We start from the raw sequence: 55,958 nt of genomic DNA on the forward strand, positions 1-55,958 counted from the left end.
CTCCGCGGCGGCGTAGGCATCGATCTCGTCGGACTTGCCACGCATCCGGCGGATCTGCCGACTTGGGCGCAAGACCTCCAGCACTGGCACCCCAGCAGAGCTCAGATATCGGGCCAGACCCGCGCCGGAGCGGGATGAAGTCGCCCCCCAGTCGACCGTTTACCTCGACGACTACCGGGCCGCGGCGCGTGAGTTTAATTTCTGTGTGCGTGATGCCCGCCCGAACTCCCAGGGCGTGTACGGCATGTTTCGCAACCTGAGCAAGGCTGTCAGAGTCAGTGTCGCTCGCGTGGTCACCGGTGGCATGTGCGACCTCCTCAAAGTACGGCAGGAAGCCCACCTCCTTCTGCGTAACCTGCAAGATCTCATGTCCCGTCGCCCAGCTGATCGCATCGACGCTCACCTCGGGTCCGTCCAGGTATTCCTCAACGAGGACGCCACTCTGATGGGGCAGAGTCGAGTAGCGGGCCGCGTCGGCAATAGCAAACGCCTCATCTACCGATGCTGCGTCATGCGCCAGAACAACACCCGCGGACCCGGCGAGCGACCTCGGCTTGACAACCACCGGAAATCCAATTGATTCCGCCGCATCAACAGCCTGCTTCGCGGTGAGTGCGTGGGCATAACGAGCTGACGGTACCCCGGCCTGGGCGAGGCACTGTCGCGTTTGCAGCTTGTCCCGACACCTGCTCGCTGCTGCAACCCCGAGCCCAGGAAGGTCGAGCTGCTCACACGTCGCGGTGGCCTCCGACAGGACCAGTTCGTCCCACGTCAGCGCTCCGACCTAGTCGTAACCGTCGAGAAGCGCCCGGACTGCCAGGGTCATCGCGCCAACGTCACCGGGTTCGACAACACGGATGTCGCTTGCGTATTCGCGCTGCCAGGTTGGCGCCGACGTCAACACCATTGCTACATCATGGATCTCTGTGATCGCATCCATCGCATAACGACGGTACGGTTCACCACCCGACCCAATTACGACGAGTCGCCCCATTGGGACCTGTTGCGTCGTCCAGCGCAGCACGCTAGTTTATGAAGTGAAGTCGTTTCGTATCGAATAATTGAGGTGCAGGGGTGGATGGGTCTGAGCGAGAACGCGGAGGCTCACGGGGTCGTCCGGTCAATGCTGAGTTGGCTCCGGCGATCATGGAGGCGGTGCTGTCGCTGCTGGCAGACGATGGATACGCGCGGCTGACCACTGCTGCGGTGGCGAAGCGGGCCGGGGTCTCGACCGCGACGCTGTACCGTCGGTGGCCCTCGAAGCGCGACCTGCTGCTTGCGGCAGCGGAGCAGATCGCGGACACCGAGGCCGCTGACATCGATACCGGCACCACCGAGGGCGATCTGCGCGAACTGTTCGCTCATAAGCGGCGAGTGCTCTCCGGCCAGATCGGGGCGACGCTGGTCGCGCTCGTCGGCGAATCCGCGCATGACGCGGAACTGGCGGGAATCGTACGCGCGAGCATCTTCGATCCGACTGTGACACACCTGGGCGTGATCCTCGACCGCGCTCAGGCACGTGGCGAACGGACCACCGTCGATCCCGGCACCGCCGCTCATCTGGTGGTCGGGACGATCCTCGCACGCATCGCATTCGGCGACGCCAAGGGCGGATTACTACCGGACAGCGATACGGCACTGCTGATCCACGCCATCGCAGGCAGCTGCGGGCAGTGCCCGGACGGTGGATCGGAGCAGTGACCGATATGGGGCAGACCGTGGTGATGACCGGGGCCAGTCGCGGTATCGGCAGAATCGCAGCCAAGCATCTGCTGCGCGACCATCCTCTGACCCATCTGATGCTGCTGAACCGTAGGGCTTCGCCGGAACTCGTCGATGAACTCCGCGCACTCGGCGGCGGCGTATCGGCCATCGACTGCGACCTGTCATCCATGCAAAGCGTGAGCGATGCCGCGAATACCGTGATCGAGCGGGCGACGGCAGGCGACGTGCCCCCGATCCAAACGCTGGTCTGCAACGCGGGAGCGCAGCACACGAATGCGCACACCGAGACCGTCGACGGTTTCGAGTCGACGTTCGCGGTCAACGTGCTCGCGAACCATGTCCTCATCCGAAGGCTTCACAATCATCTGGACGCGCAGGCGAGGGTGGTGGTCACCGTCAGCGATACGCACTTCGGCGACCTCCGGCACAACCTGGGCATGGTGCCCGGCCCACGCTGGCAGTCCGCGGATACCCTGGCTCGTGTCGGTGCATTCACCGACCTGGGAAACACGGCTGCGGGGCGCACCGCGTACTCCACCAGCAAGCTCGCCGCGATCTACCTCATCCACGAATACGCCCGCCGCTTCCCGGCAGGGCCGACGATCACCGGCTACAACCCAGGATTCGTACCCGGCACCGACCTGGCCCGAGACGCCAACGCCATCTCCCGATTCGCGATGCGACGGATCATGCCGCTTCTGACCGTCACGCCACTGGCGACAACATTGGAACAGGCCGGTCGCTTCCTCGCCGACGCGGTGCTGGGCGAGGTCGAGACACCCAGCGGGGCCTACATCGACCGCGACCAGGTGGCACGATCCTCAGCCGAGTCCTACAACCCGGACCGCGAACGCGAAGTCTGGGAGGCCGTCGAAATTCTCGCAGGTAAGTACATCTGAGACCGGATGGAACCGATCAGGAGGCTGATACTTTCACGACGCCACGTGGTTCCGCCTTCTGCGTGATAGCGCGACAATCAAGAAGTCGGACCGTTTCGAGCACATGCCGGCGCAGACTCGTCTGGAGTTGGAGCCGCACGAGTTCCCCGCGTACGACCGGGTCGTCATCGAGCGCACTTACGGCACCGGCTTCTCGGTGCTCGCCGAGAAGGACGGCGTGGCGACCCGGTTCGAGGGCGGCGCCGAGTTCAGCGACAGACGGTTGAAGGACCTCCTCGGCTGACCGGCCAGACGGCGTCGCACCGTCCGGTCATGTCTGTAGCAACCCTGGAACGAACGCCCACCGAGAATCTCACGCTGCCGCGTGAGATCGCGCCCAACAAGCACGGCCACCCGCGCATCCTGTTGCGCGACACGTCTGTTAAGTCGTGGCTAGATCCTCAATCCGGGTCCTTGACCCCGGCGAGTCACTACCGGACCATCCTGGTGATCCGTCCTGAAGGCCGCTGGTCGATCGTCCATCTCCGAAGTATTCGGAAGCAAGGCGTCAGCAAGAACGGGAAGCCGTGGACTCGGTGGATGACCGGTAGCATCTAAACATTCCGGCTCTGCCGCGACGGTCGCGTCCAGCGGCTCACCATGTCCCGCCGCGCCGGGGCCCGCTGGATGGAGAGCCACTGGGTGCCGATCCCGAAACTCGATTGGCTGGCGACTCAGCTCGGACCGAACGGCTCAAACCTCATCCGCCGGCACGGTCTCACTGAACCGCGGCGGGCTGATGACCTCATGCCGTTGTTCAGCTACTTCGGTTCATTCGACGCCCACTCGCCCGCCCACATCCAACGCGCGATGGTTGGCGCACCGGACCTCCCGACGTTCACCCGCAATCTGTTCGGGGTGCTCCGGTATCGGTCTGACCTGGTGCGCGCAGTGGCGCAGTCCGACTTGAGCACCATCACGGTCGCCCATGCGCTTCGACTCGTTGCGCCGGTCGACTGGATCGTTCAGTTCCTGAACAGCACGACGGTCGAAAACCGAACGGCGTCCAACGTAGGTCAGATCGAGAAGCACCTGCGCAACCTGGACGAGCGCTCGATTCGTCGGTTGTGCCTCGGGCAGCGTGCGCAGATGTGTGACGGCGCCAAGGTCACTCTCAACGGTCTGGGCGACCTGGCACGGTTCCCGGTTGACCCAACAGTGACTCGCGTCGAGTCGTGGGCGGACCTGCACGACAGGCTCACTCGGGCCCAGCGTGACCAGTTGCGCCGGGAACAGATTGAGCGTCTCGGTGGGATGACGCGCGACCTGACAGTCCAGCAGAAGGCTGACGTGCTGAGGGAGTCCATCAGCCATGTCTAGTCGTCGCTCGTGTCGGCCAAGCTTCCCGACGGCTACCGGATCACGGTGCCGCGCACCGCTCTCGATCTCGTCGAATGGGGCGACCGGCTCCACAACTGCATCGGTGGGTACGCCCACGCATGGAATACCGGACGGTCCATCCTGGGGTCGGTGCATCACGGCGAGGACCTCATTGGCGCCTTCGAGTTGGTTCAGCCCGACTCCGGGAACGCCTGGAAGATCGAGCAGATGCTCGGCAAACGCAACCGAGGGCTTGACCCCGAGGTTCGCTCGGCGGTCGAAGAGGCGATGATGCAGGCCGGTGTCGACGTCCCGCAGACGTACTGGGGATCGCGCTGATCGCACAGTCGTCTCCAAAAACCGTTGCAGGACAGTAAGAACCGCCGACCGCTTGAAGCAGTCGGCGGTTCTTGGTCGCTCAGGCTGCGACCAGGGACCGTTGGAACGCGATGACCGTGCCGGTGGATGTCACCGCGAATACCGGGTCGTTGGACGATTCCGGTTCGACGACGAACCCACCGTCCGGTGCGGGGCGCACGGCATACCGTCCGTTGAGTGCGATCCGGTGGTTGTAGGCGTACCGCTGGACCAGGGTGAGTGCGCGCTCAGAGGTCATCGTCACCAACCCCCGCCAGTGCCGGCTCGTCGTCGTCCTCACCGAACGCGGCGATCTTCTCCTCGAGCTCGTCCTCGGAGTCAGCCAGCAGCGTTGTGATCTCACCCGTTGTGGGGTTCTCGACCTGCGCGACGAACTCCGGTCGCACCTCTTCGTCGGGGGCGACCTGCTCTTCACGGGCCTTGAGAAAATCCATGAAACCCATGTCCGGTCAGCTTTCTGTTGTAGTGGATTCTGTTGCGTTCCAACCCGCTTCGTCGGCGAACTTCTCGTACGACTTGGCGGCGTGGTCGATGGCGGCGGTCACCGTCTTGGTGTCGCCACGGCTCCAGCCGGCGATGTATCCGGGGCTGAATGCTTCGCAGTCGGAGGAGGACAGCCCGCCCTCACGGCGCAGCAGATAGCTGAAGGCCTCGGCCTCCGACTCCATCCGGCCCCGGTGGGTCGCGTAGTCCGCGGCATCGTCGTCGACGTGCCCACACGCGACGTGTCCGATCTCGTGCGAGGCGGCCTGCACCTTCTGCTCGACGCTGAGGCGCGAATCCACGACGACGCTCTTCGACCTCGGCTCGACGTAGGCCATCGTGCCCTTGAGGGTCACCGGGTCGCAGCCGGGAATCTCCTTCTCCTCATACGAGTAGCCCTTGGACACCACCCAGTCACGCATCCCGTCGAGCATCTCCTGGGTGCCCCCGATGGCGGGCCGGCTCGGGTGCTGCGGCACCGGGTCACCGTCGGTCTGCGTCACATCGAACACCGCGCACGGCGTCGTACCGACCATGACCTTGCGCCGGACCGTCTTGTCCGGGTCGTCCTTGTCCTGGACGCTGATCCACTTGGTGACCGGCGCCTGGATGTAGAGGGCCGAACCCTTACCGGAGGTGATCTTGCGTCCGGCCGCGTTCCACGCCTTCGCGCCCCGCGCGTCGATCGTGCCCATCCGGGCAAGCACCTCGTGGACGTCGGTGATGCCTTCACGGCGGGCGACCTGCACCGCGGCAAGCAACTGGTTGTTCGTCGACCAGCGCGACATACCGTTGGCAGCGCGTGCGTCCAGGTAGGCGGTGAGCTGACCCGACTCGACTAGCTGCTACACCGCGTTCGACAGATCAGCCTGCATCGCCTTCAAGCGGGCATCCCGGTCCAGCGCGCCGTAGTTGCCGGACTGCGACGCCTCCATCGACAGGTCGGTGTCTCCTTCGCCGGCAACGCGCCCCGCGAACCGGCCCCTGGCGTCGTGCAGGGTACCGGTGGCGTCGATAGTCGTCATCGAGTGCAACCCGTCTGGGCACGAGCGGCGTAGCCGTGAGTGGTCATCGCGCGAACTCCGTTCTGTGTAGGCGGTGGTACCCGTAGGAATGGCGGCGGAGTGTTTCCCCCTGATGGCGGGCGACCGAGCACAGGCCCTGGAAACGAACGGTGCGACACATTGGACGTCGCACCGCTCAGACATGCCTCTTGAACAAACCCTCGACGCCGCCCTGGCTGCTGATCTCGCCCTCGCCGAACGAGCCACCGGCCGACTACGGCGCATTCGTCAGCGCCGGATCGGCAAGACCGCGCAGACGATCGTGTTGCTGCGTATCTTCAACATCGAGCACTACATCGCCTGGGTCCACACCACCCGCGACGCGATCAAAGCCGGCGTACTGTCCGAGCTCGAACTCACCCAGGCAGCCGCACACCGCTTCCGTTGGCGCCGCGACCTCCACCTCGGTCTAGCTGTTCTGTCCACGGACGTTAGTTACGGCGAGTCGACTGGAAAGTGAGGAAGACCTCCGGGTGAGGTGTGGAGCTACCACGCACTCACATTCACCACGGAGGTCTTCATGTCCCACGCTAACGCGACGCTCACACCGGCTGGCCGGCTCCGCTTGGCCAAGCTCGTCGTCGATGAGCAGTGGTCCTACGCGCACGCTGCTGAACGGTTTTCGGTCAGCATCACGACCGCACGCCGCTGGGCGTTGCGGTACCGGGAACATGGCCCGGCAGGGATGACCGACCGATCCTCACGACCACACCACTGTCCCCACCAGTTACCGCGGCGCACTGAACGCCGGATTATCAACCTGCGGGTGACACGCCGGTGGGGTCCGGCCCGTATCGCCTACCACCTGGGGTTGAATCCCTCGACCGTGCACCACGTGCTGCGCCGGTACGGCTGCCCGCGACTGAAGTGGACCGACCCCGCGACCGGGACCCGCATCAAGGCATCCTCACGCGACAAGCAACGGTATGAACACCAGGCACCCGGTGACCTGGTGCATGTCGACATCAAGAAACTCGGGAAGATCCCCGACGGCGGTGGGTGGCGCATCACCGGACGCGGTTCGGCTCAGGACCGACGTGCCGGCGTGGCCCGTGACCGTGCCGCACGTCAGGGCGCATCATCCTCGCGTGGCTACGTCTACCTCCACCACGCCGTCGATGACCACTCCCGGCTGGCCTACTCAGAGATCCTCAGCGATGAACGCAAGGAGACAGCCGCAGCGTTCTGGAAGCGTGCCCAACAGTTCTTCGCTCGCCATGGCATCACCGTCAAAGCGGTCCTGACCGACAACGGCGCCTGCTACCGCAGCCGGTTATGGGCCAAGACGCTCGGCACGCGCATCAAACACCGCCGTACCCGCCCCTACCGTCCGCAAACCAACGGCACGGTCGAACGCTTCAACCGGACCCTGCTGGAGGAATGGGCTTACGCGTGCGCTTACACCTCAGAAGCCGACCGCCGTGCGACCTACCCCGAATGGCTCCATCACTACAATCACCACCGCGGCCACACCAGCCTCAAGGGCCAATCACCCATCGACCGCGTGCCTAACCTCTCCGGACAGAACATCTAGGCCGATTATGAGCAGCAGTCCGCCCATACGGCATGGGCGATGCGGAAGACGTCGCCGCCGACCTGCGGGAAACCTGTCACTACCAGGTAGGCGCGATGGTCCCGCGCGTCGGTCGATACGAACTGTCGGACCTCACCTACGCTGCAGCCGGGATCTGTCCAGCTGACCGGTTCTGATGGCGTGAGCCGAACGTACTACGCGTACGATACGTCTTGCACATATGCGGTTCCAGCGGCTACCGCACGCGTCGTATGGCTACCTGGCTACCGGTTTCAGTCGCAGTGTTACGGCGTGTCGGATGCGAGTGGCGGGGTGCGCAATGGACGCCGGATCGCGACTGCCACGACAAATCAGCAGGTCACAGCACAGACACGGGCGTTTTCCTCATCGCCACCTGAGAAAAGACGTGGTGTGCGAGGGTCCATTGTTCGCGGTCACTACTGGTTGGAGAACGCTTCGACCTTGCGGCGCTCGCCGGAGACGATGATGAGATGCCCGTCCTCGACCACCGTCTCGGCGGTCGCGTGGGTGAAGTCCTTGCCGGTGGCCTTGACGCCGACGACCGTGACGCCCCATTTCGAACGGACTGCTGCCTCCGCGAGAGTCTTGCCGAGAATGCTGCGCGGTGGGCGTGTACGAACGATGGCGAATCCATCGTCGAACTCGATGTAGTCCAGCATCTTGCCGCGCACGAGGTGAGCTGTACGACGGCCCATTTCATGTTCGGGGCGCACGACGTGCTCAACCCCGACCTGCTCGAGGATCTGCGCTTGGGCCTTGGTGGTTGCCTTGGCCCAGATATGCGGTACGTGCAGACCGCGCAGGACGAAGGCTGCGAGCACACTTGCCTCAAGGCTGGACCCGATGGCAATGACGGCCCGGTCGAACTCATGCACAGACAGCTGGCGCATGGCTTCTGCGTCGGTCGCGTCGGCCTGAACGACGTGGGTGAGCCTGCCTGCAACAGCTTGGACAGGGCGCGGGTCTGCGTCGATGCCCAGGACTTCGATGCCATCACTCTCGAGCTCCAGCGCAAGAGATTTGCCGAAACGGCCGAGTCCGATGACGACGACTCCGCCGCCAGCTCCGATGCGCTTAGCCAATGAGGGGCCATCCTTCCGGGTAGGTGTATCGGCGTCCGCGCTTGCGCAACGCCAGAGCCGACACTAGGGTCACCGGCCCCAACCTCCCCAGGAACATCAGGGCAGCCAATACAAACTGACCCGATTCCGGCACCTGGGCAGTGATTCCGGTGGACAACCCGACCGTCGAGAAGGCACTCGTCGTCTCGAAAAGCACGTCGCGGAAGGGCAGACCGGTGAGTTGAGTGAGGAGCATGGTCGATCCCACAACGGCAGCAACCCCCAGTAGAGCCACGGTGATGGCCTGCCGCACAGTGCGATCGCCGATCCGCCGGCCGAACGCGACCACATCATGCTCGCCACGAACCTCGGCAACGATGACGAAGAATAGGACGACGAACGTGGTGACCTTCAGTCCACCGGCGGTGCCGGCCGATCCACCTCCGACGAACATCAGCATGATTGTGCCGAGCAACGTCTCGTCGGTGGCCTGCCCGTAGTCCCAGGCGTTGAAACCCGCGGTACGCGGCTGCACGGCGTGGACGAAGCCGGCCAGCAGCTTCTGCGCTGGATTCAGTGTTCCGATCGTCGCGTCATTACCCCATTCGCTGAGCGTCATGAACACGGTTCCGCCGACGAGAAGGATCGTGGTCATGAAAAGTGTGAGTTGGGTGTGCAACGACCAGTGCCTGCGTGCACGGCGACGCAGGAGTTCGAGCAGGACGGGGAATCCGAGGCCGCCGATGACGATGGCCACGACGATCGGGAGTTGAATCCAGGGGTCGGTGAGGTAACTCATGAGGCTGTCGCTGAACAGCGCGAACCCGGCGTTGTTGAAGGCCGACACTGCGTGGAATCCGCCGAGTCGCAGAGACTCCAAGAAGCCGAAGCCGTGGCCGAGCCAGAACCTGAGTGTCAGGGCAAGAGCGACGACTGCCTCGACGATGACGGTGATTCTGAAGACTCCCACTAGGACGGTGCGAACGTCGCCGACCCCGCTCTTTGTTTCGGCAGCCGCTGCGATTCGGCTGCGCAGACCTAGCCGCCGGCCGATGAACAGCACCAGCAAAGTGGTCATCGTCATGAATCCGAACCCGCCGACCTGGATGAGTCCGAGGATGACGGCCTGGCCGAAACCGGTCCAGTAGGTCGCTGTGTCCACGGTGACGAGGCCGGTGACACACACTGCACTTGTGGAGGTGAAAAGTGCGGTGACGAATGGTGCGCCTCCATCACCGGTTCGTGCCATCGGGAGCATGAGGAGCAGGGTGCCGATGGTGTTGCCCACCGCGAATGCCGCGACCACGGTCTGCGCGGGGTGACGCAAGAGTCGGGAGCGGGGGGTGGCCCGGGCACCGGTGTCGGAGAGCATCGTCGGTGAGAATGGCACAGCAGCCTGGCCTCCGTCCACTGGGCCCTCGTCCTGTTGAAGTAGCGCCCGATCTCCACAGGCCGAACGCGCCCATCCGCCTGGGATCCCGCGCTCAAGCCTGGCGGGGAGCAAGGCCGTGTTCTTGACGCGGGACACGACCTACCCCGAACGGCTCCATCACTACAATCACCACCGCGGCCACACCAGCCTCAAGGGCCAATCACCCATCGACCGCGTGCCTAACCTCTCCGGACAGAACATCTAGCGGTCGCCTGAACGTTGCCCGCCGAGTCCGCGACACCACAGACCTGTCCGCTGTTCGCTAGGCCGCTGCGTTCCTTGGCAAGGAAGCGACTCGCGTCGCCAGGCCGATGACCTTGACGTGCAAACCGGTCTTCCCATCGGTGTCGACATAGACCCTACGGATCTGCAGGTCGACGACGGACTGCTTGCTTGAGATGAGCCCACCGGCGACGATGCCGTCGAGGGCGTCCTCCATCAGATCCAGTGCCGAGTGCCCGTTCGTAGGGTAGGCCGGGCTCTTGGGAAAAACGCCGTGCGCCCCGTAGTGCATCGCCGGCCGCTTCACACCGTGCGTCAACTCAACCCGCACCGGCCCGATGACCGACCGCCCCTTGCGGTACTTCACGCAACTCGCAGCGATGTGCCCGCACCACGCTTCGCGGCTTTGCGGTTGACGCAGCGGAAGACGCGGGACACGGAAAGAGGCGGTGCGTAGCGGAATGACTGTGGCGTTTGACATGCCGCCCACGGTGCGACGCGGATGACGTCCCGAGGTACCGGCCCGGGGCTGTCGCACCGTGCTGATATGGAACAGGACAACACCTACATTCCGAAGCGCGCACGCAACCTCGTCGCGCTCTCGGTCACCCACAGTCCCCCGACCCCTCCGACTCTCGCCTTCTGCTCAGCCCAGTGGTTCGAGTCGTTCGACGGCGATCGTCTCGCTGATGCCATTGAGATGATCACCTTGCTGGAGACCCATGAGCTGCTCGTCACCTGGGGTGGACTCGCTCCGGTCAGGGATGCCGCTGAAGCCCACGGGATCGCGCACCCGTTCAGTCAGAAGAAGCCGACCGGCGAGATCGCCGTCAAGGCCCACTCCCGCGTGCTCGACCTGGCCGCAGCCACGGGCTCCGAACCGACCACGCAGGCACTGTGGTCGTACCTGGCCGCGAACGTCCGGGACGGAGTCATGGAGAACCTGGCGACCCGTCCGGAGGACCGGCGCACACCCGAAGCCGTGGCGGAAGCGATCCGCACCTCGGCCGTCGCGCATATTCTCAACGAGCGACCCGCTGCGCTGTCCTCCATGTCCGAAGGTATTAGCAGCGGGTCGCTCGCATCCGGAGACGGCGATGACTGACACCTCGATGTAGCCGTCACCGCAGCCACCGTCTCGACCGACGACGTGGTTCAGCCACCGGTGCTACGTGTACTCGACGGATCCGATCTGAATGAGGACCTCGACACCACGACCGAGCGCGGCATCTACGACTGGGAAGCCGAGGGCGACTTCGACCGCCGGCATCTGACCCTCGTTCCGACCGCGGACTGAACCGCGCGTCGCACCGTCACGAACATGGAACTTCGAACCGCTGCGCGCACCCTGCCTGGAACGACGCGCCCTGCCGCGTCACCTTCGGTCGAGGAGCGCTGGCCGGACCGGCACGTCCCGGCCGAGGTCGCGCACATGCGCAGCAACGCCCTGCAGTGGGCGTGCTCTGGTCATCCGCAGCCCGAGATCTTCTTCCCGAACACCAACCGCGACCTGTCCGCAGCCAAGAAGATCTGCTCGGACTGTCCGGCCAAGCTGATGTGTGGGCGCGCCGGCGTCAAGTCGCTCGAGTCCGGAGTCTGGGGAGGAACGTTGCTGCACAACGGCGTCCCGAACAATCGTCTCTTCACTCGGGAGTACCCCGGTGCAGGACGTAAGAAGGCCACAACACAGTCCGCCTGACAAGCAACGACAAAGCCGCTCAAGCCACGTGCTGAGCGGCTTTGTCGTTGCGCAACCATCACCACCTAGAAGAATCCCGCGCCATCGCGCGGGATTCCTCGCCTAGACCCTGATCTCCGTAGAGAGGGGGTTTAAGGGTTGTGTCCGGAGGGGGACTTGAACCCCCACGCCCGTTAAAGGGCACTAGCACCTCAAGCTAGCGCGTCTGCCATTCCGCCACCCGGACGAGGTGAGTGGCCGGCCGATTTCCCGGCTGGCCAACAGCCCGAAACATTAGCACGCGGACCCCGAAACTCCCGCATCGACCGTGTCCGGGCGCTCTTGCTGGACCCTTGCTCGAGTGAACCTCATATTTCACGCAGGGCACACCCACAGCTACCTCCACCAAGCCGGGGTTCTCTGTCAACATGGCGAAGTCGGGGTTCAACTTCGAAAAGATGATCGGCAAGACAATCGCAAGCACAGCTCCGGTTCCCCCGAAGCCACTGGACGAACTTGCGGGCGACGGGCTCGCGGAAACTTCGATCCCGCATCTGAGCCCACGGCCTGACTCGGCTCAGTCGGTCAGCGTCGGCTGGGCGCCGTTGCCGGTCAACGGAATCACGTCGACGGCGACATTGAGCTTGCTACCGCTGCCCTCGGCGAAGATGATTCCCTTGAGTGGGGACACGTCGCGGAAGTCGCGGCCCCAGGCGGTCACGATGTACCGCGAATCTGCGAAGTGGTTGTTCGTCGGGTCGAGATCCACCCATCCGAGCGGAGTCCGGATCGCCACCCACGCGTGGGTGGCGTCCGAGCCGGCGAGTTTGGGCTTGCCCTTCGGCGGAACGGTCTCGATGTACCCGCTCACGTACCGGGCCGGCAGACCCACGTGCCGGGCCATGCCGGCGGCGAGATGCGCGAAGTCCTGGCAGACACCAGCCTTGCCCTCGATGACCTCCTCCAGCGTGGTGGAGGTGGTCGTCATGCCCTTCGCGTATTTGAACTCGCTGTAGATCAGCTCGTACAGGTGCACCAGAGCATCGCCCAACGGACGGTTGTCCGGAAGGTGCTCCTGTGCGTAGGCGGCGACTGTCGGAGTGACATCGACCAGCCGCGACGGCAGCAGGTAACGGGTGTGGTCGAGGTCGAACCCGCCGGAGGTGGCTTCCATCTCCTCGCGTGCCGACTGCACCGTCCAATTGTTGAGTGCTTCGACATCGGCCTTCGGCCAGGTGATCTCGACGTGGGAACGCTTGGTCACCGCGAACCTGGTGTGCCGCGTCCGGATCTCCAGGTAGTGACTGAAGTTGCCGAAGAAGTCGGTGTGTTCGGACATGACGTGCGCGGGCGGCGTGACCTCGATGACGTTCGACAGCACCTTTTGGTGTTCGGTCGACCGCGGCCGCAGGCACGCCCGGCTGTAGGAGGCCGTCACGAAGTCGTCGTACTGGTACTCGGTGGTGTGGCGGATCTCGTACCGACGCGTGTTGTGCAGATCGGGGACTTGGTCGCTCACTGGCGCACTCCGACCTCGTGGATGGTGTTGACGCGACGGGGCGGCTCCGGCCGCACGAAGTAGCGGTGTGAGACCTGGTCGCTCAGGTCACGCAGCAACGAGGTCAGCTCGACGGAGACATCCACGAGCCGGGACCGCTCGTTCATGCCGAGGTCCTCCGGCGAGACCGCTTCGAGCCGCTTGGTGAGCGCATCGACGGCTGCCCGCACGCCTTCGTCCTCGATGACCTGGGTGATGCCGGTGATGCGCTTGAACTGGAACTCGAGCGACCTGGGGTTGATCGGGTCACGCAGCAGCAACTGCAGCATGCCTGCCACCGGGGACGCCGGACCGGTGCCGGACGCGAGGCGCCGGCGGAACGTGATCACGCTGTCGCACGCCCGCAGCGTCGCCTCGGTGATCTGGCCGTCCGCCACGGGCGAGCGTTCGGTACCGATCGCCACCCGCAACAACGTCGACACCTGCAAGGAGCGCTCGACCCTTCGTCCCAGGTCCATGAAGGCCCATACCTCGTCGCGCACCGTGTTCTCCGACGCGAGGCCGGCAAGCCCGACGAGGCACTCGAGCACCTGCGCGAGGACACCCGGCAGTGGCTCGTCGTCGTCGACCGGACGATTGATCGCACTCTGCAATCGGCTCAGGATCAGCCACGTGTCGGGCGAAAGGAGTTCACGGACGGCGTACGCGGCACGCGACAGGTTGCTGACCGTGTACGCGATGGTGCCGGGAGTGTTCTCGGCGAAGACGATCGTCCGGAGGAACTCGGAAGGGTGCGAATCGCCTTGTGGCGCAGCCACTCCGGTGACCTGGCTGAGCGCCTGCACCATTTCTCGCATGGCGGCCTGCCCGGGTGAACCGGACCGGCCGTGGTGATCGGCGACGAGGTCATCGACCACCGTCGCCAGACGGGCGGTCGACTCCGCGCGCTCGGCGTAGCGTCCGAGCCAAAAAAGGTCGTCTGCAACGCGTGGGGCCAGAGACATCGAGTCGGGTTCGACGGTGAGCTTGAGGGTGTCGCGGTGACGTCCGCGCTCGGCCATCGCTACCTCGAACTCGGTCGGAGCCAGCACCCAGACGTCCTTGGCGATGCCACCGTGGGAGTTGGACACGTTCCAGCTCGTGCTGTTCGCCGCGACGCGACCCAAACCGCCCGGCAGGAAGCGGTATCCGTCGTTCGCCCCGACCCCGAAGGTGCGCAAGACCAGGCGCCGCGGTTCGAGACCTTCGGCCGCGATCACCGGAGCGGTCGACATCGCGACCTGCTCCTGTGCCGCCCACTTCCACGGCTCGGCCTCGATCTGAACTCTGAGGTCGTCCAGTTCGCTCGACGACAGTTCCCAACCGTGCGTCGCCGGGTCTGCTTCTCCGCGACTGATCGGTTTGATGACGAGCTCATCGAGACGGTCCATCGCCTCGGCACGCTGCTCGCGGTCACCGAACCACCAGGTGCGGGCGTCCGGAAGCAACAGGTCCTCGCCGAGCAGTCGCTTCGCGGCCTCCGGCAGGAACGGCACGAGCGCCGGGTTCTCCAGCACACCGCTACCGAGCGGGTTCACCACGCTGATCATCCCCCGGCGCGCGGCCTCGGTGAGCCCGGTGACGCCCAGACGCGAATCACCCCGCAGATCAAGCGGATCCGACCATGCGGCGTCCACGCGACGAACCAACACGTCGACATGCTGTGGCTTGTGAGTCGTCTGTCGCCAGACCCGTCCGTCGCGCATGGTGAGGTCTTCGGCCTGCACGACCGGCAGACCCAGCAGGCTCGCCAGGAAGGCCTGGTCGAAAGCGGTCTCACTCGCCGGTCCGGGTGACAGCAGCGCGATGTTCGGCTGATCGACTGCGACCGGGGCTGCGTCGAGCAACGCGTCGCTCATCTGGTCGAAGAAGCCGCGCAGTCGAGCGAGGGCGGTGTTGCGGTACAGCCTCGGCATCGTCCGAGCCACGATGCGTCGGTCAGCCATCGCGTAACCAGCTCCGGACGGCGCCTGGTTACGGTCGGCAAGCACCGTCCAGGCGCCGGACGCATCGCGGGCCAGGTCCACGCTGGTCATCACCAGTTGGCGATCGCCCGGCAACCGGATGCCGTCGGCCGCCGGCAGGAATCCGTCGTGCCCCACGACGGCAGCCGCCGGGATGACACCCTCGCTGATCATGCGACGCTCGCCATAGAGGTCGCCGAGCAGGGCGTCCAGCAGCATCGCCCGTTGGGCCAGGCCGCGCTCGAGTCGCGCCCATTCGTCGTCCGACAGCACCACCGGCAACGGGTCGAGTTGCCAGGGACGGGCCCGGTCCTCACCGGCGACGGTGTAGGTGAGGCCGTCCTCCTTGATGTGCCGGGCAGTCGCCGCCTTGCGCGCCAGCAGGCCACCGATGCCGATCGACTCGACGATGTCGGTCAGCTGCTGGTGCTGTTCGGTGCCGGCATCGCTGAGCCACTCGTCGACGCAGATGCCGCGGTGATCGCCAGAGTCGCCGGCATGCTGCCCGGAGTGCTCCTCCGTGCTGCGTTCGACCCGTTCTCGATACCGGCTCAGCACACCGGAATTGGCCTGGGGTTGCGCCGTCATGAAGTCACCTTATGAAATCGTCCGCGCCCTCGGGTCATGCGCGCCGACCGGCCGAGAAGCGGCGCAGGTCGAGCGTGGACGGGTATTCACCATTGCCGTGCCGCACCTGGGTTTCGTACGACGGCCAGCCGGACATGTCGACCGTGCCGGACGTGTGCCCGACCGCCTCGAAGCGGCTCCCACGGCGCGATTCTGCTTCGGCGGCGTTCACCGGGTAGGAGTCATAGGACCGGCCGCCGGGATGCACGACGTGATAGGTGAAACCGCCGAGCGACAGACCGTTCCAACGATCCACCAGGTCGAACACCAGCGGAGAGTGGACGCCGATCGTCGGGTGCAGTGCGGACGGCGGCGACCAGGCACGGAATCGCACCCCGCCGACCATCGTGTCCGGCGCACCACCTGTGCCGGGAGTGCCTGTGCCCCAACCGGATCCAGCGACCGGCACCAGCGGTACCGGCACTCCGTTGCAGGTGATGACGTGACGTCCGGGTACGAGGCCGGTTGCCGCGACCTGCACCTTCTCCACCGAGGAGTCGACGTAGCGCGAGGTGCCCCCCTGGGTCACCTCTTCACCGAGGACGTGCCACGGCTCGACGGCCTGGCGCAGTTCGAGGTGGACGCCGGCGATGTCGGTCTCCCCCAGCCGCGGGAAACGGAACTCCAGGAACGGGTCGAGCCAGGACGGGTCGAACTGGTGTTCCGGCCCGAGATACCGGTTGATGTCGCAGACCACATCCCGCAGGTCGGCTGCAGCGAACGCGGGCAGCAGGAACCGGTCGTGCAGGCGTGAACCCCAGCGAATCAGCGAGCCGGAGTAGGGCTGGTCCCAGAAACGCGCGACCAGCGTACGCACCAGCAACGCCTGCACCAGCGACATCTGAGCGTGCGGCGGCATCTCGAAACCGCGCAGCTCCAGGATGCCGAGACGGCCGCGGTCGGTGTCGGGACTGTAGAGCTTGTCGACACAGAACTCGCTGCGGTGGGTGTTGCCGGTGATGTCGGTCAGCAAATGACGAAGCAACCTGTCGGTGATCCACGGACGCGGTTCACCATCGGATTCCTTTGTGGCGCGGTCGAGTTCGTGAAAGGCGATCTCGAGTTCGTAGAGCGTCTCGTGACGTCCTTCGTCAACGCGCGGCGACTGGCTGGTCGGGCCGATGAAGCGTCCGGAGAAGACATAGGACAACGCCGGGTGGTGCTGCCAGTAGGTGATCAGACTGCGCAGCAGATCAGGGCGACGCAGCAACGGCGACTCGGCGGGTGTGGAACCACCGAGCGTGATGTGGTTGCCGCCGCCGGTGCCGGTGTGAGTGCCGTCGATGTCGAACTTCTCCGTCGCCAGACGAACCGACCGGGCGTCGTCGAAGAGCGTGGTCGTGAGCGTCTCCAGCTCGGCCCACGACGAGGTGGGTTGCAGATTGACCTCGATGACACCGGGGTCGGGCGTCACGGTCAGCGAGGTGAGGCGGCCACCACCGCTCGGCGGCGCGTAGCCCTCCAGCACGACCGGCGTCTCGGTCGCCTTCGCGGCCTGTTCGATCGCCCCGAGCATGCGCAGCGCGTCGTCCAGCTCGGACAGCGGCGGCAGGAACACGAACAGGTGGCCCTCGCGCGCCTCGACGGTCAACGCCGTCCGCGGAGCCTCCTCGATGTCGTGCACCTGAGCGCTCGGGACCTCGGTTCCGAGGGATCCGGGATCGGGCAGGGTGCCGCTCGCCGCGAACGGCGAGGCGTCGGGGACGTACGGTGCCTCGGCCCAGGCGATCGAACCGAGCGGCAGGCGCAGGCCCATCGGCGAGGTGCCGGGCGTGAGGTAGAGGTGCTCGCGGCGGGTCTGCCAGACAGCCGTGCCCCAGCCGTCGCCGTCAGGTGCGGGGAAGATCGGCAGCACCCACCCGGTGGGCAGCTCGGGTGCGATCTGCTTCGATTCCAGCTTGCTGCGTCGATCGGGGTCGAGTGCACCGACGTCGTCACCGGGGCGGTCGCCGCTCGGCTGACGAATCTCGTTGTGCCAATCCGTGATCGGGTCCTCGTAGCCAGGTCGGACGACCTCGTCGGGCAAGCCGAGCCGGGCTGCGAGGTGCTGGGTGAAGTCGCGGACGACCATGGCACGCTCGTGGTCGTCGGCGGGCACGACGGCGTCGCCCCACGGGTCGTCGAGGAGTGACTGCTCCTGCCACATCGGCGTGCCGTCGGTACGCCAGATGAGACCGATCTGCCAGCGCGGCAACGGTTCTCCCGGGTACCACTTGCCCTGACCGTGGTGCGTGATCCCGCCCTTGCCGTAGCGCTTTCGCAGTTTGTCGGCCAACTCGACCGCCAGCTTTCGCTTCTCCGGACCGTCGGCGGCGGTCTCCCACTGCGGAGTCGAGGTGTCGTCGGCTGACACGAACGTGGGCTCGCCACCCATCGTGAGCCGGACGTCGCCGGCCTGCATCAGTTCATCGACGTGCTCGCCCAGTGCGCGCACCTTCGACCACTGGTCGTCGGTGTAGGGCTTGGTGACCCGCGGGTCCTCGAAGACCCGGGTGACGGTGTTCGCGAAGTCGAACTCGACGTTGACCGGCGCCGTCGCACCGCTGATCGGTGCTGCCGCGGACGGGTGCGGCGTCGCGCAGAGCGGGATGTGACCCTCCCCGGCGAAGAGGCCGCTGGTTGCGTCCATGCCGATCCAGCCGGCACCCGGTACGAAGACCTCTGCCCAGGCATGCAGATCGGTGAAGTCCTCATTCGGACCGCTCGGGCCGTCGAGCGCTTCTTGGTCGGCGGTCAGCTGGACGAGGTAACCGGACACGAATCGAGCCGCCAAACCGGCGCGGCGCAGCGCCGCGATCAGCAGCCAGGCGCTGTCACGACAGGACCCGATGCCGCGATCGAGGGTCTCCCGCGGGCTCTGCACTCCGTGCTCCATCCGCACGGAGTACGAAACCGCCCGGTTCACAGCCTGATTCATCGCGACCAGGAAGTTGACGATGCCCGGGTTCTGATCGCCCGGTTGCGCATCGGCGATCGCCTGGTCGATCCAGGACTGCGTCTGCTCGCTGAGTCCGCTGCCTTCGTCGGCGTCGTCGACGACTCGCAGGTACGGGTCGAGGTCGGCGCGCAGATCGTCGGGATAGGTGAACGGGTAGTGCTCGGCGTATTCCTCGACGAAGAAGTCGAACGGGTTGATCACCGTCATGTCGGCGACCAGATCGACCGTGACCTCCAGCTTGTCGACCCGCTCGGGGAAGACGAGGCGCGCGAGGTAGTTGCCGAACGGATCCTGCTGCCAGTTGATGAAGTGATTGCTCGGAGAGACCGTCAGCGAGTACGCGGTGATCGGGGTGCGACTGTGCGGCGCCGGGCGCAGCCGGACGACGTGCGGGTGAACCGTCACCGGTTCATCGAAGGTGTAGGTCGTGCGGTGGTGGAGGGCTACCCGGATCGTCACCCGCCCCACCTTAGCCATCCGAAGCGGTGCGTCAGGGGCTGCTCACCAGCCGGTACCGCGCACTTTCACTTGGCTGTGATGAGCATCCGCGTCATGGAAGAAATCGCGCAGGGAAGCCGCCAGCCAAGCGCGTCGTTCAACGCCATCCGATGACCCTGAGGTGCCGCCGGCGCGGTCGTCGAAGACGGGTGTTGCTGCATCTGATTCATCCCGTGCACGTTCACAGCGCACAGGTAAGCATCAAGTCCACTCCGGCGGGGCGGCGTGCTCCAGGTGTGGATCATCGGCCTTGAAGGTGCGGACCGGTCCGGGTGCGGTGGTCGGGCCCTCGAATCGAACGGTGACTCGGCCCAGGCCGCTGCCCCACACCCAACCGGCACCGTGCTCGGCGTGCCGGACGTCGGCGCCCGGTGTCCAGGTCTGCGGGTTGCGGCCCCAGCCGTCGTCGACATCATGCGCGGTGACCGCGGCTTCCGGGGACGGCTCCTCGACCTCCTCCTGCTCGAAGGACATCCGTTCCTGGGCGTGCGGCGACATGCCGGACACCCCGAAACCGAGCAACCGCAGGCCCGCTGCGGTGTCCGCACCGACGAGCAATCTGCGGGCTACCGACAGGATCGTTGCGAGGTCGCCGGTCGGGTGCAGCGTGCTTTCCGATCGGGTGAAGGTGGAAAAGTCGCCGTGCCGCACCTTGATTGTCATCGTCCGGGCGAAGTGTCCGTGCTCCTGCAAGCGCGCAGTGACCCGCTCCACCAGCTTCACCAACTCACGATCGAGAACGGTGCCGTCCGCGACGTCGACCGGGAAGGTCTCCTCGGCCGAGATGCTCTTGGCCTCACGCTCGGTGACGATCGGGCGATCGTCCCTCGCGAAGGCCATCTCGTGCAACCCTCGTCCGTGGGACTCACCGAAGATGCTCACCAGGTCGGTCACCGACATTCGTTGCAGGTCGGCAACGGTCTCGACGCCGAATGAGCGCAGCCGCTCGCCCGTCACCGGACCCACGCCACCGAGCACTCGAACCGGTAGTGGACCGAGTACCTCGTTCTCGTGGCCGGCCGGGACGATCACCAAACCGTTCGGCTTGTCCAGGTCCGACCCGATCTTCGCGATCTGCTTCGAAGTGCCGATCCCGACACTCGCCGTCAATCCCCCTGTGCGCTCGGTGATCTCGCCGAGGAGGCGTTGAATCCGGTTGTGCAGCGCGTCGACCGCGAAGTCGGTGATATCGCCGTGTGCGAGGTCGACGTACGCCTCGTCCACGGAGACCTGCTCGACGGTGGGCGACAGGTCGTGCAGCAGTTGCATGACGATCGCGCTGGAGGCTCGGTACGCGGCGCCGCGAGGGCTGAGGAAGGCCGTGCCGGGCGGACACAGTCGGCGCGCCTGAGCGGTAGGCATGGCCGACCGGGCTCCGAACTTGCGCGCCTCGTAGGAAGCGGTCGCCACGACGCCTCGTCCACCCGTCCCGCCGACCACCACGGGTTTGCCGCGCAGGCTGGGTTTGTCGCGTTGCTCGACCGCGGCGAAGAAGGCGTCGAGGTCGAGGTGCAACACACTCGGACGGCTTCTCACCGTTCCATTGTCGCCTGCCGGACGCAGCCCGCGAACCGTCGGTTTTCAGCCGAGGCTGCGATGGATCACCAGCGGCAGGACGCGGGCCGCTCCTCGCTCGCGCAGCGCAGCGGCAGCCACCGTGGCCGCCCAGCCGGACGACGTCCGGTCGATCACCAGCAGAACCGTATGGCCGTCGACGTTCGCGTCCGGGCCGGCGCCGAGGCGATCACGAAGGACGGCGGCCTCGTCGGCGCTCGGCAGATCCGTCGGGATGCGATCGGTCGCCCAGACCGCGTGCGGGAGCCGGCCGGCGTTCGCCAGGTGCTCGGCGACCGAACCCGCCAGATCCGGCATGCCGCCCGGAGCCACGGCAATCATGCAGGTCGGCCGGTCCACCCACTGCTTGCTCCAGTCGGCGAGGGTGTGCACCGCGTGTTCGAGCAGTTCAGGATCGGCTGCCGCTCCCGTCTGCAGGCAACCGGCGAGCGAGTCGGCCCACTCCGGCGCGTCGGCATGGACGAGTACCCGTCCGGGGTCAGCCGCCTGGGCGACCGGGATCTTGCCGCGGGTGCCATACGCTCCCCCGGGCCACATCTTGCGTGGTTCCAGCACGTGGCGCTCGGTGCGCAGCACCCGTCGCACACCGCGCATCGTCTCCGAATTCGCCTCTGCGGCAAGACCTTCCGGTAAGCCGCCGATACAGACCGAGCAGCGACCGCACGGTGCAGCGGACGGGTCGTCCAAGGACTCCTGGAGCAACTGCATGAGGCAGCCTTGGCCACGTACGTAGCGACGCATGATCTCCGCTTCACGGCGACGCGTCGCCAACACCGAGTCGTAGTGCTTCTGGTCGTAACTCCAGTCCTTGCCGGTGGACGACCACCCGTCGGTGGTGCGGACCACGATGTCGTCAACAGCCAACTGCTTCAACAACAGTTCGACCCGCGTGCGCCGCACTCCGGACTCGGCCTCGAGCGCCACCACGGACAGCGGCGACACTGCCTGACCCAGGAGTTCGAGGATCCGCTCGACCTCCTTCGGCTTGGGAATGGTGGCCGTGGCGAAGTACTCCCAGACAGCCTCGTCCGAAGCAGACGGAAGCAAGGTGACCAGAGCATGGTCGATCGCGCGGCCGGCACGTCCGACCTGTTGGTAGTAGGACACCGGTGACGGCGGAGCCCCGACATGCACCACAAACCCCAGGTCCGGCTTGTCGTATCCCATGCCGAGGGCGGACGTCGCAACCAACGCCTTGAGTTCGTTACGCCGCAGCGCGTCTTCGAGTCGCTCGCGTTCGGCGCCGTCGAGTTGCCCGGTGTAGGCGGCGACCTGCAGGGACGGATCGCCAGAGTACTTGGTGCGCAGCACCTCGGCCAGACGTTGAGCATCGGCCACGGTCAGCGTGTAGATGATGCCCGAACCGGGCAGCGTCGGCAGGTGATCGGCCACCCACGCGAAGCGGGCGAGCGGATCCATCTGGGCTGCAACCGCGAGCGTCAGACTGGACCGGGCGAGTGGTCCACGAAGCACCAGGGTGTCCGAACCCAGTTGTGCCGCAACGTCTTCCACCACGCGCGCATTGGCGGTGGCGGTCGTGGCCAGGACGGGTGTCTGCGGGTTCAGGCGTCCGAGCACGTCGACCACACGTCGGTAATCCGGACGGAAATCGTGGCCCCAGTCGCTGACCGCGTGTGCTTCGTCGACGACCACCATGCCGAGGCGTCCGGTCAACGCATCGAGCACTCGTGCACCGAACCCCGGGTTGGCCAGACGCTCCGGTGACACCAGCAGAACGTCGAGACGATCGGCCGCGAGGTCGGCCTCGATCCGGGACCAGTCGTCGATGTTCGAGGAGTTCAAGGTCGCCGCGACCAGGCCCGCTCGTTCGGCCGCCTGCACCTGGTCGCGCATCAACGACAGCAGCGGCGAGACGACCAGCGTCGGTCCGTCACCGCGGTCGCGCATCATCGTCGTGGCGATCCAGTAGACCGCCGACTTGCCCCACCCGGTCGCCTGGACGACCAGCACGCGGGACCCGGGCTGCGAGAGCGTCTCGAGTGCTTCACCCTGTCCGTCGCGCAAGGTGGCGTCGGGACCGGCGAGGGCACCCAGCACCCGACTGACGGCGTTCTGCAGGAGTTCGGTCGACATGCCTCGACCCTTTCACGGGGTACCGACAACGCGGCCCGGAGACCTAAGGCTGTGCAAAACCCTTCTTCTTGGCGGCCTTCGCCGCCTTCTCCGCCTTGCGTGCCGCACGCCGCTGACGTTCCTGCTCCTCCATCTCGGCCGCCTCGTCCACCGTGGGAGCCGTGCCGCCGAGCGCCTTCGGAAGGAAAGCGAGGTCCTCACCGGTCATCGGCGGGTACTGCGCCTTGGCCCGGTCGAGCATCTGCTTCATCTCGGCCTTCAGCTGTTCGGTGAGCTGCGCCGGGTCGGCGTCGGCAGGCGCTTCGATCGGGCGGCCGACGTTCACGATGATCGGAACACCGGTGCGGCCCAGCTTCTTCGGGTGGTCCTTGGTCCAGATCCGCTGCGAGCCCCAGACGATCGTGGGGATGATCGGGACGCCGGCTTCCTGAGCCATCCGCACCGCGCCGGTCTTGAACTCCTTGAGTTCGAAGGAGCGCGAGATGGTGGCCTCCGGGAACACGCCGATCAGTTCGCCGCGCTGCAGAGCCGCGACCGCTTCGCGGTACGCACCGGCGCCCGCCGATCGGTCGACCGGGATGTGCTTCATCCCGCGCATCAGCGAGCCGACGCCCAACATGTCGAACACTTCCTTCTTCGCCATGAAGCGCACCAGACGTCCGACGTCCTTGAAGGCGTACCCCGCGAGGGCGAAGTCGAGGTATCCGATGTGGTTGATCGCGACGACACCGCCACCGGTCTGCGGAATGGCCTCCTGGCCGGTGCGCTGGAAGCGCAGCCCCTGCGCGGCGAACAACCCGCGGGCGAAGTGAACGACGGGTGTGTAGACCGGCTCCATGCGGGCAACCCTATCGACGAGTCAGCTTGCTCGTGCGCACGCTCACTAGAGTGGCCGTGTGCTGCCCATCGTCAACGCCCTGCGCTACGTGGTCCCGCTGCGCGAGGGTGGTTCGCTGCCCGGTGTGATGGAGGCGGACGACGAGGGCACCTGGGTGGTCAAGTACCGCGGCGCCGGTCAGGGTGTGAAGGTGCTCGTGGCTGAGATCATCGTCGCCGGCCTCGCTCGCGCCCTCGGCATCCGCGTCCCCGATCTGAAGCTCGTCGACATGCCAGAGCAGATCGCGAAGTACGAGGCCGACGAAGAGGTGCAGGACCTTCTCACCGCGTCCGTCGGCTTGAACCTCGGGATGGACTTCCTACCCGGCGCGTTCAACTACGACGGCTCGACTCCCCCGCCGCCGGACGAAGCCTCGGCGATTCTCTGGCTCGACGCCTGTGTCGCCAACATCGACCGCACCCCGCACAACCCGAATCTGTTGCGTTGGGGCAAGAATCTGTGGGCGATCGATCACGGCGCCGCCCTCTACTTTCATCACTCCTGGCCCTCGAGGGCACCCGACCCTGCGCGGTTCGCCGCCGCACGCTTCGACGACTCCTCGCACATCCTGCGCGAGGTCGCAGATGACGTCAGTGCCGTCCATGAACGCGCCACCGCGATCCTCAGCCGGGAGCTCATCGCTCGCGTCCTCGACGACGTGCCGGACGAGTGGCTGGAGTCGACGGCCGATCTGCCGGGCCCGGAAGCGGTCCGCGCGATGTACGTGGAGCACCTCGTCGAACGCCTCGCTCGTCCGGACGCGTGGATGCCGAGGAACGCATGATCGGTTACCAGTACGCCGTCCTGCGGTTCGTGCCGGCAGTGGAGCGTGAAGAGTTCGTCAACATCGGTGTTGTCGTCTACGCACAGATGGCCGACCACCTGAGCGTCGAGTGGCTTCTTCGTTCCGACCTGGTGCGAGCACTTGCACCCGAAGTCGATCTGAGCGAGATCGAGACTGCGCTGGCGTCGTTGCGTGCTTGTGCCGCAGGCGAATCCGCGCCCGGAAAGCCTTCGATCCGCTCGCTCGGAGCACGCTTCGGTTGGCTGGTCGCGCCGCGAAGCACAGCGATCCAGCCGGGGCCGGTGCACGGCGGGCTCACCGACGACCCGGCGGCGGAGGCACGAAGGCTGCTCGACCGACTCGTCGGGTGAACGCCGGACGCTCCCCTCGCCGTAGCGAGAGGAGCGCCCTCCGTGCTGGTTCCGTCCGCGCGACCCACTCAACGAGTCAGCCGCGCGGACCGAAGCTCATTACTTGCCGTCGCGGCCGCGCACGTCGTCCCGCAGGGAACGAATGCGGTCACCGATCGACTTGTGGTCGCCGTCCGCGTCGCGCTTGACCTCCTGGACGCCGTCGCCGACCCGGTCGTCCCGGATGCCGTCGTGCCCGGCCTCGACGTCATGCTGGTCGCCCGAGGTGTGCCAGTCGGCGCCGTCCTGCAGGTTGCCGGTGTCCCCGGAACGAACCGCGTCGTCACGACCCACGCCGTAACCGCCGGCCGCCGTGGAGCCACCGACCGTGCCTGCGCCGGCCTGGTTCGGCTGACCGCCGGAGTCCGCAGAGCGGTTCTCGAAGCCGCCGGTCTCGCGGGACTCGTCGTTCGAGTTCTGCTGTCCCGCAGTCTGGTCGGTGTCATAGCCAGGCTGCTGTGCGTCATGCTGCTGCGCCCAGCCCGCGGACGACTCGTCGGCGTACCCGCCCTGGTCGACCTGACCCCGGCTACTGTCGTTCTGGCCCCAGTGCTGTCCGTCCAGGCCACCCTCGTGCTGGTAACCCGGCTCGTTGCCGCGATCAAGGGTCCGGCCGTCGTCGTAGGAGTGACCGCCGAGGCCACCTTCGCGGTCGCCGTCGTGCAGCGTGCCCTCGTGGCCACGCGGACTGTTGCCCGCCAGGCCGTCGCCGAAGTGCGTGTCGGTCTGACCCTGCTCGTCGTAGCCACCGTGGTGAGTGTCGCCGGCGACATCGCCCATCGTGCTGGTCTGACCGATGCGGTCGGCGTCACGGTCGCCGAAGTGGTCACCGTCGTTGTCACGGTCACGCAGGTCCATGCCCGAGTCACGACCATCGTTGTCACCAAAGGGGTCGGCGTCGTGGTCGCCGAGGCGGTTGCCGTCGTTGTCACGGTCACGCAGGTCCATGCCCGAGTCACGGTCGTCGTTGTCACGGCCCTGGTACGCGGCGGCACCAGCGCCCGCGGCACCCAGACCACCGGCGGTTGCGGCAGTGCCCCCACCCGGCCCGTCACCGTCCCGCTGGTCAGCAGCACGTCGGTCGGCGTCGTGGTCACCGAAGCGGTCACCGTCGTTGTCACGGTCACGCAGGTCCATGCCCGAATCACGGTCGTCGTGTCCGCCGGGGCGCGAACCGTCGAGACGGTTGCCGTCCTTGTCGGTCTCGACGTCGGGGTCGAGCAGGTCGGCCCGGCGCTGCTTCTCGTCGTAGTCGTCGCGCACGCTCTGCGCGTCGTTCACCTTGGCCGACGCAGCCTGCTCAGCCTTGCGCGCCTCCGCAGCGGCACGGTCGGCCTGCTCGCGGCGCTGGCCTGCTTCACGCGCGGCGAGGTCGGCCTCGCGCTCGCGCTCCTTCAGCTGCATCTCCTGGGCGGCGGCGTTGTCGCGCAGCTGTGCTGCTTCCTCGCGCTGCCGTTCCTTCTTCTTCTTGTTGTTCATCATCGCGACGAGCGCGATGATGGCGAGCACCACCACCGCGGCGATGATGATCCAGAGGATCGGGTTGTCCATTACGACTCTCCTGCCTTCGTGAGATCGAATAGGTCGACCCCGGTAGGTGGTTCGACAACCGAACGTACGCGCTGACGGGCGTCCGTTGGTCTGTCCCGCCTGATGAACGTTCGGACGGGAGTCGGTTCAGTCTTTCGTCGCCCAGAGTGCGACGGCGGACGCCGCCGCCACGTTGAGCGAGTCGACGCCGCCGGCCATCGGTATGCAGACGGTGCGAGTGCTCAGTGCCATCGTGCGGCGCGACAGTCCGTCACCTTCCGTGCCGACCACAAGACACAACCGGTCGTGATCGGCTGCGGCGAGTTCGTCCAACGTTTGGGCCTCGTCGTCCAGCGCGAGCGCTGCGACGTACCAACCGGATTCGCGCATTTCCTCGATTGCGGACGGCCATGGCTCGATCCGCGTCCACGGCACCTGGAACACCGTGCCCATCGACACCCGCACAGCCCGTCGGTAGAGGGGGTCGGCGCACCGGGGCGTGATGAGGACGGCGTCCGCAGCCATCGCTGCGGCCGAGCGGAAGATCGCCCCGACGTTCGTGTGGTCGACGACGTCCTCGATCACCAGAATGCGCCGCGCGTCGGCGACCACGTGCTGCCACGCAGGCAACACCGGTCGATGCATCGAGGCCAGGGCTCCACGGTGCAGATGGAAACCGGTCATCGCCTCGATCACGGCGGGCTCCGCCACGAAGACCGGAGTGTCGTCTCGTTCGGCATCGGCCACGAGGTCTGCCAGATCGTCGAGCCAACGCTGCGCCATCAGGAACGAGCGCGGACGGTGGCCCGCGGCGAGCGCTCGACGGATGACCTTCTCGCTCTCGGCCAGATAGAGACCCTCGGCGGGTTCGAGGACGCGGCGCAGCGCGACGTCGGTCAGGCCGAAGTAATCGCGGACCCTCGCGTCGGACGGGTCGTCAATCCGGATCACGGTCATCGCCGACTCAGTTCACCAGGAGGTTGACGATGGCAACGATGCCCACGACCACAATGAATCCTCGCAGGACGTTGGGTGGGAGCTTGCGACCGACCGAGCCGCCGATGAAGCCTCCGATCAGTGCGCCGGCCGCGATGAGCCCGGCGATCTTCCAGTCCACGTGTTCGCGGGAGACGAGGATGAAGGTGAGGGCGGCGACCGCGTTGACGATCGTGCCCAGGACGTTCTTGATCCCGTTGAGCTTCTGCAGCGGTTGTGCGAGCAGGACGCTCATCACTCCCATCAACAGAACCCCTTGTGCCGCACCGAAGTACCCGCCGTACACCCCGGCGACGAAGATCCCGACACCGAGCAGCACCCGCCGTCCGGGCGACTCGTGATCGGGGTGATTCTCGGCGGCCCATTTCTGGATGCGCGGACCGAAGATCACCAGCAGGACGCCGACCAGGATGAGCACTGGGACGATCGCGTCGAAGGCCTCGGCCGGCAACGCGATGAGCAGCAGAGCGCCGACGATCGCACCGAGGAATGACATCGGGGCCAGACGCTTGAGCTGGTCGGCGGTCGAGCGCACCTCGCGCCGGTAGCCCCAGGTGCCGCTGAGGCCCCCGGCCACAAGACCGATCGTGTTGGACACGTTGGCGGTGACCGCTGGTACGCCGAATGCGAGCAGCGTCGGGAACGTGACCAGGGTGCCCGAACCGACGATGGTGTTGATCGTTCCTGCAGCCATTCCGGCAAGCAGGATCAGCAGGGCTTCGGTCCAGGGCATTGCTGCAGATTAGCCAAGGGCTGTCGACGTCATCGGCGCAGTCTCAGGTTGCGCGTGCGCTCCAACGGTCACCGTTCGGACCTTCGTGCCGATCGAGCACGAGCGGCACCCCGAAAGCGTCCGAGAGGTTCTCGGCGGTCAATGTCGATTCGATGGGGCCGGCGGCAACCACACGTCCTCCACGCAGCATCAACACGTCGGTGAATCCCGGCGGGATCTCCTCGACGTGATGGGTCACCAGGACCATTGCGGGCGCATAGACGTCCTCGGCCAACTCACCCAGACGGCGGACGAGGTCCTCGCGGCCACCCAGGTCGAGACCCGCGGCGGGCTCGTCGAGCAACATGAGTTCCGGGTCAGCCATGAGGGCGCGCGCGATCTGGACGCGCTTGCGCTCCCCCTCGCTCAAGGTGCCGAAGCGGCGGTCGATCAGGTGGTCGGCACCGATGGTGGCCAGGAGTTCCTTCGCACGCTCATGGTCGAGTTCGTCGTACTGCTCGCGCCAGCGTCCGACCATTCCGTAGGACGCGGTGACCACGACGTCGCCGACCCGCTCCTCGCGTGGAATCCGGTCGGCGATCGCGGCCGAGGCCAGACCGATGCGGGGGCGCAGTTCGAAGACGTTCACCGCGCCGAGTACCTCTGACAGCACGCCGGCAACACCCGATGACGGGTGCATCCGCGCTGCGGCGATCTGCAGCAGCGTCGTCTTGCCCGCGCCGTTCGGGCCGAGCACCACCCAGCGCTCGCCCTCCTCGACCTCCCAGGTCACGTCATCGAGCAACTTCTTGTCGCCTCGGACGACGGTCACTCCGGCGAACGCCAACACATCGCTCATGGCCCAAACCTATCCGGCGGGCCGAACATCTACGGTGGCCGGATGGGCACTCTCCCGGCATCGGTCCGACTGGCGCTGTGGGCGACGGCCGCATGGAACGGTCACGCACCTGCTGCGGCGGTGATCGAGCGGTCGTTCCCCGACGTCGACGACGTGAGCGGCGACCTCGATCGATTGCAACTGTGGGGTGAACTCGGTGAGCGGGCGATGCTGTGTGCCCTGCCACATCCCGGTCACGCGCAGTCGATGCCTCGAGGTTCGACGAGTCTGATGGCCGAGACTTTGGACGCGGGTGAGTGCGCATACGTGCCGATGATCGGCGGCGCCCTGGTGCCGTTGATCGAACCCTATGGACCCGAACAGGATCTGGGCTGGCGGGCCGAACTTCGTGCCTTCGACTGCTCGCCCACGCCGACCCACCGCATCGAAATGCTGACCGGCTCGTCCATCGAACGACGGCTGCAGTCCGAAATCGCCTCTGCGACGGCGCAACTCGTGGACATCGACCTCGTCCCGTGGCAGCGATCGAGCGAACGGGACGAAGCTGCGGGGCATCTCTCGGGTGCCTTCGGGCTGCCTGCCGGGATCCCTGCACGGTTGGCCCGGACGATCTGGAGCGCGGCCACCGTGTCGGCCGCAGCCGAGGCGGCGCTCGACCATGACCCGATCGTCGGTGCATCGGCACACAGCCAGCGGCACGAGGTGCTCCGGCGGCTGATGATCGAGTGCGACCAGGTCCTCGCGGACGCGACCAACCTCGCCGCCCTCACCATGGCCGGCGTAGTCCCCGACCGCTGACCCGAGCTGCTGGGACGGCGTGAACCGTCAGCCGAGTACCTGCGCTTGTCCTGAGCCGATCACGGTGGTCGAGTAGTGAGGGAGCTCCAGCGCCGAGCGTGATCGAGACCCCCCCGACGAGACAGGCCCACGCCCGCTGGCTCAACCACCCCGACCCCTCGACGAAACCTGACCACGCCCCGCTGGTTGAGCCCGACGGATGAGGAACGAGTCCGTCGGTGCCGAAACCACCCCAACCCCTCGACGAAACCTGACCACGCCCCGCTGGTTGAGCCCGACGGATGAGGAACGAGTCCGTCGGTGCCGAAACCACGCCAACCCCTCGACGAAACCTGACCACGCCCCGCTGGTTGAGCCCGACGGATGAGGAACGAGTCCGTCGGTGCCGAAACCACGCCGAACCCTCGACGCAAACCGGACCACCCGGAGGTTGTCAGTGCTCGATGGTTGACTATTCGTATGAGGGAGAACGAAGCAGTCGACGCCACGAAAACGGTTGAACCCGAACCGTTTTCGTCGGAGGCTGTGCTCGACAACGCGGACGAGTACGACCCCGCGTACGTGGCCAGGTACGACCTGGAACGCGTCGCCGGTGCCCTCACCGGCGCGTACGCCGACCTCATCACCGTGATGCGCGAATCCCTCACCGAACAGCACTGGGCTGTCTCCGGGATCCGGTCCCCGGAACACTGGTTGACCTGCTTCGCCGGCGTCTCCCGCGCCGCCGCAACAGACATCGTCCGCATCGCCTCCCGCGCGAACGAACTCCCGCACGCGATCGCCGCGTTCGAACGCACCGAGATCACGTTCCACCAATTGGCGGTCATCGCCCGTCATGTCCCGGCCGGGTTCGACGAAGACGTCACCCGCCTGGCACCACACTGCGACGTCGGCCAACTCCGACGAGCCGTCGCGAAGTACCCCTTCCCCGCTGATGACACCGACGACAACTTGGACGACGATGTGGACGAGGACGAGGTGCCCGAACCCGACCCGTCCACCCGTCCGGCGCAGTTACGGTCCTGGTTCGACAAAGGCCGCTACCACTTGGAGTTCGACGGACCCGTCGACCAAGGCGAACTCCTCGAGCAAGTGTTGAACGAAGCCAAGAACGCGCTGTTCCAGCAAACCCGCCACACCGACAATGATCGCGACAACAACTGCGACCGGGACTGCGGCCAGGACCCCGCAATCGAGTCCGACCAAGACACCACGGCGCAACGGCTTCCGGCCGCGTTCGGCAGCACCCACCTCGGTGCCGACTCGGGTGAAGGTTTGGACGCGGCTGGGAAACCACGGATCACCCTGGCGGACGCGTTCCTCGAAGCCATGCTCCGCTCCCTCCACGCCGGCACTCAGGGGGTGTCGGGTCGGGCGGACACCTACCGGGTGCTGTTCCACCTCGACGCCCACGGACACGGCTGGTCGGGCGGCGCCGGAGCCCTCCCACCCGCACTCCGCGAGAAACTCTCCTGTGACGGGCTGATCGTCCCGATCATCGAGAAGAACGGGTACCCCGTCGACGTCGGACGCACCCAACGCATCGTCCCAAGACGCACCCGCCGCCTCGTGCACGACCGCGACCACGGCTGCCGGTTCCCCGGCTGCGGAACCCACCGCTACGTCGAAGTGCACCACACCATCCACTGGTCCAAAGGCGGCAACACCGACCTGGGCAACCTGATCAGCCTCTGCCCCTTCCATCACGACCGGTTACACGCCGGCGACTTCACCATCACCACGTTGTCGCCAGGGTTCTTCACGTTCCGAGACCGGTACGGCGACCGGTTCGGCTACCGACCACCCGACCCAGCAACCCCACCCGGCGCGCGCTCCACGCCGACGAAGCCGGCGAAACCGTACGAACGACAATCCTGGGAACCCCTCAACCTGCACTGGATCGAATTCCACAACACCGGCTGACCGAGTCGCGGCGCGACGAACAGGGCATTGAACCTCGGCTCAGACATCCGCACGGCTTGTCGGGGGGGGTCCGCGAATGAGTGGCTGCTCGACCTGGCCACCACGGAGGCACTTTTGCTGCAATGCAGAGGGTAAGACCGCGACCTCTTACCCCACGCGGCCGACCCAGCGCGTTTCACCGTCCTCCGTGATCTGGGTAGGTTGCAATCCCAGATGACGCGCGATGCGCTGGGACGCCTCGTGATTCGGGTGGATGTGAGCGACGATCTCCTCCATTCCTCGGGCGCGCAGTTCCTCGAGGAGTAACGAGGTCGCGCGGGTCGCGTAGCCGTGACGCTGCCACGGTCGGCCGATGACCCAAGCAATCTCGGCCGGCCCCCCACCTGCTGGAACGGTCGCCTGCACGTAACCCACAGCCTCCTGCTGTCCACCGGCGACGACGACGTGGTTGATCCATACCTCGGTTCCGTCCGCAGAATGCCCACGGACCTGGGCGGCGTAACGCCTCTCCAGCTCGGACCGGCTCGGCGGCTCACCGCCGGTGATCTCGTAGAGGTCGCGATCGGCGAGAACGATGGCCATTTCGCCGGCGTCGGTCACTCGGAGCGGACGGATGCTGACAGTTTCGGTCATGGGTTCAGTCCACCGGAACCGCTGTTCAGCCACAACCGATTTCGACGAGCGCGGGTCATGACCCACCTCACCGACGGCGTTGCCCGCTACAAGGAACCACTCAGAGAGCTGGACGCGCAGATGCGGGCCGGTCGTCCGTTCGTGGCGCACTCGACACGCCACCTCATCGAAGCCACCGACCGATCTGAGCGTTCAGTCCCTCTTGGAGTACTGAGCGACGATCTCCTCGTATGCAGCCTTGGTCTTCTCGGCGATGGCGTCCCAGCCGAACTTCTCCACGGCCCGCTCGCGACCGGCGCGGCCACGACGCTCCGCTTCCTCCCGATCCGAAACGGCTTCGTTCAGTGTCGCGGCCAGGTCGGCGACGAACTTGTCGGGGTCGACCGGTGTGCCGGTGCCGTCGGAGACCTGCTCGATAGGGACCAACCAACCGGTCTCGCCGTCCGCAACGACTTCGGGGATGCCACCGGTCGCCGTTCCCACGACCGCGGCCTCGCAGGCCATTGCCTCGAGGTTCACGATGCCAAGCGGCTCGTACACCGATGGGCAGACGAAAACCGTTGCAGCAGAGAGCAGTGCGATGACTTCCTTGCGCGGAAGCATCTCGTCGATCCAGATGACGGGTGCGGTGCGGTTGTCGCGCAACTCGTCGACGAGACCCTTGACCTCCTGCAGGATCTCCGGGGTGTCCGGCGCCCCCGCACACAGGATGAGCTGGACCTCGTCCGGCAGTTCGCGGCAGGCGCGCAGCAGGTAGGGCATGCCCTTCTGGCGAGTGATGCGTCCGACGAACACGACGGACGGCTTGTCGGGGTCGGCGCCGTGCTTTCGCACGATCTCCTTGCCCTCGTCCGACGAATCCCGCTGCCACAGTTCGGAGTCGATGCCGTTGTGGATGACTCGCACCTTGTCGGGATCGATGTCGGGGTAACACCGCAGCACATCCTTGCGCATGCCGTCGCTCACCGCGATGATCGCCGCCGCGTGCTCGTACGCGGTGCGCTCGACGTACGACGAAACCTGGTAGCCGCCGCCGAGTTGCTCGGCCTTCCACGGACGCAGCGGCTCCAGGCTATGTGCGCTGATCACGTGCGGGATGCCGTAGAGCATCGAGGCCAGGTGACCGGCCATGTTCGCGTACCAGGTGTGCGAATGCACCAGGTCGGCCTCACCGCAGTCCTGCGCGATCGTGAGATCGACGCCGAGCGTCTTGAGCGCACCGTTCGCGTCCGCCAACTCCGGCAGATCGGGATAGCCGTAGGTATCCGGCTCGTCCTGCGGTTTGCCGAACGCTCGCACCGCCACCTCCTGCCCGATGCCGCGCAACGCCCGGACGAGCTCGGCGACGTGAACACCGGCCCCGCCGTAGATGTTGGGTGGGTACTCCTTGGTCAGCACGTCCACTCGCATGCTCGAAACGCTACCGCTGCCCAGGGTGCGAGATGTCTGCGGACGTCAACCGGACGTTCCCCGCACCGACGACCTCGAACGTCATAGGTTGGACCCATGGTTTCCAAGGGTCCGAAAGTGCTGGCCATCGTCCTCGCCGGAGGCGAAGGCAAACGTCTGATGCCGCTGACGCAGGATCGTGCGAAGCCGGCCGTCCCGTTCGGCGGCATCTACCGTCTCATCGACTTCGCGTTGTCGAACCTGGTGAACAGCGGTTACCTGAAGATCGTCGTCCTCACCCAGTACAAGTCGCACAGCCTCGACCGGCACGTCACGAAGACCTGGCGCATGTCCACGATGCTCGACAACTATGTCGCTCCCGTGCCCGCGCAGCAGCGCGTCGGCAAACATTGGTTCGCCGGTTCGGCCGACGCGATCTTCCAGAGCCTCAACCTGATTCATGACGAGCGGCCCGAGTACGTCGTGGTCGTCGGCGCCGACCACGTCTACCGCATGGACTTCAGCCAGATGCTCAGCCGGCACATCGAGTCCGGGGCGGCCGCTACCGTCGCCGCGATCCGCCAGCCCATCTCGCTGGCGAACCAGTTCGGCGTCATCGACCTCGACCCGCAGACACCGGGCAAGGTGGGTGCGTTCCTGGAGAAGCCGTCCGACCCGGAGGGCCTGGCGGACAGCCCGGACGAAGTGCTCGCCTCAATGGGCAACTACATCTTCACCACCAGGGAACTTGTCGACGCAGTCACCGCCGACGCCCAGAACGAGTCCAGCGATCACGACATGGGTGGCGATATCGTCCCTTGGTTCGTCGACCGCGGTGAGGCGTACGTCTACGACTTCAAGGACAATGAAGTGCCCGGCGCGACCGAGCGCGACTTCGGCTACTGGCGTGACGTCGGCACCCTCGACTCCTACTACGAGTCTCACATGGACCTCACCTCGATCCACCCGATCTTCAACGTCTACAACTACGACTGGCCGATCCGCACGAGCCCGGGCAACTTCCCGCCGGCGAAGTTCACCACGGGCGCCTCGGACATCGCCGGCTACGCGGTGGGGTCGATCGTGTCGCAGGGGTGCATCGTCAGCGGGTCGACGATCCGAAACTCGGTGCTGTCCCCCAACGTCCGCACGCACAGCTTCTCCGAGGTCAGCGACTCGGTGGTCCTGAACAACGTTGAGATCGGCCGCAACTGCCGCATCCGGCGCGCGATCATCGACAAGGATGTCGTGGTGCCGGCGGGTACGAACATCGGCATCGATCATGCGCACGACCGCGACCGTGGGTTCACCGTCTCAGAGTCCGGCATCGTCGTCGTCGGCAAGGGGACGGTCATCCTCCCGTGACCGAGGCCGCTGTTCCCTCGGCTTCGGTCGACACCCTCCTGCTGACGGTTTCCGCAGTCGACCAGCCGGGCATTACCAACGCTCTGCTGCGCCAATTGCCCCCCGATGCACCGGTGTTGGACCTCGAGCAAGTCGTGGTGCGTGGCCGACTCACGCTGTGCGCCCTGCTCGGCAACGCCGAGAGCGTGTTGCACGCCAGGCCGCGACTGGACGCCTGGGCGCACGAACACGCACTCGACCTTCACCTTGTCGAGGGCCACGGCGACAACGCACCCCGGCGTCCTGGACGCGCGTACGTCGTCGTGCTCGGTGATCGGTTGTCGGTCGAGGCGGTCGGCGCGGTCACCGATCGCATCACTGCATCCGGCGCCAACATCGACCGCATCCGCCGGCTGGCACGCACGCCGGTCACGGCCATGGAATTCGATGCGTCCGGCGCCGATGTCGCCGAACTCAAGCGTGAACTCGCAATGGTTGCAGCGCAGTTCGGTATCGACATCGCTGTAGCCGCGGGCGGCTTGGCGCGCCGTGGACGCCGCCTGCTGGTGATGGATGTCGACAGCACGTTGATCCAGGACGAGGTGATCGAGTTGCTCGCCCGGCACGCCGGACGCGAACAGGAAGTTGCCGCCGTCACCGAACGGGCGATGCGCGGTGAGATCGACTTCACCGAGAGCCTGCACGCCCGGGTCGAGGCACTCGCCGGTCTGCCGGTGAGTGTGCTGGACGAGGTACGTGACCAGGTGCGCCTGACACCCGGCGCCCGCACGTTGGTGCGCACGGTCCGGCGTCTCGGATACACCGTGGGGGTCGTGTCCGGCGGTTTCATCGAGATCGTCGGGCCGCTGGCGGCTGAACTCGGCATCGACCACGCTCGCGCCAACGCCCTCGAAATCGAGGACGGCCGGCTGACCGGACGCGTTACCGGGCCGGTGATCGATCGCGCCGAGAAGGCCCGCACCCTGCGCGAGTGGGCTGACCTCGCCGGACTCCCCCTCGAACGCACCGTCGCTGTCGGTGACGGCGCCAACGATCTCGACATGCTCGCGACCGCCGGCATCGGCATCGCCTTCAACGCCAAACCAGTCGTCCAGCAGCAAGCTGACACCACCGTCAACGTGCCCTACCTGGACTCAGTGCTGTTCCTGCTCGGCATTTCCCGCGACGATGTGGAGGAAGCAGACACCGTGGAAACCACCGCTGCCTACAATCCCCACCATGCGTAAACCAGGTTCTCGTTCCCTGCTCATCATCGGCGGCGCCGAGGACAAGGTCGGACGCGTCACGATCCTGCGTCGCTTCGTCCGGCTGGCCGGTGGACGCAAGGCGAAACTCCTTGTCATTCCCACCGCGTCCTCCGTGCCCGACGAGGTTGTCGAGGTCTACTCGACGGTCTTCAGCCGACTGGGCTGCGAGTCGATCGACGAGGTCAACCCGCGCAACCGGATCGCCAGTAACGACGAGGAACTCATCCGACGCGTCGACGAGTCCACCGGCATCTTCATCTCCGGGGGCAACCAGCTGAAGCTGAGCCAGTTGATCGTCGGGACGCCGCTCGGCGCCGCACTGTTGCGCGCTTATCAGCGTGGGGCAGTGATCGCCGGCACGTCCGCGGGTGCGTCGATCATGAGCCAGTTCATGATCTCGATGGGCGAGGAAGGCGTGACCCCGCGGCAGCGGTCGTCGCAGCTCACCGCCGGGCTCGGCCTGCTGCCCGGTGTCATCGTCGACCAACACTTCGACCAGCGCGCCCGGTATGGACGCCTGCTGTCTCTGGTCGCCGGATCGCCGTCACTGCTGGGCATGGGCATCGACGAGGACACCGCCGCAGAGATCACCGACGAAACCGAGCTGACCGTCGTCGGCAGCGGCGCGGTGTTCGTGGTCGACGCCCGCAAGGCGATCACCGACGCCCACGAAGCACGGCGCGATGCACCGCTGCTGGTCACCGGCGCCGTTGTCCACACGTTGCCGTTCGGTGCCACCTTCGACCTGGAGACCGCCACGCTTGTCGACTTCGTCGAGAAGTACGCCGATGTCGCCGTCCAGTCCGGCCGCGACCAGCACGACACCGCCACGGCCGCAGCCGCGTTGCGGCACCACTGATCCCAGCACGGAACCAGCACGGAACCAGCACGGAACCAGCACGGAACCAGCACTGGGCTACCGAGCCTGAACCGGAAGTGAGCACATGACCGATACGCCTTCTCAGACCCCGACCGAACCCGCGGCCCCGGACCTCACCATCCGTTCGACCCGCGTGTACCGGGGTCCGAACGTGTGGTCGTACGAGCAGGCCATCCACTTGGTCGTCGACCTCGGCGTGTTGGAGCAGTACCCGACCAACCTGTTGCCCGGTTTCACCGACCAGCTGGTCGAGTTGCTGCCGAACATCGAAGCCCACACGTGTTCCCGCGGCCAACGGGGCGGTTTCGTCGAGCGGCTGCGCGAGGGCACGTGGCTGGGCCATGTCGCCGAGCACATCGCCCTGCAACTGCAGCAGGAGGCCGGCCACGACATGCGGCGCGGCAAGACCCGAGCCGTACGCGACGAGGTGGGTGTCTACAACGTCATCTACGGCTTCATGGACGAGCGGGTGGGCCTGGCGGCGGGCGAACTCGCGGTGCGACTGGTCAACCATCTTGTGCAGCCCGAGGAAGGCTTCGACTTCGCCACCGCCCTCGACGAGTTCCTGGTACGCGCCGGACGCACCGCGTTCGGGCCGTCCACCGGCGCCATCATCGAAGAGGCTGTCAGCCGCGACATTCCCTGGACCCGCCTGAACGAGCATTCGCTCGTCCAGCTGGGTCAGGGCGTGCACGCCCAGCGCATCCGCGCCACGATGACCTCGCAGACCTCCGCACTCGCTGTCGACATCGCCGGCGACAAGAACCTCACCACCAGGCTGCTCGCCTCTGCCGGGCTGCCGGTGCCCAAGGCGGAGACCGTGCGCACCGCCGATGGCGCCGTGTCCGCCGCTCGACGCGTGGGCTTCCCGGTGGTCGTCAAGCCGCTCGACGGCAACCACGGACGCGGCGTCGTCCTAAACCTCACCTGCGACGAGGAGGTGCGGGACGCATTCGTGATCGCGCAGGCGCAGTCGCGGCGCGGTGTCGTCCAGGTGGAGTCGTTCATCACCGGCAAGGACTACCGCTGCCTGATCATCGGCGGACGCATGGCGGCGATCGCCGAGCGCGTCCCCGCGCACGTTGTGGGCGACGGCGAGCACACCGTGCAAGAACTCGTCGACATCACCAACTCCGACCCGCGACGCGGTGTCGGTCACGAGAAGGTACTCACCCGGATCAAGGTGGACGACGCCGCGATCGAGCTCGTCCGCGAGCAGGGCTTCGGCATGGACGAGGTTCCGCCCGCGGACAAGATGGTGAAGCTGGCCCTGACCGGCAACATGTCGACCGGAGGCATCAGCGTCGACCGCACGTTCGACGCCCACCCTGACAACATCGAGATCGCCGAGGAAGCCGCCCGGATGATCGGGTTGGACGTCGCCGGCATCGACTTCATCTGCCCCGACATCACCGCCCCGGTGCGTGAGACCGGTGGGGCGATCTGCGAGGTGAACGCCGCTCCCGGCTTCCGGATGCACACGCACCCGACCGTCGGCGAACCGCAGTTCATCGCCAAGCCGGTCGTCGACCTGCTTTTCCCGCCCGGTGCCCCGTCGCGTGTACCGATCGTCGCGGTCACCGGCACGAACGGCAAGACGACCACATCGCGCATGCTCGCCCACATCATGAAGGGCCTCGGCCGCAAGGTCGGGATGACCTCGACCGACGGCATCGTCATCGACGAGCGTCTGGTGATCAAGGCGGACGCGTCCGGGCCCCGTTCGGCTCGCATGGTGCTGCAGAACCCGCGCGTCGATTTCGCGATCATGGAAGTCGCCCGCGGGGGCATCCTGCGTGAAGGACTCGGCTACGACCGCAACGACATCGCGGTCGTGACCAACATCCAGGCCGACCACCTCGGCCTGCGCGGCGTCGATTCGCTCGAAGACCTCGCCGCGGTGAAATCCGTTGTGGTCGAGGCGGTTCCGCGCGATGGGTATGCCGTACTCAACGCAGACGACCCGCTGGTGCGCAGGATGCGACGCCGCTGCAGCGGCACGATCGTGTGGTTCTCGATGGAGCCCCCCGGCTCCGAGGTGCGCGACTTCATCGACGAGCGTTGTCGCCGCGGTGCGCGCGCCGTCGTGTTGGAATCGTCCGAGCGCGGCGAGATGATCGTGCTGCAGCAGGGTCGCCGGTCGATGCCATTGGCGTGGACCCACCTGCTGCCGTCGACCTTCAACGGTGCGGCCCGCATGAATGTCGCCAACGCGCTGGCCGCCGCAGGTGCCGCGTTCGCCGCCGGCGCGCCGCTGCACGATATCCGCCAGGGGCTGCGCACCTTCGACACCTCCTACTACCTGTCCCCCGGACGTCTGAACCGCCTCGAGGTCAACAACGCCGAGGTGTTCGTCGACTACTGCCACAACCCGCCCGGCATGGAACGACTGGGCGAGTTCGTGGAGGCGTACGTCGGCCAGCGGCAGGGTTCGACCGACCACCGCATCTCGCGCATCGGCATGATCGGTGCTGCCGGCGACCGCCGCGACGAGGACGTCCGCGAATTGGCGCGGGTCGCTGCCCAGCACTTCGACGTGCTGATCATGCGCGAGGACGACAACCTGCGCCGGCGTCCCGCCGGTGAGGCTGCCGCGCTGTTGGTCGAGGGTGCTCGCGAAGCACAGGCCGGCGGTGCGCGCGTCCGACAGATCGAAACCGTGCTCGACGAACACGACGCGGTGCGTCACGCGGTGCTGCGCGCCAACCCCGGCGACGTGGTCGTGCTGTGCGTCGACCAGCACGCGAAGGTGCTGAACGAACTGGAGTCGTTCAGCCAGAAGGCGCAGGCCGGTTCACGCTTCAGCGACGAGCAGCCCGGCGACCCCGACCTCGACCCGCAGGAACTCTCGGCCGAGGCGGAGTCGGCGATGGCCAAGGACGACATCGAGGTTCGCGAAGCGATGGAGCGTCCGCAGAACTGACCTCGAAGACCCGGGGGTCAGGAGATGTCGCCGGTGAAGCGGGTCAGCGAACGCCGGTAGCGGTCCACGTCCACGTCGGTGGAGTGCTGCAGCAGCATCAGCAGCACATCGTGCAGTGCTGCCGCGTCCAGACCGCGGTCGTGCATGGTCATCGCACGGAACGCGGCGATCGCCTCGTTGTCCGGCCATGCCGCGGCGAGCTCGTCGAGGATCTCCTGGGACTCCTCCAGCCTGCGCAGGTGACGCAGCGTGGACGCCTTCTGGATCAGTGCCCGCCGGCGGAAGGGCTCGCGAAGGCCCGCGTCCAGGGCGCGGTCGTAGGCCTCGAGCGCGGGCTCCTCCTCGCCGGCGCTGTCGAACGTGCCGGCGTACTCGTAAAGCACCCGCGCGTCGCCCGGGTAGTCGTCCCGCAGCCGGGTGCCGACGACTATCCGCTCCTGCGGGTCCTCGATCTCCCACAGCGCAGTGATGCGCGCCTCCGCCTCGTGCTCACCGCGCGCCCGAATCACCTTGTGTCGCACCGCTTCTGGCGCGTCTTCGGTGGCCCCCTGCTGCAGCAGCCAGTCATGCAACTCGGACCGGTCGGCGTGCGTCATCAGCGCCAACACATCACCGCCGTGCGCGTCGTCCAACAGCGCCTGCAGGCCGTCCATCTCGGTCGGTGAGCTCGAGATCGGCGTGACCCCGACGCGGTTGAGTCCTTCGATGAGCTTCGCCTCGAGGTCGTCCATCGAACGCTCGCGCAGGTACTTCTCCTTGTGCGCGATGTGGACGCGGTCTGCTTCCAGGCCCGCCATCTCGCCCAGGTTGCGCAGGATCTCGTCGGTGCGGTCGCCGCCCGTGCCGAGGCCCAGCAGCAACGACGAACCCGACTCGCACAGACCGCGGCCGACGCGCAGCAGCGCCTCGAGGCCGCCTTCGTTGTGCGCCATGTCGAGGATGACCGTGACGTCGCCGTCGTCGGTCGGCAACGAGTAGATGTTCATCCGGCCGGCGTTGTGAGCGGCGTCCGGCACGAAGGTGCGCAGCCCCTCGACAACTGATTCCCTGGGGAGTCCCGCCGCCAGCCCCGCGGCTGCCCCGGCGAGAGCGTTCGCGAGGTTGTGCTCGGACAGCCCGCACAAGGTCATCGGCACGTCGAGCACATCGATCAAGGGCTCCGGGCCGCGCCCCGGTTCGAGGACGACGATGTGTCCGTCGTCGACGGTGATTCCTCGTCCGTCGCTGTCGCGCGACTCCCGCAGCGACGGCGATTCGGGGTCGAGGGAGAAGCACCACACCGGTGCGCTCGCCCGGTTGCGCATCGCCCACACGCGCGGATCGTCGCCATTGAGCACCACCCAACCGGACGGCTTGGTGACGCGGGTGATGATCGCCTTCACCTCGGCGAGCTGGTCGACGGTGTCGATACCGTTCTGCCCCAGGTGATCTGCGCTGACGTTCGTAACGACGCTGACGTCGTTGTATGCGGTGCCGAGGCCCTTCAACAGCATCCCGCCGCGCGCGGTCTCGAGGACTGCGAAGTCGACGTCGTCGCGCAGGGCAGCCCTGGCGCCGGCTGGCCCGGAGTAGTCGCCGTGTTCGATCTGCTCGCCCTGCACCAGGACCCCGTCGGTGGAACTCCATCCGGTCGTGCGGCCGGCGGTCATCGCCAGGTGCGCGATGAGACGGGTTGTCGTGGTCTTTCCGTTGGTGCCGGTGATCGCGACGATCGGCACTTTCGGACGCAGCGGCTTGAGCTGGGCGCCCTGGTCGCCACCCCGGACAAGTGCTGCCGCCTGCGACAGCGTCGTGGTGACGTCAGCGCCGTCGAGCAGATCGGGCAATGCCCCGCCGAGGGCGTCGGCCAACAGTTGAGCCCGTCCACGGTGGCGCAAGGCGAACGCGACGACCAGGCAGTCGTCCCCCGTCTGGCGCACTCTCAGACCGAGGCGTGCGATACCCGCTTCGCGGGCTATCGACCGGACGATGCGCTCCACAAGGGACGCGACGTACTGGCGTCGTTCGACACTGCCAGGTTCGCCCGCCGACCGGCGGCGGATCGACAGCGCAGCACCCAACTGCTGCAACGATTCCCGCTCGGCGAGGTGATAGCCGGGCAGTTCGATCGAGATCTTTCCTGCCGGGCGGGGGAAGTACAGATTCGGCCCTTCCAGGACCCGCACCTCGGTGATCTCGACCGGTGAATTCATGCCGACCAGCCTAGGGCTCCGACCGTCGATCGTTGTCGTCGCGGGGGGCTCACTGTCCCATCGCGTGCACGCCGCCGTCGACGTGGACGATCTCACCCGTGGTCGCTGGGAACCAGTCCGACATCAGCGCGACGCAGGCCTTCGCGGCCGGCTCGGGGTCGCGGACGTCCCAGCCGAGCGGTGCTCGCTCGTTCCAGGTGTTCTCGAAGGTCTCGAACCCCGGGATCGACTTGGCCGCGGTGGTGCGAATCGGACCCGCCGACACCAGGTTGCAGCGGATGTTCTTCGGGCCGAGGTCGCGAGCCAGGTACCGGTTGGTCGACTCGAACGCAGCCTTCGCCACGCCCATCCAGTCGTACACCGGCCAGGCGAACTTGGCGTCGAAGGTCAGTCCGACCACCGAGCCGCCGTCGGTCATCATCGGCGCGGTCGCAGCGGCCAGAGCCTTCAGCGAGTACGCCGACACGTGGACGGCTGTGGCGACGTCGTCCCATTCCCCCTCCATGAAGTTGAAGGCGCCGGGGGGTGCGAAGCCGATCGAGTGCAGGACCGCGTCCAGCCCGTCGAGGTGTTCGCCGAGACGCTCGGTGAGCGAGTCGAGATGCTCCTTGTCGGTCACGTCGAGTTCGATCACCTGGGGCGTGGTGGGCAGGCGCTTCGCGATCGTCTGAGTGATCTTCATCGTGCGCCCGAAGCTGGTGAGTACGACCGTCGCGCCTTCCTGCTGCGCCAGCTTGGCGACATGGAATGCGATCGAAGAGTCCATCAGGACACCGGTGATCAGCAGCTTCTTACCTTCGAGGATGCCCATTCTCGTTCTCTCTGTTGGTGATTCGTGTGTGGTGACGGCTAGGGTCAGTGACCCATGCCAAGGCCACCGTCGACCGGGATGACCGCACCGCTGATGTAACCGGCTTCGGGTGAAGCGATGAATCGCACGACCTCGGCGACCTCGTCCGGCTGGGCGAAGCGACCGGCGGGGATCGCGGCGAGGTACTGCTGCTGCTGCGCCTCGGGCAGGGACCGGGTCATGTCGGTGTCGATGAACCCAGGAGCGACGACATTGGCGGTGATGTTGCGCTTGCCGAGTTCGCGGGTGATCGATCGGGCCAGTCCGACGAGACCGGCCTTGCTGGACGCGTAGTTCGCCTGGCCCGGCGCTCCGTACAAGCCGACCACGCTGGAGATGAAGATCAACCGGCCGCGCTTGAGCTTGAGCATGCCCTTGCTCGCGCGCCGTGCGCATCGGAAGGCGCCGGCGAGATTCGTGTCGAGCACCTGGTCGAACTCCTCGTCGGTCATCCGCATCAGCAAGGTGTCCTTGGTGATGCCGGCGTTGGCGACCACGATCTCGACCGGACCACCGAGCTTCTCCTCGGCCTCGCCGAACGCGGCGTCGACGCTTGCACTGTCGGTGACATCGGCCGCGATCGCAATCGCGCCCTCGGGTCCGGAACCGTCCCGCGAGGTGATCGCGACGTTGTCTCCGGCATCGAAGAAGGCCTGCGCGATGGCCGCGCCGATACCGCGGTTTCCGCCGGTCACCAGGACATTGCGCGGGCTGGTCGTGGGCTCAGTCATTGACTCTCCTTGAATAGGTGGGTCGACCGTATCCACTACTTTTCGGTAAGCCCGAAACGAACCGTCCACGGCGGCCGCGAGCACCGGGCCGGCACAGGCGTACGGTGGAGTTCATGGCTCGGCGCACGCTTCCCCACGACGAGGTCCCCTCGGCAACCAATCTGCCCAAGCCCGTCAAGGACGACCGCGATACCCGTATCCGCAATTACCTGATCTCGATGAGCCTGCGCACGGTCTGTTTCGTGCTCGCGGTCGTGCTGTGGGGCCCGTTGCGGTGGGCGTCCGTGATCTGCATGGTGGGCGCGGTGCTGCTCCCCTACTTTGCGGTCGTGCTGGCCAACGCGACGAACAAGCGACGCATCGACGTGCTGGGTTCGGTGCGTCCGTCCGACCCGATCTCGCACCTGGACAAACCCAAGTGAGCGGGCAGCCCCTGCGCTGCAGCGCGAAGGGCTGTCCGGCGGACGCGGTGTGGGGCATCCGGTGGCGCAACCCGAAGATCCACGACGCAACCCGTCGCAAGGTCTGGCTTGCCTGTGGCGAGCATCGGGTGACGCTGACCGAGTTCCTCGCCCTACGTACGTTCCCGATGGACGTCGTCCCGGTGGCCGACCTCGACTGAGCAGCAGCCGTTCTCAGCCGCCGATGGCGGACATCGGGCGATCCGGCTGCTGGAAGTTCGGCGTGCCGATGCCGTGGCCGGGGGCCTTGCCCCACATGTTCAATCGGATCAGCTCGGTCAGCTCCTGGTCCGAGGCGCCCGCGCGCATGGGGCCGCGCAGGTCGTTCTCGTCGCGGGCGAACAGACAGTTGCGCACCTGCCCATCGGCGGTGAGCCGGACGCGGTCACATGCGCCGCAGAACGGTGCGGTCACACTGGCGATGACGCCGACGGTGGCGGGTCCGCCGTTGACGTAGAAGCGTTCGGCGGGAGCAGATCCGCGCTGATCCACCGGGCTCAGCCGGAATTGCGCGCCGAGGGCGTTCAGCAGGTCGTGGCGGCTCATCATCGTGGAGCGATCCCAGGAGTGCTGTGCATCCAGCGGCATCTGCTCGATGAACCGCAACTCATACCCGCGGTCGAGGCACCAGGCGAGCAGATCGGCCGGGTCCTCGCCCGGCATCGCGACGGCGTTCACCTTGACCGGTGTCAGTCCGGCATCGGCGGCAGCCTTCAGACCCCGCTCGACGTCGGCGAAGCGGTCACGCCGGGTGAGCTCGATGAACCGCTGCGAGGAGACGGTGTCCAGCGACACGTTGATCCGGTCCAGGCCGGCGTCGGCCAGCGGTTGCGCCAAGCGATCGAGACCGATCCCGTTGGTGGTCAATGCCATTCGCGGACGGTTGGGCAATTCGCCCACTCGTCGGACGACATCGATCAGCGAGCGACGCAGCAGCGGTTCGCCACCGGTGAACCGCACCTGGTCGATGCCGAGGGCCACGAACAGTCGGATCAACCGGACCATCTCGTCGTCGTCCAGCATCTCCGGTTTCGCCATCCACGGCAGTCCCTCGGCCGGCATGCAATAGGTGCATCGAAGATTGCACCGATCGGTCACCGAGACCCGCAGATCCGAAGCGACACGACCGAACGTGTCGACGAGCGGGCCGGCGGTAGGAACAGACATGCTGTCCATGCTAAGCCGCCGAGCGGGATGCGTCATGGGACGTTCGTCCCGTAGAAGGTCGCCCCGCCTGAACCACGGGCGAGAATCAGCGCCGGGCAGGGGACGAGTACGGTGACGGGGTGCTTCGCCAGTTGATGACCCGCCGCTGGCTGGGTTGGTTGGCCGCGGCACTCGTTGTCGCCCTGGCTTGCACTCTGCTCGGGCGCTGGCAGTTCGGCCGGTACGAGGATCGGATCGCCACCGAGCGACACCTCGAGGCCAACTACAACGGCGAACCGGTCGACATCCGGCAGGCCCACCCCGATCCTGCGGTCGCCCCGACGGCCGATCAGCAATGGCGTCAGGTGCGGATTGCCGGTGACTACCTCGACCCGGATCGCGTGCTGGTGCGCAACCGTCCGCTGAACAAGAACTACGGGTTCGAGGTACTGGTGCCGTTCCGCACGACGCGCGGTGAGGTCGTCTTCGTCGACCGCGGCTGGATCCCGAACGGCCGCACGGCCGCCGGTCCGGACTCCGTTCCGGCGACGCCGACGGGGCGGGTCGAGGTGATCGGGTGGTTGCGAGCCGGCGAGCCGAATCTCGAGCGTGCCGGCGTTCAGGGTCAGGCCGCGTCCATCAACATCGCGCAGTTGCGTCAGTTGACCGGTCAGGCCGGCGCCGCCGACGGCTACGTCCTGATGCGCTCCGAATCCGGACCCGGTGTCACCCAAGCGCGCCCGCAAGCGCTGCCGAAGCCCGATCCGGGCGGCTCGGCGTGGATCAATTTCTCCTACGCCTTCCAGTGGTGGCTGGCGGCCGCCGGTGTCATCGCCTTCGTTCTGCTGCGCGCCCGCCGGGAGCATCTCGACGCAACCGGACGGGCTAAACCTCCGAAACCGACCAAGCAGCGGATCTGGGACGAGGAAGACGACTGATCCACCAACCTGCAGTCGGCGGTCTGCGCTCAGGCCTGATCGACCCGTGCGGTGTCATCGGCGAACTGCGTGCGATACAGGTCGGCGTACAGGCCACCGGCGGCGAGCAGTTCCTGGTGCTTGCCGCGCTGCACGACTCGACCGCCTTCGATCACCAGGATCTGGTCGGCATTGCGCACCGTCGACAGGCGGTGGGCGATGACGACCGCGGTGCGTCCGGAGAGGGCGTTGTCGAGGGCTCGCTGCACGAGCACCTCGCTCTCGCTGTCGAGGTGCGCGGTCGCCTCGTCCAGGATCACGACGGACGGCGCCTTGAGCAGCAGCCGGGCGATCGCCAGGCGTTGCTTCTCCCCACCTGACAACCGGTGGCCGCGGTCACCGACCACCGTCTCCAGACCGTGCGGCAACCGCTCGATCAGCCCCCACACGTTCGCGGCGCGCAGGGCGTCCTGGAGTTGTGCGTCGGTCGCGTCGGGCTTGGCGTACAGCAGGTTGCCGCGGATCGAGTCGTGGAACATGTGCGCTTCCTGGGTGACCACTCCTACGCGGTCGCGCAGCGACTCGAAGCTGACATCGCGCAGGTCCTCGCCGCCGACGCGGACCGTGCCGCTGGTCGGGTCGTACAGGCGAGCGACCATGCCGGTGATCGTCGTCTTGCCGGCGCCGGAAGGACCGACGAGCGCGACGACTTCTCCGGCCTTGGCGTACAGCGAAATGTCCTGCAGCACAGCCGAACCGCCGCCCTTGTCGGCACTTTGCATCTCCAGCGACTCCAGCGACACCTTGTCGGACGTCGGGTAGGCGAAGGTCACGTCCTGCAGTTCGACGTCGAGCGCGCCGGACGGCAGTTCTCGGGGGTTCTCGGCTTCTTCGACCAGGGGCTTCAGGTCGAGGATCTCGAAGACCCGCTCGAAGGAGACCAGCGCCGTCATCACGTCGACGCGGACGTTCGACAATGCGGTGAGCGGTGTATACAGGCGTCCGAGCAGCGCGGCCAGAGCGAGCAAGGTGCCGATCGTGAGGGCACCCTCGACGGCCATGACACCACCGATGCCGTAAACCATCGCGGTGGCCAACGACGCCAGCAAGGTGAGGCCGATGAGCAGGATGGCGCGCTGGACGGCGATGCTCACGCCGATGTCGCGCACCTTCGCCGCGCGTTCGGCGTACTCCTCGATCTCCGTGGCCGGGCGGCCGAACAGCTTGACCAGCAATGCGCCGGCGACGTTGAAGCGCTCGGTCATCCGAGCACCGAGATCGGCGTTCTCGACCATCTGCGAGCGGGTGAGTCCCGCCAACCGGCGACCCATGATGCGGGTCGGGATGAGGAAGAAGGGCACGAGCACAAGGGCACCGAGCGTGAGCTGCCAGGACAGCAGCGCCATCGCGATGATGATGACGACGAGACTGACGGCGTTCGAGACCACATTCGACATCACGGACGTGAACGCCTGCTGGGCGCCGATGACGTCGGAGTTCAGTCGGGTGACCAGCGCACCGGTCTGGGCGCGGGTGAAGAACGCGATCGGCTGACGCAGCACATGCCCGAACACCTCACGGCGCAGGTCGTAGATCAGTCCCTCACCGAGCCCGGCCGACAACCAGCGTTGGACGATCCCGAGCGCGGCGTCCAGGACCGCCACCACGGCGGCCGCGACCGCCAGCCAGACGATCAGCTCCTTGTCCTGCGGCACCACGCCCTTGTCGATGATCTCCTTGAGGATCAACGGCGTTGCGATCACCAGCAAGGCGTCGAGCACCACAAGGACGAGGAACACCGCGATCCGTCGCTTGTACGGAGTCGCGTACGACAGCACCCGCTTCGTGGTGCCCTTCTTGAGCTTGTTGCCCTTCACCGACGAGTCCTTCGTCAGCGACTGCATGACCTGCCAGTTTCCGGTCACCGGGATCCTCTCTCGATCGCCACTTGCGCCAACCCGATCGGTCGGCGTTCTATGCCCGGGGTCAGGCGAGAGTGACCAGGTCGAGGTAGTCCGGACCCCAGTGGTCCTCCACCCCGTCCGGCAACAGCAGGACCCGCTCGGGTTGCAGCGCGTCCACGGCTCCCTCGTCGTGCGTCACCAGGACGACGGCGCCCTCGTAGCCGTTCAGCGCACCGAGGATCTCCGCTCGGGATGCCGGATCGAGGTTGTTGGTCGGTTCGTCGAGCAGCAGCACGTTCGCCGCAGAGACGACCAGCATCGCCAGCGACAGACGCGTCTTCTCCCCGCCGGACAGCACTCCGGCCGGTTTGTCGACGTCGTCGCCGCTGAACAGGAACGAACCCAACACCTTGCGCACCTCGGTCTCGCCGAGGTCCGGCGCTGCCGACTTCATGTTGGCCAGCACACTGCGCTCGACGTCGAGGTTCTCGTGCTCCTGCGCGTAGTAACCGAGCTTGAGTCCGTGGCCCGGCTGCACCTCACCGGTGTCGGGCGTGTCCACACCAGCCAGCAGACGCAGCAAGGTCGTCTTGCCGGCACCGTTCAGACCGAGGACAACGACCTTGCTCCCCCGGTCGATCGCCAGGTCGACATCGGTGAAGATCTCCAGGGATCCGTACGACCTCGACAGTCCTTCGGCCCGCAGCGGCGTCCTGCCACAGGCGGCCGGGGTCGGGAAGCGCAGCTTGGCGACCTTGTCGTGCTGACGCTCGCCCTCGACACTGGCCAACAGCCGTTCGGCGCGTCGTGCCATGTTCTGCGCAGCGGTCGCCTTCGTGGCCTTTGCGCGCATCTTGTCCGCCTGGGTCAGCAACGCAGCCGCCTTCTTCTGCGCGTTCTGCAGCTCGCGCTTGCGGCGCTTCTCGTCGGTCTCGCGCTGCTGCAGATAGGGCTTCCAGCCGACGTTGTAGATGTCGAGCTCGGCCCGGTTGGCGTCCAGATGGAAGACGCGGGTGACGACGGTGTCGAGCATCTCCACGTCGTGGCTGATGATGATCAGACCGCCCCGGTAGGCCTTCAGGTAATCGCGCAGCCAGATGATCGAGTCGGCGTCCAAGTGGTTGGTCGGCTCGTCGAGCAGCAGGGTCTGCGCACCGCTGAACAGGATGCGGGAGAGTTCCACGCGGCGACGCTGACCTCCCGAGAGCGTCTTCAACGGCTGGCCCAGTACCCGCTCCGGCAGGCTGAGGCTGGAGGCGATGGACGCCGCTTCGGACTCGGCGGCGTACCCGCCCTGCGCGGTGAACTCGGCGTCCAACCGGGAGTAACGACGCATCGCCTTCTCGCGCAACTCCTCGTCCTCGTCCGCCATACCTGCCTCGGCCTTGCGCAGGTCGCGGATGATCGAATCGAGTCCACGCGCCGAAAGGATGCGGTCCCGGGCCAGGATCTCCAGGTCGCCGGTGCGCGGGTCCTGCGGCAGGTAGCCCACCTCGCCGGAACTCGTGACCGTGCCGGCGGCCGGAATGCCTTGTCCGGCAAGGACTTTGGTGAGCGTCGTCTTGCCGGCACCGTTGCGTCCGACCAGGCCCACCCGGTCTCCGGGAGCGACGCGGAAGGTGGCGTTCTCCACCAAGAGTCGGGAGCCGGCGCGCAGCTCGATGCCTTGAGCGGTGATCATCTTCAGAAGTCCTTCGGACAGATCGCGGGTGCACTGCGGATCGACCGCGGCAACTGGGTGGCGCGCATGCGACGAGTGGCGCGCGCGACTGGATAGTCTACGCAGGCAGTAGAGCGGCGACCTGACCAGGGCGCCGACGGACACGGAGGTCCCAAGTGACGTTCAACGACAATGCCCAGCTCGACACCTCACAGGTGGAGGGTGGCGGCGGTGGCGGCGGTATGGCGCCCGGTGGCATCGCCGTCGGCGGTGTCGGCGGTCTCATCCTGATGGTCATCATGGTCCTGCTGAACGGCCTCGGTGGAGGCGGCGGTGGAGGTGCCGGCGGCGGCGCCAACCCGTGGGACATGGGCACCCAGAATGTCGCCGGCAGCAACAGCTCGGTCGACCAGTCGATCTCCCAGTGCAAGACCGGCGCAGACGCCAACCGCGACGACACCTGCCGCGTGATCGGCACGGTCAACAGTGCCCAGGACTTCTGGACCAACTACCTGCCCCAGTACGGCAAGCAGTACGAGCCCGCGAAGACCGTCCTGTACAGCGGCTCCACCCAGACCGCGTGCGGTACCGGTAGCTCGGCGATGGGCCCGTTCTACTGCCCGCTGGACCAGAAGGTCTACATCGACGTCTCCTTCTTCCAGGAGCTGTCGAGCAAGTACGGCGCCGACGGCGGCAACCTCGCGCAGATGTACGTCGTCGCGCACGAGTACGGCCACCACGTGCAGAACCTGCTCGGCATCCTCGGCCGCTCGCAGCAGGACCCGAAGGGTCCGAACTCCGCCGCGGTTCGCACCGAACTGCAGGCCGACTGCTACGGCGGGCTCTGGGTGCACCACGCGGCCAACACCAAGGACGCGAACGGCAACACGCTGCTGCAGAAGCCGACCGAGCAGGACATCAAGTCCGCGCTGTCAGCTGCCGCAGCTGTCGGTGACGACCGGATCCAGGAGAAGTCCCAGGGGCGTGTGACCCCGGAGAACTGGACCCACGGCTCCGCAGCCGCTCGCCAGAAGTGGTTCATGGTCGGGTACGAAAGCGGAGACATCCGCCAGTGCGACACTTTCGCGCCGGCCACTGTGGAGTAGTCCTAGCACCACCTAACAACGAGTGGGGTCCGACCGATCGGTCGGACCCCACTCGTTGTTGGGTGGAACCCCCGAAGCTACGGGTGGGTCCAGCCACCATCGCGTCCTCAGACCACCGAGGATCCGGCGTTGCAGACCTGGATCACCGACCCGTAGCGCCACCGGAAAGGGCGGTGCGCGTGTCGACCGGAACGGTCAGTGCGACCTGGTAGCCGACACTCGGACTGCCTGTGGTCGTGGCGATCTGTGACTTGCCGCCGTCGTCCCCGAACACGTTGTCGCTATCCAGGCTCAGCTGGGCCAGGTTGGTGACCGACCGTTCGTACCCCGAGGTGGCGTACACCGCATCGCAGACGTTCTTCGGCAACGCGACCTGGGAGGTGGCGATGACCTTCAACGAGTCGGTGATGGCGTCCTGGTCTGGGTACACCTCGAAGTGGATGTGCGGCCAGCGCCCCGAGTAGCAGGCGGGAAAGATCGAGGTGAAGGTGACCTTGCCGTCGGCGTCGGCGATCTGCACGCCGCGCAGGTAATTCTCGTTCTCGACCCCGGAGCTGTACATCGAGTAGTTGCCGTCTCGGTCGCAGTGCCATGCGTAGACGGCGGCGTTCTTGAACGCGGCGCCGGAGTCGGCCATGTCGAGCACAGTGAGCTCCAGAGTCATCGGCACGCCCTGCGCGGTGCCCCTGACCGAACCGATGCTGCTGCGGATGTCCCGGCGCACGACGCCGGACTCCTGCAGGATGTCCGGTCCGTTGGAGCCGTCACCGGGGTACGGCCCGGCGGTCTCGTCCGGGATCTCGGACAGACTCGCGGACGACGTGGCGGCGCTGCCCGAGGAGTCGGTTGCATTGCTCGTCGACGCACCGGTTGAGTCACCGCCCGAACCGCAGGCTGCCAGTACCGCAGTGCCCGCACCGAAGCCGAAAACCTTGAGCGCGCGAGGGCGGCTGAGCGTGGTCAGGTCGAACTGCAAGCCCTGATCCACGACCTCCTCGTCCTGCTTCGGCAGCACGCGGCCCTCGTAGGTGCGCAGTCGGTCGGTCATGGTCTTCTCCCTCGTTGACATGACCGTCAGTCGACACCTGCTTGCCGGCGTCGTCCTGTCGGGTCACTGTGCACTGTCTGTGAGCGCCGGTCGGTGACGTGCCGCTTATCACCGGGCCCGAGAGGTCTGCCGAAAGGGCACCGACGGGTCATCTTCGGACTGACCGGCTCGTGCTCCGTCCGGACCGGCTCCGGTCCACGAGTGCTTTACGCGTTGTCGGGAATCATCGGTGACGTCAGCGGCGCGTCCTGGCCGTACTTGCGCACCAGGACGGCCTGCTGGCCGAGCGTCCACAGGTTGGAGAACATCCAGTACAGGACCAGGCCCGCCGGAACGAAGAAGGCACCGAAGACCACGCCCACCAGGGACAACCAGGGCATCACCTTCAGCACGCCGGCCATCGGGTCACCTTCGGCCGGGGTGCTGAAGTTGAACCATCGTTGGGTGGCCCAGGTTGCCCCGCCGGCGACCAGCGCGATCAGCAGGATCACTACGAACTGAGTGCCGCTCACCGCGTTGAGCCGTGAGTCGAGACCGACGCCGAACAGCGATGCGGCCATCGCTGATCCGACCGCCTGGTTGCTCAAGGCGCCGACCCGCTTGCCGTCGGTCACCTTCATGATCAGGTGGTACAGGGAGAGGAAGACCGGCATCTGCAGCAGCACCGGCAGGCAGCCTGCGGCCGACATGCCGTGCTCGGCCTGGATGGCCTTGCGCTCCTGCATCATCGCCTTGATGCTCTCCTGGTCCCGCTTGCCGGCGTACTTCGCCTGCAACTCGCGCATGGCGGGTGCGGCCTTCGCCGCGGCCCGGGCGTGTTTGGCCCCGGAGATGGCAAGCGGGAGCAGGACCAGACGGACTGCACAGGTGAGCAGCGCGATCGCCACCACCCAGTCGGCAGCGCCGGATAGACCGATGGTGGTGGCCAACGCGTGGGCGCCGGCCAGGAGTGTGCCCAGCAGGGCGGTCAGGGGCGAGAAGAAGTCAGGCATGGCAAGGTGCTCCGTTTCCCCCACACGGGGATTCGTTCGGGTCGAGTCTGAGTTGTGCGGGCTCAGACCAGCCCGGGAGCGCGTGGCTGGATCGGGTGCCGCAGCACGATCTGTGCCACCGAGCATCGTGTCGGGGCGGTGAGCACGGATGCCGGAGCGTGCAGACCTGCGGTCGCGCGCGGACCGTACGAGCGTTGACCAGCAGCGACCGCGACGACGCCGACGAGCACCGCCAGCACCGCAGGCAGCACGCCACCGTCGGGTAGCCCGGCCAGACAGACCGCCGCGACAACGACAACGACAACGACCGGCCAGCCGACCACCCACAGGGTGCCAGCTCGCCGGTCGTCACTCATGCGGTCCAGGCTAGACGTTGAAACCGAGGGCGCGAAGCTGCTCGCGTCCGTCGTCGGTGATCTTGTCCGGACCCCACGGCGGCATCCAGACCCAGTTGATCCGGGCCGAGGAGACGAGCCCCTCGAGCGCCTGGTGGGTCTGATCCTCGATGACGTCGGTCAGCGGGCAGGCCGCCGAGGTCAAGGTCATGTCGATGACGGTGTTGTTGTCGCCGTCGACGGTGATGCCGTAGACAAGGCCGAGGTCGACGACATTGATGCCGAGCTCGGGGTCGACGACGTCGCGCATCGCCTCTTCCACGTCCGCCACGTTGGGCGGGGTCTGTACGTCGGTCATGAGTTGCCTCCCTGAGATCGGGCCTGCGAAGAAGTACTTGAGATGTCGGCGCCGGCTCGTGCCAGCGCGTCGGTGTAGGCGGTCCACCCCAGCAGCGCACACTTCACCCGGGCCGGGTATTTGGAGACACCGGCAAGGGCGACGCCGTCACCGATCATCTCCTCATCCCCCGGGTCCTGGCCACGGCTAGTGAGCATGGAACGCATCGCCTCGAAGGTTTCCAGGCTCTCGGTCACACTGTGGCCGATCACCTCCTCGGCCAGGATCGAGGTCGAGGCGACAGAGATCGAGCAACCGATCGAGTCGTAGGAAACATCGGCGACCTTGGCGTCCGAACCCTCACCCTCGAGGTGAACTCGAAGGGTGACCTCGTCGCCGCACGAGGTATTGACGTGGTGTGTCTCGGCGTCGAACGGCTCGCGCAGGCCCGCGTGCTGCGGGCGCTTGGAGTGGTCGAGGATCAACTGCTGGTACAGGTCCATCAGGAGGCCTCCGCCTTCGCATCGGGCGCCTGTGCGATCTCGGCGTCGAGACCGAACACTGCCGGCACGCGATCGAGAGCGTTCAGGAACGCGTCAACCTCGTCCAGCGTGTTGTACACCCCGAAGCTGACCCGCGTCGAGGCCGGCACCTTGAACGCCCGGTGCAACGGCCACGCGCAGTGGTGACCGGTACGGACGGCGACCCCGGAGTCGTCCAGGATCTGGCCGACGTCGTGCGGGTGCACGCCGTCGACGACGAACGCGACCGCGCCGGCTCGCGAGGCGGCGTCGAGCGGACCCAGCACCCGGACCCACGGACGCTTCGCCAGACCGTCGAGCGTCGCCTGGACGAGTTCACGGTCGTGGGCGGCGGCGACGTCCATGCCGATGTCGCACAGGTAGTCGCAGGCGACGCCGAGACCGACGGCCTGAGCGGCCATCGGGACACCGGCCTCGAACCGCTGCGGGGGGCCCGCGTAGGTCGAGTGGTCCATGTAGACGGTCTCGATCATCGAGCCACCGGTGATGAACGGCGGCATGGCTTCGAGCAGTTCTGCCCGTCCCCATAACACACCGATGCCCATCGGGCCGAGCATCTTGTGGCCGCTGAACGCCAGGAAGTCGACACCGAGAGCGGTCACGTTGACCGGGATGTGCGGCACCGACTGGCACGCGTCCAGCACGACCAGGGCACCGACGGCGTGTGCCCGGTCGGCGATCTCGCGCACCGGATTGATCGTGCCCAGCACGTTGGACACGTGCGTGAAGGCGACGACCTTGGTGCGTTCGGTGAGCAACTCGTCCAGGTTCGACAGGTCGAGAAGGCCGTCCGGCGTCATCCCGATCCAGCGCAGGGTCGCGCCGGTACGACGGCACAGCTCCTGCCAGGGGACAAGGTTGGCGTGATGCTCCATCTCGGTGACGAGCACCTCGTCACCCGGACCGATCTCGAAGCGTTCGCTGCCCTCGATCCGCGGATGCGGCGAGGTGGCGAACGCGTTGGTCACCAGGTTGATCGACTCGGTCGCGTTCTTGGTGAACACGATCTCGTCGACCGAACTACCGATGAACGCGGCGATCTTGGCCCGCGCCTGCTCGTAGGCGTCCGTGGCCTCTTCGGCCAGCTGATGTGCACCGCGGTGGACGGCGGAGTTCTGCTGCTCGTAGTAGCTGCGCTCCGCGTCCAGCACGGTGAGCGGCTTCTGCGACGTCGCACCGGAGTCGAGGTAGACCAGTGGCTGGTCACCTCGCACGGTACGGCGCAGCAGCGGGAAGTCCTCCCGCAGCCGCTGCACGTCGAAAGAAGTCATCCGGCTCAGGCCTTGGCGGTCAGGTAACGGTCGTAGCCCTCGGCTTCGAGG

General features: G+C 66.5%; 55 protein-coding genes and 1 tRNA gene (1 of these 56 running past the window's edge). 21 read left to right on the forward strand and 35 right to left on the reverse strand.

Annotated features, from left to right (window positions below; genetic code table 11):
* Window positions 1-775, reverse strand: a 775-nt coding sequence (locus tag ACYU8W_RS06035) for an ATP-grasp domain-containing protein (protein ID WP_499467807.1), incomplete at its 3' end; no start/stop codon positions are given.
* A gap of 371 nt (window positions 776-1,146) precedes the next feature.
* On the opposite strand from ACYU8W_RS06035, the gene ACYU8W_RS06040 reads away from it, so the two are divergent.
* The 3 genes from ACYU8W_RS06040 to ACYU8W_RS06050 all read left to right on the forward strand — a co-directional run bounded on the left by ACYU8W_RS06040 (window position 1,147) and on the right by ACYU8W_RS06050 (window position 2,907).
* The gene (locus tag ACYU8W_RS06040) at window positions 1,147-1,701 is read left to right on the forward strand and encodes a TetR/AcrR family transcriptional regulator (protein ID WP_499467496.1); all 555 of its coding nucleotides are present in this window, start codon (window positions 1,147-1,149) and stop codon (window positions 1,699-1,701) included.
* A 5-nt stretch (window positions 1,702-1,706) separates the two neighbouring features.
* A complete protein-coding gene (locus tag ACYU8W_RS06045) occupies window positions 1,707-2,624 on the forward strand; it encodes an SDR family NAD(P)-dependent oxidoreductase (protein WP_499467809.1) in 918 nt (305 codons plus the stop codon).
* Window positions 2,625-2,727: 103 nt separating this feature from the next.
* Window positions 2,728-2,907 (forward strand): hypothetical protein, encoded by a 180-nt coding sequence (locus ACYU8W_RS06050; RefSeq protein ID WP_499467498.1) that lies wholly within the window; start codon window positions 2,728-2,730, stop codon window positions 2,905-2,907.
* Between the two features lie 527 nt (window positions 2,908-3,434).
* Here the strand turns inward: ACYU8W_RS06050 and ACYU8W_RS06055 are convergent.
* Complete coding sequence (locus tag ACYU8W_RS06055) at window positions 3,435-3,977, reverse strand: hypothetical protein (RefSeq protein ID WP_499467500.1); 543 nt, start codon at window positions 3,975-3,977, stop codon at window positions 3,435-3,437.
* Window positions 3,978-3,992: 15 nt separating this feature from the next.
* On the opposite strand from ACYU8W_RS06055, the gene ACYU8W_RS06060 reads away from it, so the two are divergent.
* Complete coding sequence (locus tag ACYU8W_RS06060) at window positions 3,993-4,322, forward strand: PcfJ domain-containing protein (RefSeq protein WP_499467501.1); 330 nt, start codon at window positions 3,993-3,995, stop codon at window positions 4,320-4,322.
* A gap of 79 nt (window positions 4,323-4,401) precedes the next feature.
* On the opposite strand, the gene ACYU8W_RS06065 is transcribed toward ACYU8W_RS06060, so the two are convergent.
* Genes ACYU8W_RS06065 through ACYU8W_RS06080 form a run of 4 tightly spaced genes read right to left on the reverse strand, consistent with a single transcriptional unit; the run spans window position 4,402 to window position 5,869 of the window.
* Complete coding sequence (locus tag ACYU8W_RS06065) at window positions 4,402-4,599, reverse strand: hypothetical protein (protein WP_499467503.1); 198 nt, start codon at window positions 4,597-4,599, stop codon at window positions 4,402-4,404.
* Entirely contained in the window at window positions 4,589-4,804 is a 216-nt protein-coding gene (locus tag ACYU8W_RS06070; RefSeq protein WP_499467505.1) for a hypothetical protein, read from the reverse strand. The genes ACYU8W_RS06065 and ACYU8W_RS06070 overlap by 11 nt, the downstream gene beginning before the upstream one ends.
* A gap of 6 nt (window positions 4,805-4,810) precedes the next feature.
* A complete protein-coding gene (locus ACYU8W_RS06075; protein WP_499467507.1) occupies window positions 4,811-5,632 on the reverse strand; it encodes an ImmA/IrrE family metallo-endopeptidase in 822 nt (273 codons plus the stop codon).
* A gap of 57 nt (window positions 5,633-5,689) precedes the next feature.
* The gene (locus ACYU8W_RS06080; RefSeq protein ID WP_499467509.1) at window positions 5,690-5,869 is read right to left on the reverse strand and encodes a hypothetical protein; all 180 of its coding nucleotides are present in this window, start codon (window positions 5,867-5,869) and stop codon (window positions 5,690-5,692) included.
* Between the two features lie 181 nt (window positions 5,870-6,050).
* Here ACYU8W_RS06080 and ACYU8W_RS06085 point away from each other — a divergent pair, with 181 nt between their 5' ends.
* Together ACYU8W_RS06085 and ACYU8W_RS06090 are read left to right on the forward strand one after the other, a co-directional pair.
* Window positions 6,051-6,368, forward strand: coding sequence for a hypothetical protein (locus ACYU8W_RS06085; RefSeq protein WP_499467511.1), 318 nt, complete (start codon window positions 6,051-6,053; stop codon window positions 6,366-6,368).
* A gap of 60 nt (window positions 6,369-6,428) precedes the next feature.
* Complete coding sequence (locus ACYU8W_RS06090) at window positions 6,429-7,442, forward strand: IS481 family transposase (RefSeq protein ID WP_499467513.1); 1,014 nt, start codon at window positions 6,429-6,431, stop codon at window positions 7,440-7,442.
* A gap of 437 nt (window positions 7,443-7,879) precedes the next feature.
* Here the strand turns inward: ACYU8W_RS06090 and ACYU8W_RS06095 are convergent, their stop codons facing one another.
* The 3 genes from ACYU8W_RS06095 to ACYU8W_RS06105 form a co-directional block, all read right to left on the reverse strand.
* On the reverse strand, window positions 7,880-8,545 hold the full coding sequence (locus ACYU8W_RS06095; protein WP_499467515.1) for a potassium channel family protein: 666 nt from the start codon (window positions 8,543-8,545) through the stop codon (window positions 7,880-7,882).
* Window positions 8,538-9,896, reverse strand: a complete 1,359-nt coding sequence (locus ACYU8W_RS06100; protein WP_129627508.1) for a TrkH family potassium uptake protein — start codon at window positions 9,894-9,896, stop codon at window positions 8,538-8,540. The genes ACYU8W_RS06095 and ACYU8W_RS06100 overlap by 8 nt, the downstream gene beginning before the upstream one ends.
* 322 nt (window positions 9,897-10,218) lie before the next feature.
* On the reverse strand, window positions 10,219-10,659 hold the full coding sequence (locus tag ACYU8W_RS06105; RefSeq protein ID WP_239701838.1) for a hypothetical protein: 441 nt from the start codon (window positions 10,657-10,659) through the stop codon (window positions 10,219-10,221).
* A 66-nt stretch (window positions 10,660-10,725) separates the two neighbouring features.
* Here ACYU8W_RS06105 and ACYU8W_RS06110 point away from each other — a divergent pair, with 66 nt between their 5' ends.
* Genes ACYU8W_RS06110 through ACYU8W_RS06120 form a run of 3 tightly spaced genes read left to right on the forward strand, consistent with a single transcriptional unit; the run spans window position 10,726 to window position 11,877 of the window.
* Window positions 10,726-11,283 (forward strand): hypothetical protein, encoded by a 558-nt coding sequence (locus ACYU8W_RS06110; protein ID WP_239701837.1) that lies wholly within the window; start codon window positions 10,726-10,728, stop codon window positions 11,281-11,283.
* Between the two features lie 45 nt (window positions 11,284-11,328).
* The gene (locus ACYU8W_RS06115; RefSeq protein WP_168990308.1) at window positions 11,329-11,475 is read left to right on the forward strand and encodes a hypothetical protein; all 147 of its coding nucleotides are present in this window, start codon (window positions 11,329-11,331) and stop codon (window positions 11,473-11,475) included.
* Between the two features lie 24 nt (window positions 11,476-11,499).
* On the forward strand, window positions 11,500-11,877 hold the full coding sequence (locus ACYU8W_RS06120) for a WhiB family transcriptional regulator (RefSeq protein ID WP_499467518.1): 378 nt from the start codon (window positions 11,500-11,502) through the stop codon (window positions 11,875-11,877).
* Window positions 11,878-12,018: 141 nt separating this feature from the next.
* Here the strand turns inward: ACYU8W_RS06120 and ACYU8W_RS06125 are convergent.
* The 7 genes from ACYU8W_RS06125 to ACYU8W_RS06155 form a co-directional block, all read right to left on the reverse strand.
* Window positions 12,019-12,103 (reverse strand) — tRNA-Leu (locus ACYU8W_RS06125).
* A gap of 330 nt (window positions 12,104-12,433) precedes the next feature.
* Window positions 12,434-13,375, reverse strand: a complete 942-nt coding sequence (locus ACYU8W_RS06130; RefSeq protein ID WP_499467519.1) for a transglutaminase family protein — start codon at window positions 13,373-13,375, stop codon at window positions 12,434-12,436.
* Window positions 13,372-15,945, reverse strand: a complete 2,574-nt coding sequence (locus ACYU8W_RS06135) for a circularly permuted type 2 ATP-grasp protein (protein ID WP_499467521.1) — start codon at window positions 15,943-15,945, stop codon at window positions 13,372-13,374. Before ACYU8W_RS06135 ends, ACYU8W_RS06130 begins: the two co-directional genes overlap by 4 nt.
* Window positions 15,946-15,979: 34 nt before the next feature.
* Window positions 15,980-19,381 carry a transglutaminase family protein gene (locus tag ACYU8W_RS06140; protein WP_499467523.1) on the reverse strand — a complete coding sequence of 1,134 codons (3,402 nt, stop codon included), beginning with the start codon at window positions 19,379-19,381 and terminating at the stop codon, window positions 15,980-15,982.
* A gap of 240 nt (window positions 19,382-19,621) precedes the next feature.
* Window positions 19,622-20,956, reverse strand: coding sequence for a DNA polymerase IV (locus tag ACYU8W_RS06145; protein ID WP_499467525.1), 1,335 nt, complete (start codon window positions 20,954-20,956; stop codon window positions 19,622-19,624).
* Window positions 20,957-21,001: 45 nt separating this feature from the next.
* Window positions 21,002-23,089, reverse strand: a complete 2,088-nt coding sequence (locus ACYU8W_RS06150) for a RecQ family ATP-dependent DNA helicase (RefSeq protein WP_499467527.1) — start codon at window positions 23,087-23,089, stop codon at window positions 21,002-21,004.
* Window positions 23,090-23,132: 43 nt separating this feature from the next.
* Complete coding sequence (locus ACYU8W_RS06155; RefSeq protein ID WP_499467529.1) at window positions 23,133-23,927, reverse strand: lysophospholipid acyltransferase family protein; 795 nt, start codon at window positions 23,925-23,927, stop codon at window positions 23,133-23,135.
* A gap of 58 nt (window positions 23,928-23,985) precedes the next feature.
* Here ACYU8W_RS06155 and ACYU8W_RS06160 point away from each other — a divergent pair, with 58 nt between their 5' ends.
* Together ACYU8W_RS06160 and ACYU8W_RS06165 are read left to right on the forward strand one after the other, a co-directional pair.
* The gene (locus tag ACYU8W_RS06160; RefSeq protein WP_499467530.1) at window positions 23,986-24,750 is read left to right on the forward strand and encodes a HipA family kinase; all 765 of its coding nucleotides are present in this window, start codon (window positions 23,986-23,988) and stop codon (window positions 24,748-24,750) included.
* Window positions 24,747-25,121: a DUF3037 domain-containing protein gene (locus ACYU8W_RS06165; protein WP_141928603.1), complete on the forward strand. Its 375-nt coding sequence runs from the start codon at window positions 24,747-24,749 to the stop codon at window positions 25,119-25,121. The genes ACYU8W_RS06160 and ACYU8W_RS06165 overlap by 4 nt, the downstream gene beginning before the upstream one ends.
* Before the next feature lie 99 nt (window positions 25,122-25,220).
* Here ACYU8W_RS06165 and ACYU8W_RS06170 read toward each other — a convergent pair whose 3' ends face one another.
* The 4 genes from ACYU8W_RS06170 to ACYU8W_RS06185 all read right to left on the reverse strand — a co-directional run bounded on the left by ACYU8W_RS06170 (window position 25,221) and on the right by ACYU8W_RS06185 (window position 29,257).
* A complete protein-coding gene (locus tag ACYU8W_RS06170) occupies window positions 25,221-26,711 on the reverse strand; it encodes a hypothetical protein (protein ID WP_499467532.1) in 1,491 nt (496 codons plus the stop codon).
* 126 nt (window positions 26,712-26,837) lie between these two features.
* A complete protein-coding gene (locus ACYU8W_RS06175; protein ID WP_499467534.1) occupies window positions 26,838-27,647 on the reverse strand; it encodes a TrmH family RNA methyltransferase in 810 nt (269 codons plus the stop codon).
* Between the two features lie 7 nt (window positions 27,648-27,654).
* A complete protein-coding gene (locus tag ACYU8W_RS06180; protein ID WP_141928605.1) occupies window positions 27,655-28,419 on the reverse strand; it encodes a sulfite exporter TauE/SafE family protein in 765 nt (254 codons plus the stop codon).
* A gap of 43 nt (window positions 28,420-28,462) precedes the next feature.
* Window positions 28,463-29,257, reverse strand: coding sequence for an ABC transporter ATP-binding protein (locus tag ACYU8W_RS06185; protein ID WP_129627553.1), 795 nt, complete (start codon window positions 29,255-29,257; stop codon window positions 28,463-28,465).
* 42 nt (window positions 29,258-29,299) lie between these two features.
* Here ACYU8W_RS06185 and ACYU8W_RS06190 point away from each other — a divergent pair, with 42 nt between their 5' ends.
* Entirely contained in the window at window positions 29,300-30,055 is a 756-nt protein-coding gene (locus ACYU8W_RS06190) for an Rv1486c family protein (protein ID WP_499467537.1), read from the forward strand.
* Window positions 30,056-30,514: 459 nt separating this feature from the next.
* Window positions 30,515-31,978 carry an HNH endonuclease signature motif containing protein gene (locus tag ACYU8W_RS06195; RefSeq protein WP_499467539.1) on the forward strand — a complete coding sequence of 488 codons (1,464 nt, stop codon included), beginning with the start codon at window positions 30,515-30,517 and terminating at the stop codon, window positions 31,976-31,978.
* Window positions 31,979-32,125: 147 nt separating this feature from the next.
* Here the strand turns inward: ACYU8W_RS06195 and ACYU8W_RS06200 are convergent, their stop codons facing one another.
* Both ACYU8W_RS06200 and glgA read right to left on the reverse strand, forming a co-directional pair.
* Window positions 32,126-32,611, reverse strand: a complete 486-nt coding sequence (locus ACYU8W_RS06200; RefSeq protein WP_499467540.1) for a GNAT family N-acetyltransferase — start codon at window positions 32,609-32,611, stop codon at window positions 32,126-32,128.
* A gap of 192 nt (window positions 32,612-32,803) precedes the next feature.
* A complete protein-coding gene (gene glgA / locus ACYU8W_RS06205; protein ID WP_499467542.1) occupies window positions 32,804-34,021 on the reverse strand; it encodes a glycogen synthase in 1,218 nt (405 codons plus the stop codon).
* A gap of 96 nt (window positions 34,022-34,117) precedes the next feature.
* Between glgA and glgC the strand changes: the two genes are divergently transcribed.
* The 4 genes from glgC (at window position 34,118) to cphA (ending at window position 40,415) form a co-directional block, all read left to right on the forward strand.
* Complete coding sequence (gene glgC, locus ACYU8W_RS06210) at window positions 34,118-35,365, forward strand: glucose-1-phosphate adenylyltransferase (protein ID WP_499467544.1); 1,248 nt, start codon at window positions 34,118-34,120, stop codon at window positions 35,363-35,365.
* Window positions 35,362-36,591, forward strand: coding sequence for a phosphoserine phosphatase SerB (gene serB / locus ACYU8W_RS06215; RefSeq protein WP_499467546.1), 1,230 nt, complete (start codon window positions 35,362-35,364; stop codon window positions 36,589-36,591). Before glgC ends, serB begins: the two co-directional genes overlap by 4 nt.
* Window positions 36,584-37,471: a cyanophycinase gene (locus ACYU8W_RS06220; RefSeq protein WP_499467547.1), complete on the forward strand. Its 888-nt coding sequence runs from the start codon at window positions 36,584-36,586 to the stop codon at window positions 37,469-37,471. The genes serB and ACYU8W_RS06220 overlap by 8 nt, the downstream gene beginning before the upstream one ends.
* An 85-nt stretch (window positions 37,472-37,556) precedes the next feature.
* Window positions 37,557-40,415, forward strand: a complete 2,859-nt coding sequence (gene cphA / locus ACYU8W_RS06225; RefSeq protein WP_499467549.1) for a cyanophycin synthetase — start codon at window positions 37,557-37,559, stop codon at window positions 40,413-40,415.
* A 17-nt stretch (window positions 40,416-40,432) separates the two neighbouring features.
* On the opposite strand, the gene ACYU8W_RS06230 is transcribed toward cphA, so the two are convergent.
* From ACYU8W_RS06230 to fabG, 3 genes are read right to left on the reverse strand one after another with little or no spacing between them, the layout of a single operon-like run.
* Window positions 40,433-42,607, reverse strand: coding sequence for a tetratricopeptide repeat protein (locus ACYU8W_RS06230; RefSeq protein WP_499467551.1), 2,175 nt, complete (start codon window positions 42,605-42,607; stop codon window positions 40,433-40,435).
* Window positions 42,608-42,656: 49 nt separating this feature from the next.
* Entirely contained in the window at window positions 42,657-43,418 is a 762-nt protein-coding gene (fabI, locus tag ACYU8W_RS06235; RefSeq protein WP_141928622.1) for an enoyl-ACP reductase FabI, read from the reverse strand.
* 44 nt (window positions 43,419-43,462) lie between these two features.
* Window positions 43,463-44,188 carry a 3-oxoacyl-ACP reductase FabG gene (gene fabG / locus ACYU8W_RS06240; protein WP_499467553.1) on the reverse strand — a complete coding sequence of 242 codons (726 nt, stop codon included), beginning with the start codon at window positions 44,186-44,188 and terminating at the stop codon, window positions 43,463-43,465.
* Window positions 44,189-44,301: 113 nt separating this feature from the next.
* On the opposite strand from fabG, the gene ACYU8W_RS06245 reads away from it, so the two are divergent.
* Both ACYU8W_RS06245 and ACYU8W_RS06250 read left to right on the forward strand, forming a co-directional pair.
* A complete protein-coding gene (locus tag ACYU8W_RS06245) occupies window positions 44,302-44,610 on the forward strand; it encodes a DUF3099 domain-containing protein (protein ID WP_129625133.1) in 309 nt (102 codons plus the stop codon).
* The gene (locus tag ACYU8W_RS06250) at window positions 44,607-44,810 is read left to right on the forward strand and encodes a hypothetical protein (protein ID WP_141928625.1); all 204 of its coding nucleotides are present in this window, start codon (window positions 44,607-44,609) and stop codon (window positions 44,808-44,810) included. Before ACYU8W_RS06245 ends, ACYU8W_RS06250 begins: the two co-directional genes overlap by 4 nt.
* Before the next feature lie 13 nt (window positions 44,811-44,823).
* Here ACYU8W_RS06250 and moaA read toward each other — a convergent pair whose 3' ends face one another.
* A complete protein-coding gene (moaA, locus tag ACYU8W_RS06255) occupies window positions 44,824-45,816 on the reverse strand; it encodes a GTP 3',8-cyclase MoaA (RefSeq protein WP_499467556.1) in 993 nt (330 codons plus the stop codon).
* A gap of 119 nt (window positions 45,817-45,935) precedes the next feature.
* Here moaA and ACYU8W_RS06260 point away from each other — a divergent pair, with 119 nt between their 5' ends.
* Complete coding sequence (locus ACYU8W_RS06260) at window positions 45,936-46,733, forward strand: SURF1 family cytochrome oxidase biogenesis protein (RefSeq protein ID WP_499467558.1); 798 nt, start codon at window positions 45,936-45,938, stop codon at window positions 46,731-46,733.
* A 29-nt stretch (window positions 46,734-46,762) separates the two neighbouring features.
* Here ACYU8W_RS06260 and ACYU8W_RS06265 read toward each other — a convergent pair whose 3' ends face one another.
* Together ACYU8W_RS06265 and abc-f are read right to left on the reverse strand one after the other, a co-directional pair.
* The gene (locus tag ACYU8W_RS06265; RefSeq protein ID WP_499467811.1) at window positions 46,763-48,616 is read right to left on the reverse strand and encodes an ABC transporter ATP-binding protein; all 1,854 of its coding nucleotides are present in this window, start codon (window positions 48,614-48,616) and stop codon (window positions 46,763-46,765) included.
* Window positions 48,617-48,698: 82 nt separating this feature from the next.
* Window positions 48,699-50,297 carry a ribosomal protection-like ABC-F family protein gene (abc-f, locus tag ACYU8W_RS06270; protein ID WP_141928628.1) on the reverse strand — a complete coding sequence of 533 codons (1,599 nt, stop codon included), beginning with the start codon at window positions 50,295-50,297 and terminating at the stop codon, window positions 48,699-48,701.
* Between the two features lie 155 nt (window positions 50,298-50,452).
* On the opposite strand from abc-f, the gene ypfJ reads away from it, so the two are divergent.
* On the forward strand, window positions 50,453-51,382 hold the full coding sequence (gene ypfJ, locus ACYU8W_RS06275) for a KPN_02809 family neutral zinc metallopeptidase (protein ID WP_499467560.1): 930 nt from the start codon (window positions 50,453-50,455) through the stop codon (window positions 51,380-51,382).
* A gap of 142 nt (window positions 51,383-51,524) precedes the next feature.
* Here ypfJ and ACYU8W_RS06280 read toward each other — a convergent pair whose 3' ends face one another.
* From ACYU8W_RS06280 to sufC, 7 genes are all read right to left on the reverse strand, one after another.
* Entirely contained in the window at window positions 51,525-52,430 is a 906-nt protein-coding gene (locus ACYU8W_RS06280; RefSeq protein ID WP_499467562.1) for an intradiol ring-cleavage dioxygenase, read from the reverse strand.
* Window positions 52,431-52,636: 206 nt separating this feature from the next.
* On the reverse strand, window positions 52,637-53,422 hold the full coding sequence (locus tag ACYU8W_RS06285) for a YidC/Oxa1 family membrane protein insertase (RefSeq protein ID WP_499467564.1): 786 nt from the start codon (window positions 53,420-53,422) through the stop codon (window positions 52,637-52,639).
* A gap of 62 nt (window positions 53,423-53,484) precedes the next feature.
* Window positions 53,485-53,778 (reverse strand): hypothetical protein, encoded by a 294-nt coding sequence (locus ACYU8W_RS06290; RefSeq protein ID WP_499467565.1) that lies wholly within the window; start codon window positions 53,776-53,778, stop codon window positions 53,485-53,487.
* Between the two features lie 10 nt (window positions 53,779-53,788).
* Window positions 53,789-54,115: a metal-sulfur cluster assembly factor gene (locus tag ACYU8W_RS06295; protein WP_129625126.1), complete on the reverse strand. Its 327-nt coding sequence runs from the start codon at window positions 54,113-54,115 to the stop codon at window positions 53,789-53,791.
* Entirely contained in the window at window positions 54,112-54,597 is a 486-nt protein-coding gene (gene sufU, locus ACYU8W_RS06300) for a Fe-S cluster assembly sulfur transfer protein SufU (RefSeq protein WP_499467567.1), read from the reverse strand. Before sufU ends, ACYU8W_RS06295 begins: the two co-directional genes overlap by 4 nt.
* Window positions 54,597-55,907, reverse strand: a complete 1,311-nt coding sequence (locus ACYU8W_RS06305; protein WP_499467569.1) for an aminotransferase class V-fold PLP-dependent enzyme — start codon at window positions 55,905-55,907, stop codon at window positions 54,597-54,599. The genes sufU and ACYU8W_RS06305 overlap by 1 nt, the downstream gene beginning before the upstream one ends.
* 5 nt (window positions 55,908-55,912) lie before the next feature.
* Window positions 55,913-55,958: the 3' end of a Fe-S cluster assembly ATPase SufC gene (gene sufC / locus ACYU8W_RS06310; RefSeq protein WP_239701814.1), read on the reverse strand. It continues 713 nt past the right edge of the window; the window shows 46 of its 759 coding nt (coding positions 714-759); the start codon falls outside the window, past its right edge; its stop codon occupies window positions 55,913-55,915.

Source organism: Yimella radicis, assembly GCF_054778255.1.

What these genes read in the sequence shown, in the direction of transcription:
- ACYU8W_RS06040 (WP_499467496.1), top strand. Translation starts at nt 1,147, where the DNA reads ATGGAGGCGGTGCTGTCGCTGCTGGCAGACGATGGATACGCGCGGCTG.
- ACYU8W_RS06045 (WP_499467809.1), top strand. Translation starts at nt 1,707, where the DNA reads ATGGGGCAGACCGTGGTGATGACCGGGGCCAGTCGCGGTATCGGCAGA.
- ACYU8W_RS06050 (WP_499467498.1), top strand. Translation starts at nt 2,728, where the DNA reads ATGCCGGCGCAGACTCGTCTGGAGTTGGAGCCGCACGAGTTCCCCGCG.
- ACYU8W_RS06055 (WP_499467500.1), bottom strand. Translation starts at nt 3,977, where the DNA reads ATGGCTGATGGACTCCCTCAGCACGTCAGCCTTCTGCTGGACTGTCAG.
- ACYU8W_RS06065 (WP_499467503.1), bottom strand. Translation starts at nt 4,599, where the DNA reads ATGACCTCTGAGCGCGCACTCACCCTGGTCCAGCGGTACGCCTACAAC.
- ACYU8W_RS06070 (WP_499467505.1), bottom strand. Translation starts at nt 4,804, where the DNA reads ATGGGTTTCATGGATTTTCTCAAGGCCCGTGAAGAGCAGGTCGCCCCC.
- ACYU8W_RS06075 (WP_499467507.1), bottom strand. Translation starts at nt 5,632, where the DNA reads ATGTCGCGCTGGTCGACGAACAACCAGTTGCTTGCCGCGGTGCAGGTC.
- ACYU8W_RS06080 (WP_499467509.1), bottom strand. Translation starts at nt 5,869, where the DNA reads ATGACGACTATCGACGCCACCGGTACCCTGCACGACGCCAGGGGCCGG.
- ACYU8W_RS06085 (WP_499467511.1), top strand. Translation starts at nt 6,051, where the DNA reads ATGCCTCTTGAACAAACCCTCGACGCCGCCCTGGCTGCTGATCTCGCC.
- ACYU8W_RS06090 (WP_499467513.1), top strand. Translation starts at nt 6,429, where the DNA reads ATGTCCCACGCTAACGCGACGCTCACACCGGCTGGCCGGCTCCGCTTG.
- ACYU8W_RS06100 (WP_129627508.1), bottom strand. Translation starts at nt 9,896, where the DNA reads ATGCTCTCCGACACCGGTGCCCGGGCCACCCCCCGCTCCCGACTCTTG.
- ACYU8W_RS06105 (WP_239701838.1), bottom strand. Translation starts at nt 10,659, where the DNA reads ATGTCAAACGCCACAGTCATTCCGCTACGCACCGCCTCTTTCCGTGTC.
- ACYU8W_RS06110 (WP_239701837.1), top strand. Translation starts at nt 10,726, where the DNA reads ATGGAACAGGACAACACCTACATTCCGAAGCGCGCACGCAACCTCGTC.
- ACYU8W_RS06120 (WP_499467518.1), top strand. Translation starts at nt 11,500, where the DNA reads ATGGAACTTCGAACCGCTGCGCGCACCCTGCCTGGAACGACGCGCCCT.
- ACYU8W_RS06135 (WP_499467521.1), bottom strand. Translation starts at nt 15,945, where the DNA reads ATGACGGCGCAACCCCAGGCCAATTCCGGTGTGCTGAGCCGGTATCGA.
- ACYU8W_RS06150 (WP_499467527.1), bottom strand. Translation starts at nt 23,089, where the DNA reads ATGTCGACCGAACTCCTGCAGAACGCCGTCAGTCGGGTGCTGGGTGCC.
- ACYU8W_RS06155 (WP_499467529.1), bottom strand. Translation starts at nt 23,927, where the DNA reads ATGGAGCCGGTCTACACACCCGTCGTTCACTTCGCCCGCGGGTTGTTC.
- ACYU8W_RS06165 (WP_141928603.1), top strand. Translation starts at nt 24,747, where the DNA reads ATGATCGGTTACCAGTACGCCGTCCTGCGGTTCGTGCCGGCAGTGGAG.
- ACYU8W_RS06170 (WP_499467532.1), bottom strand. Translation starts at nt 26,711, where the DNA reads ATGGACAACCCGATCCTCTGGATCATCATCGCCGCGGTGGTGGTGCTC.
- ACYU8W_RS06175 (WP_499467534.1), bottom strand. Translation starts at nt 27,647, where the DNA reads ATGACCGTGATCCGGATTGACGACCCGTCCGACGCGAGGGTCCGCGAT.
- ACYU8W_RS06180 (WP_141928605.1), bottom strand. Translation starts at nt 28,419, where the DNA reads ATGCCCTGGACCGAAGCCCTGCTGATCCTGCTTGCCGGAATGGCTGCA.
- ACYU8W_RS06185 (WP_129627553.1), bottom strand. Translation starts at nt 29,257, where the DNA reads ATGAGCGATGTGTTGGCGTTCGCCGGAGTGACCGTCGTCCGAGGCGAC.
- ACYU8W_RS06190 (WP_499467537.1), top strand. Translation starts at nt 29,300, where the DNA reads ATGGGCACTCTCCCGGCATCGGTCCGACTGGCGCTGTGGGCGACGGCC.
- ACYU8W_RS06195 (WP_499467539.1), top strand. Translation starts at nt 30,515, where the DNA reads ATGAGGGAGAACGAAGCAGTCGACGCCACGAAAACGGTTGAACCCGAA.
- ACYU8W_RS06200 (WP_499467540.1), bottom strand. Translation starts at nt 32,611, where the DNA reads ATGACCGAAACTGTCAGCATCCGTCCGCTCCGAGTGACCGACGCCGGC.
- glgA (WP_499467542.1), bottom strand. Translation starts at nt 34,021, where the DNA reads ATGCGAGTGGACGTGCTGACCAAGGAGTACCCACCCAACATCTACGGC.
- glgC (WP_499467544.1), top strand. Translation starts at nt 34,118, where the DNA reads ATGGTTTCCAAGGGTCCGAAAGTGCTGGCCATCGTCCTCGCCGGAGGC.
- ACYU8W_RS06220 (WP_499467547.1), top strand. Translation starts at nt 36,584, where the DNA reads ATGCGTAAACCAGGTTCTCGTTCCCTGCTCATCATCGGCGGCGCCGAG.
- cphA (WP_499467549.1), top strand. Translation starts at nt 37,557, where the DNA reads ATGACCGATACGCCTTCTCAGACCCCGACCGAACCCGCGGCCCCGGAC.
- ACYU8W_RS06230 (WP_499467551.1), bottom strand. Translation starts at nt 42,607, where the DNA reads ATGAATTCACCGGTCGAGATCACCGAGGTGCGGGTCCTGGAAGGGCCG.
- fabI (WP_141928622.1), bottom strand. Translation starts at nt 43,418, where the DNA reads ATGGGCATCCTCGAAGGTAAGAAGCTGCTGATCACCGGTGTCCTGATG.
- fabG (WP_499467553.1), bottom strand. Translation starts at nt 44,188, where the DNA reads ATGACTGAGCCCACGACCAGCCCGCGCAATGTCCTGGTGACCGGCGGA.
- ACYU8W_RS06245 (WP_129625133.1), top strand. Translation starts at nt 44,302, where the DNA reads ATGGCTCGGCGCACGCTTCCCCACGACGAGGTCCCCTCGGCAACCAAT.
- moaA (WP_499467556.1), bottom strand. Translation starts at nt 45,816, where the DNA reads ATGTCTGTTCCTACCGCCGGCCCGCTCGTCGACACGTTCGGTCGTGTC.
- ACYU8W_RS06265 (WP_499467811.1), bottom strand. Translation starts at nt 48,616, where the DNA reads ATGCAGTCGCTGACGAAGGACTCGTCGGTGAAGGGCAACAAGCTCAAG.
- abc-f (WP_141928628.1), bottom strand. Translation starts at nt 50,297, where the DNA reads ATGATCACCGCTCAAGGCATCGAGCTGCGCGCCGGCTCCCGACTCTTG.
- ACYU8W_RS06280 (WP_499467562.1), bottom strand. Translation starts at nt 52,430, where the DNA reads ATGACCGACCGACTGCGCACCTACGAGGGCCGCGTGCTGCCGAAGCAG.
- ACYU8W_RS06285 (WP_499467564.1), bottom strand. Translation starts at nt 53,422, where the DNA reads ATGCCTGACTTCTTCTCGCCCCTGACCGCCCTGCTGGGCACACTCCTG.
- ACYU8W_RS06290 (WP_499467565.1), bottom strand. Translation starts at nt 53,778, where the DNA reads ATGAGTGACGACCGGCGAGCTGGCACCCTGTGGGTGGTCGGCTGGCCG.
- ACYU8W_RS06295 (WP_129625126.1), bottom strand. Translation starts at nt 54,115, where the DNA reads ATGACCGACGTACAGACCCCGCCCAACGTGGCGGACGTGGAAGAGGCG.
- sufU (WP_499467567.1), bottom strand. Translation starts at nt 54,597, where the DNA reads ATGGACCTGTACCAGCAGTTGATCCTCGACCACTCCAAGCGCCCGCAG.
- ACYU8W_RS06305 (WP_499467569.1), bottom strand. Translation starts at nt 55,907, where the DNA reads ATGACTTCTTTCGACGTGCAGCGGCTGCGGGAGGACTTCCCGCTGCTG.